The organism is Variovorax sp. 05N34 (assembly GCF_056397405.1).
The window spans coordinates 1-52,707 of record NZ_JBFTNI010000009.1 but is presented as its reverse complement, the minus strand read 5'-3'; the positions used below and the strand labels follow the sequence as shown (position 1 = coordinate 52,707).

The 52,707-nt window shown below is 62.6% G+C and carries 64 protein-coding genes, 1 tRNA gene and 1 pseudogene (1 of these 66 only partly in view); 26 read left to right on the top strand and 40 right to left on the bottom strand.

Annotated elements, in window-relative coordinates; all coding sequences use genetic code 11:
* From pheT to AC1DMA_RS22985, 5 genes are all read left to right on the top strand, one after another.
* Nucleotides 1-2,059, top strand: the 3' portion of a protein-coding gene (gene pheT, locus AC1DMA_RS23005; protein WP_478145614.1) for a phenylalanine--tRNA ligase subunit beta. 377 nt of this gene lie to the left of the window's left edge; 2,059 of the gene's 2,436 nt are visible here — the last part of the coding sequence; its start codon lies off the left edge, out of view; its stop codon occupies nt 2,057-2,059.
* The gene (locus AC1DMA_RS23000) at nt 2,056-2,427 is read left to right on the top strand and encodes an integration host factor subunit alpha (RefSeq protein WP_478126821.1); all 372 of its coding nucleotides are present in this window, start codon (nt 2,056-2,058) and stop codon (nt 2,425-2,427) included. The genes pheT and AC1DMA_RS23000 overlap by 4 nt, the downstream gene beginning before the upstream one ends.
* Before the next feature lie 64 nt (nt 2,428-2,491).
* Nucleotides 2,492-2,971 carry a MerR family transcriptional regulator gene (locus tag AC1DMA_RS22995; RefSeq protein WP_478127078.1) on the top strand — a complete coding sequence of 160 codons (480 nt, stop codon included), beginning with the start codon at nt 2,492-2,494 and terminating at the stop codon, nt 2,969-2,971.
* A gap of 26 nt (nt 2,972-2,997) precedes the next feature.
* A tRNA-Pro gene (locus AC1DMA_RS22990) sits at nt 2,998-3,074 on the top strand.
* A gap of 125 nt (nt 3,075-3,199) precedes the next feature.
* Nucleotides 3,200-3,904 (top strand): hypothetical protein, encoded by a 705-nt coding sequence (locus AC1DMA_RS22985; protein WP_478126820.1) that lies wholly within the window; start codon nt 3,200-3,202, stop codon nt 3,902-3,904.
* Here AC1DMA_RS22985 and AC1DMA_RS22980 read toward each other — a convergent pair.
* From AC1DMA_RS22980 to AC1DMA_RS22960, 5 genes are read right to left on the bottom strand one after another with little or no spacing between them, the layout of a single operon-like run.
* Entirely contained in the window at nt 3,901-4,656 is a 756-nt protein-coding gene (locus AC1DMA_RS22980) for a site-specific integrase (RefSeq protein ID WP_478145613.1), read from the bottom strand. The genes AC1DMA_RS22985 and AC1DMA_RS22980 overlap by 4 nt on opposite strands.
* Nucleotides 4,653-5,045, bottom strand: coding sequence for a hypothetical protein (locus AC1DMA_RS22975; protein WP_478145612.1), 393 nt, complete (start codon nt 5,043-5,045; stop codon nt 4,653-4,655). The genes AC1DMA_RS22980 and AC1DMA_RS22975 overlap by 4 nt, the downstream gene beginning before the upstream one ends.
* Nucleotides 5,023-5,247 carry an NrdR family transcriptional regulator gene (locus tag AC1DMA_RS22970; RefSeq protein ID WP_478126818.1) on the bottom strand — a complete coding sequence of 75 codons (225 nt, stop codon included), beginning with the start codon at nt 5,245-5,247 and terminating at the stop codon, nt 5,023-5,025. The genes AC1DMA_RS22975 and AC1DMA_RS22970 overlap by 23 nt, the downstream gene beginning before the upstream one ends.
* Nucleotides 5,244-5,480 (bottom strand): hypothetical protein, encoded by a 237-nt coding sequence (locus AC1DMA_RS22965; RefSeq protein WP_478126817.1) that lies wholly within the window; start codon nt 5,478-5,480, stop codon nt 5,244-5,246. Before AC1DMA_RS22965 ends, AC1DMA_RS22970 begins: the two co-directional genes overlap by 4 nt.
* Nucleotides 5,477-5,818, bottom strand: coding sequence for a hypothetical protein (locus AC1DMA_RS22960; protein WP_478126816.1), 342 nt, complete (start codon nt 5,816-5,818; stop codon nt 5,477-5,479). The genes AC1DMA_RS22965 and AC1DMA_RS22960 overlap by 4 nt, the downstream gene beginning before the upstream one ends.
* Nucleotides 5,819-5,958: 140 nt before the next feature.
* On the opposite strand from AC1DMA_RS22960, the gene AC1DMA_RS22955 reads away from it, so the two are divergent.
* Nucleotides 5,959-6,597, top strand: a complete 639-nt coding sequence (locus AC1DMA_RS22955) for a phosphoketolase family protein (RefSeq protein WP_478145611.1) — start codon at nt 5,959-5,961, stop codon at nt 6,595-6,597.
* 71 nt (nt 6,598-6,668) lie between these two features.
* Here AC1DMA_RS22955 and AC1DMA_RS22950 read toward each other — a convergent pair whose 3' ends face one another.
* From AC1DMA_RS22950 to AC1DMA_RS22905, 10 genes are all read right to left on the bottom strand, one after another.
* Nucleotides 6,669-6,791: a hypothetical protein gene (locus AC1DMA_RS22950; protein WP_478126814.1), complete on the bottom strand. Its 123-nt coding sequence runs from the start codon at nt 6,789-6,791 to the stop codon at nt 6,669-6,671.
* A gap of 8 nt (nt 6,792-6,799) precedes the next feature.
* Nucleotides 6,800-7,015 carry a YgaP family membrane protein gene (locus AC1DMA_RS22945; protein ID WP_478126813.1) on the bottom strand — a complete coding sequence of 72 codons (216 nt, stop codon included), beginning with the start codon at nt 7,013-7,015 and terminating at the stop codon, nt 6,800-6,802.
* A 70-nt stretch (nt 7,016-7,085) separates the two neighbouring features.
* On the bottom strand, nt 7,086-9,761 hold the full coding sequence (locus AC1DMA_RS22940; RefSeq protein WP_478145610.1) for a bifunctional acetate--CoA ligase family protein/GNAT family N-acetyltransferase: 2,676 nt from the start codon (nt 9,759-9,761) through the stop codon (nt 7,086-7,088).
* 161 nt (nt 9,762-9,922) lie between these two features.
* A complete protein-coding gene (locus tag AC1DMA_RS22935) occupies nt 9,923-10,753 on the bottom strand; it encodes a universal stress protein (protein ID WP_478145609.1) in 831 nt (276 codons plus the stop codon).
* A 78-nt stretch (nt 10,754-10,831) separates the two neighbouring features.
* The gene (locus AC1DMA_RS22930) at nt 10,832-11,224 is read right to left on the bottom strand and encodes a DUF302 domain-containing protein (RefSeq protein WP_478126810.1); all 393 of its coding nucleotides are present in this window, start codon (nt 11,222-11,224) and stop codon (nt 10,832-10,834) included.
* Nucleotides 11,225-11,249: 25 nt separating this feature from the next.
* Nucleotides 11,250-11,816, bottom strand: a complete 567-nt coding sequence (locus tag AC1DMA_RS22925) for a flavodoxin family protein (RefSeq protein WP_478126809.1) — start codon at nt 11,814-11,816, stop codon at nt 11,250-11,252.
* Nucleotides 11,794-12,081: a BON domain-containing protein gene (locus AC1DMA_RS22920; protein ID WP_478145608.1), complete on the bottom strand. Its 288-nt coding sequence runs from the start codon at nt 12,079-12,081 to the stop codon at nt 11,794-11,796. The genes AC1DMA_RS22925 and AC1DMA_RS22920 overlap by 23 nt, the downstream gene beginning before the upstream one ends.
* 78 nt (nt 12,082-12,159) lie before the next feature.
* Nucleotides 12,160-13,086, bottom strand: coding sequence for a L,D-transpeptidase (locus tag AC1DMA_RS22915; protein ID WP_478126807.1), 927 nt, complete (start codon nt 13,084-13,086; stop codon nt 12,160-12,162).
* Nucleotides 13,053-13,262, bottom strand: a complete 210-nt coding sequence (locus AC1DMA_RS22910) for a hypothetical protein (RefSeq protein ID WP_478126806.1) — start codon at nt 13,260-13,262, stop codon at nt 13,053-13,055. The genes AC1DMA_RS22915 and AC1DMA_RS22910 overlap by 34 nt, the downstream gene beginning before the upstream one ends.
* Nucleotides 13,263-13,408: 146 nt before the next feature.
* Complete coding sequence (locus AC1DMA_RS22905) at nt 13,409-13,930, bottom strand: universal stress protein (protein WP_478145607.1); 522 nt, start codon at nt 13,928-13,930, stop codon at nt 13,409-13,411.
* 140 nt (nt 13,931-14,070) lie between these two features.
* Here AC1DMA_RS22905 and AC1DMA_RS22900 point away from each other — a divergent pair, with 140 nt between their 5' ends.
* Together AC1DMA_RS22900 and AC1DMA_RS22895 are read left to right on the top strand one after the other, a co-directional pair.
* Nucleotides 14,071-14,301, top strand: a complete 231-nt coding sequence (locus AC1DMA_RS22900; RefSeq protein ID WP_478145606.1) for a hypothetical protein — start codon at nt 14,071-14,073, stop codon at nt 14,299-14,301.
* A 5-nt stretch (nt 14,302-14,306) separates the two neighbouring features.
* The gene (locus AC1DMA_RS22895) at nt 14,307-14,786 is read left to right on the top strand and encodes a universal stress protein (protein WP_478145605.1); all 480 of its coding nucleotides are present in this window, start codon (nt 14,307-14,309) and stop codon (nt 14,784-14,786) included.
* Between the two features lie 40 nt (nt 14,787-14,826).
* On the opposite strand, the gene AC1DMA_RS22890 is transcribed toward AC1DMA_RS22895, so the two are convergent.
* The 4 genes from AC1DMA_RS22890 to AC1DMA_RS22875 form a co-directional block, all read right to left on the bottom strand.
* Nucleotides 14,827-15,015, bottom strand: coding sequence for a CBS domain-containing protein (locus AC1DMA_RS22890; protein ID WP_478145604.1), 189 nt, complete (start codon nt 15,013-15,015; stop codon nt 14,827-14,829).
* Nucleotides 15,016-15,173: 158 nt separating this feature from the next.
* Nucleotides 15,174-15,596, bottom strand: coding sequence for an Hsp20/alpha crystallin family protein (locus AC1DMA_RS22885; RefSeq protein ID WP_478145603.1), 423 nt, complete (start codon nt 15,594-15,596; stop codon nt 15,174-15,176).
* 171 nt (nt 15,597-15,767) lie between these two features.
* Nucleotides 15,768-15,944: a hypothetical protein gene (locus tag AC1DMA_RS22880; RefSeq protein WP_478126799.1), complete on the bottom strand. Its 177-nt coding sequence runs from the start codon at nt 15,942-15,944 to the stop codon at nt 15,768-15,770.
* 301 nt (nt 15,945-16,245) lie between these two features.
* Nucleotides 16,246-16,482 (bottom strand): hypothetical protein, encoded by a 237-nt coding sequence (locus AC1DMA_RS22875; RefSeq protein WP_478145602.1) that lies wholly within the window; start codon nt 16,480-16,482, stop codon nt 16,246-16,248.
* Between the two features lie 59 nt (nt 16,483-16,541).
* Between AC1DMA_RS22875 and AC1DMA_RS22870 the strand changes: the two genes are divergently transcribed.
* The 4 genes from AC1DMA_RS22870 (at nt 16,542) to AC1DMA_RS22855 (ending at nt 19,485) form a co-directional block, all read left to right on the top strand.
* Entirely contained in the window at nt 16,542-16,826 is a 285-nt protein-coding gene (locus AC1DMA_RS22870) for a hypothetical protein (protein WP_478145601.1), read from the top strand.
* Between the two features lie 264 nt (nt 16,827-17,090).
* Nucleotides 17,091-17,417, top strand: a complete 327-nt coding sequence (locus AC1DMA_RS22865; protein WP_478145600.1) for a cytochrome C — start codon at nt 17,091-17,093, stop codon at nt 17,415-17,417.
* A 64-nt stretch (nt 17,418-17,481) separates the two neighbouring features.
* On the top strand, nt 17,482-17,760 hold the full coding sequence (locus AC1DMA_RS22860) for a hypothetical protein (RefSeq protein ID WP_478126796.1): 279 nt from the start codon (nt 17,482-17,484) through the stop codon (nt 17,758-17,760).
* Nucleotides 17,761-17,883: 123 nt separating this feature from the next.
* On the top strand, nt 17,884-19,485 hold the full coding sequence (locus AC1DMA_RS22855) for a bifunctional aminoglycoside phosphotransferase/ATP-binding protein (RefSeq protein WP_478145599.1): 1,602 nt from the start codon (nt 17,884-17,886) through the stop codon (nt 19,483-19,485).
* Between the two features lie 163 nt (nt 19,486-19,648).
* Here the strand turns inward: AC1DMA_RS22855 and AC1DMA_RS22850 are convergent.
* From AC1DMA_RS22850 to AC1DMA_RS22835, 4 genes and pseudogenes are all read right to left on the bottom strand, one after another.
* Nucleotides 19,649-19,873 (bottom strand): annotated as a pseudogene (locus tag AC1DMA_RS22850) (universal stress protein); the annotation flags it as partial.
* A 92-nt stretch (nt 19,874-19,965) separates the two neighbouring features.
* The gene (locus tag AC1DMA_RS22845; protein ID WP_478126793.1) at nt 19,966-20,652 is read right to left on the bottom strand and encodes a VIT1/CCC1 transporter family protein; all 687 of its coding nucleotides are present in this window, start codon (nt 20,650-20,652) and stop codon (nt 19,966-19,968) included.
* 4 nt (nt 20,653-20,656) lie between these two features.
* Entirely contained in the window at nt 20,657-21,193 is a 537-nt protein-coding gene (locus AC1DMA_RS22840; RefSeq protein ID WP_478126792.1) for a cytochrome b, read from the bottom strand.
* A gap of 843 nt (nt 21,194-22,036) precedes the next feature.
* Nucleotides 22,037-22,276 (bottom strand): hypothetical protein, encoded by a 240-nt coding sequence (locus tag AC1DMA_RS22835; RefSeq protein ID WP_478145598.1) that lies wholly within the window; start codon nt 22,274-22,276, stop codon nt 22,037-22,039.
* Nucleotides 22,277-22,425: 149 nt separating this feature from the next.
* Between AC1DMA_RS22835 and mprF the strand changes: the two genes are divergently transcribed.
* Nucleotides 22,426-25,026: a bifunctional lysylphosphatidylglycerol flippase/synthetase MprF gene (gene mprF / locus AC1DMA_RS22830; protein WP_478145597.1), complete on the top strand. Its 2,601-nt coding sequence runs from the start codon at nt 22,426-22,428 to the stop codon at nt 25,024-25,026.
* A complete protein-coding gene (locus AC1DMA_RS22825) occupies nt 25,023-26,450 on the top strand; it encodes a virulence factor family protein (protein WP_478145596.1) in 1,428 nt (475 codons plus the stop codon). Before mprF ends, AC1DMA_RS22825 begins: the two co-directional genes overlap by 4 nt.
* Before the next feature lie 922 nt (nt 26,451-27,372).
* Here the strand turns inward: AC1DMA_RS22825 and AC1DMA_RS22820 are convergent.
* Entirely contained in the window at nt 27,373-27,654 is a 282-nt protein-coding gene (locus AC1DMA_RS22820; RefSeq protein ID WP_478126788.1) for an HU family DNA-binding protein, read from the bottom strand.
* A gap of 74 nt (nt 27,655-27,728) precedes the next feature.
* On the opposite strand from AC1DMA_RS22820, the gene AC1DMA_RS22815 reads away from it, so the two are divergent.
* Complete coding sequence (locus tag AC1DMA_RS22815; protein WP_478145595.1) at nt 27,729-28,139, top strand: hypothetical protein; 411 nt, start codon at nt 27,729-27,731, stop codon at nt 28,137-28,139.
* Here the strand turns inward: AC1DMA_RS22815 and AC1DMA_RS22810 are convergent.
* Nucleotides 28,114-28,344, bottom strand: a complete 231-nt coding sequence (locus AC1DMA_RS22810) for a hypothetical protein (RefSeq protein ID WP_478126786.1) — start codon at nt 28,342-28,344, stop codon at nt 28,114-28,116. The two genes, AC1DMA_RS22815 and AC1DMA_RS22810, sit on opposite strands and share 26 nt — an antisense overlap.
* A 228-nt stretch (nt 28,345-28,572) precedes the next feature.
* Nucleotides 28,573-28,746 carry a hypothetical protein gene (locus AC1DMA_RS22805; RefSeq protein WP_478126785.1) on the bottom strand — a complete coding sequence of 58 codons (174 nt, stop codon included), beginning with the start codon at nt 28,744-28,746 and terminating at the stop codon, nt 28,573-28,575.
* A gap of 566 nt (nt 28,747-29,312) precedes the next feature.
* Between AC1DMA_RS22805 and AC1DMA_RS22800 the strand changes: the two genes are divergently transcribed.
* Nucleotides 29,313-30,314, top strand: coding sequence for a hypothetical protein (locus AC1DMA_RS22800; RefSeq protein WP_478145594.1), 1,002 nt, complete (start codon nt 29,313-29,315; stop codon nt 30,312-30,314).
* 600 nt (nt 30,315-30,914) lie between these two features.
* Here the strand turns inward: AC1DMA_RS22800 and AC1DMA_RS22795 are convergent.
* Entirely contained in the window at nt 30,915-31,496 is a 582-nt protein-coding gene (locus AC1DMA_RS22795) for a flavin reductase family protein (RefSeq protein WP_478145593.1), read from the bottom strand.
* Nucleotides 31,497-31,603: 107 nt separating this feature from the next.
* Here AC1DMA_RS22795 and AC1DMA_RS22790 point away from each other — a divergent pair, with 107 nt between their 5' ends.
* Entirely contained in the window at nt 31,604-32,035 is a 432-nt protein-coding gene (locus AC1DMA_RS22790; RefSeq protein ID WP_478126782.1) for a VOC family protein, read from the top strand.
* 9 nt (nt 32,036-32,044) lie between these two features.
* Nucleotides 32,045-32,944, top strand: coding sequence for an amino acid ABC transporter substrate-binding protein (locus AC1DMA_RS22785; protein WP_478145592.1), 900 nt, complete (start codon nt 32,045-32,047; stop codon nt 32,942-32,944).
* Nucleotides 32,945-32,958: 14 nt separating this feature from the next.
* Here the strand turns inward: AC1DMA_RS22785 and AC1DMA_RS22780 are convergent, their stop codons facing one another.
* The gene (locus AC1DMA_RS22780; protein WP_478145591.1) at nt 32,959-33,897 is read right to left on the bottom strand and encodes a LysR family transcriptional regulator; all 939 of its coding nucleotides are present in this window, start codon (nt 33,895-33,897) and stop codon (nt 32,959-32,961) included.
* A gap of 269 nt (nt 33,898-34,166) precedes the next feature.
* Here AC1DMA_RS22780 and AC1DMA_RS22775 point away from each other — a divergent pair, with 269 nt between their 5' ends.
* Complete coding sequence (locus AC1DMA_RS22775; protein ID WP_478145590.1) at nt 34,167-35,579, top strand: transposase; 1,413 nt, start codon at nt 34,167-34,169, stop codon at nt 35,577-35,579.
* A gap of 554 nt (nt 35,580-36,133) precedes the next feature.
* Here the strand turns inward: AC1DMA_RS22775 and AC1DMA_RS22770 are convergent.
* The 3 genes from AC1DMA_RS22770 to AC1DMA_RS22760 form a co-directional block, all read right to left on the bottom strand.
* Nucleotides 36,134-36,469, bottom strand: a complete 336-nt coding sequence (locus AC1DMA_RS22770; protein ID WP_478126779.1) for an RES family NAD+ phosphorylase — start codon at nt 36,467-36,469, stop codon at nt 36,134-36,136.
* A gap of 558 nt (nt 36,470-37,027) precedes the next feature.
* Complete coding sequence (locus AC1DMA_RS22765; protein ID WP_478145744.1) at nt 37,028-38,158, bottom strand: MFS transporter; 1,131 nt, start codon at nt 38,156-38,158, stop codon at nt 37,028-37,030.
* A gap of 92 nt (nt 38,159-38,250) precedes the next feature.
* Entirely contained in the window at nt 38,251-39,387 is a 1,137-nt protein-coding gene (locus AC1DMA_RS22760; protein WP_478145589.1) for an alpha/beta hydrolase, read from the bottom strand.
* A gap of 173 nt (nt 39,388-39,560) precedes the next feature.
* On the opposite strand from AC1DMA_RS22760, the gene AC1DMA_RS22755 reads away from it, so the two are divergent.
* Entirely contained in the window at nt 39,561-40,466 is a 906-nt protein-coding gene (locus AC1DMA_RS22755; protein ID WP_478145588.1) for a LysR family transcriptional regulator, read from the top strand.
* Nucleotides 40,467-40,509: 43 nt separating this feature from the next.
* On the opposite strand, the gene AC1DMA_RS22750 is transcribed toward AC1DMA_RS22755, so the two are convergent.
* Nucleotides 40,510-41,136, bottom strand: coding sequence for a hypothetical protein (locus AC1DMA_RS22750; RefSeq protein WP_478145587.1), 627 nt, complete (start codon nt 41,134-41,136; stop codon nt 40,510-40,512).
* 372 nt (nt 41,137-41,508) lie between these two features.
* Entirely contained in the window at nt 41,509-41,721 is a 213-nt protein-coding gene (locus AC1DMA_RS22745) for a hypothetical protein (protein ID WP_478126776.1), read from the bottom strand.
* Nucleotides 41,722-41,911: 190 nt separating this feature from the next.
* On the opposite strand from AC1DMA_RS22745, the gene AC1DMA_RS22740 reads away from it, so the two are divergent.
* A complete protein-coding gene (locus tag AC1DMA_RS22740; protein ID WP_478126775.1) occupies nt 41,912-42,346 on the top strand; it encodes a DUF1810 domain-containing protein in 435 nt (144 codons plus the stop codon).
* A gap of 30 nt (nt 42,347-42,376) precedes the next feature.
* Here the strand turns inward: AC1DMA_RS22740 and AC1DMA_RS22735 are convergent, their stop codons facing one another.
* From AC1DMA_RS22735 to AC1DMA_RS22715, 5 genes are all read right to left on the bottom strand, one after another.
* Nucleotides 42,377-42,922 carry a murein hydrolase activator EnvC family protein gene (locus AC1DMA_RS22735; protein WP_478126774.1) on the bottom strand — a complete coding sequence of 182 codons (546 nt, stop codon included), beginning with the start codon at nt 42,920-42,922 and terminating at the stop codon, nt 42,377-42,379.
* 62 nt (nt 42,923-42,984) lie between these two features.
* The gene (locus AC1DMA_RS22730; RefSeq protein WP_478145586.1) at nt 42,985-44,766 is read right to left on the bottom strand and encodes an ABC transporter ATP-binding protein; all 1,782 of its coding nucleotides are present in this window, start codon (nt 44,764-44,766) and stop codon (nt 42,985-42,987) included.
* A 15-nt stretch (nt 44,767-44,781) separates the two neighbouring features.
* Nucleotides 44,782-45,255, bottom strand: a complete 474-nt coding sequence (locus AC1DMA_RS22725; RefSeq protein WP_478126772.1) for a CreA family protein — start codon at nt 45,253-45,255, stop codon at nt 44,782-44,784.
* Complete coding sequence (locus tag AC1DMA_RS22720; protein ID WP_478126771.1) at nt 45,252-45,803, bottom strand: NUDIX hydrolase; 552 nt, start codon at nt 45,801-45,803, stop codon at nt 45,252-45,254. The genes AC1DMA_RS22725 and AC1DMA_RS22720 overlap by 4 nt, the downstream gene beginning before the upstream one ends.
* 7 nt (nt 45,804-45,810) lie before the next feature.
* A complete protein-coding gene (locus AC1DMA_RS22715; protein ID WP_478126770.1) occupies nt 45,811-46,512 on the bottom strand; it encodes a fumarylacetoacetate hydrolase family protein in 702 nt (233 codons plus the stop codon).
* A 102-nt stretch (nt 46,513-46,614) separates the two neighbouring features.
* On the opposite strand from AC1DMA_RS22715, the gene maiA reads away from it, so the two are divergent.
* Together maiA and pgeF are read left to right on the top strand one after the other, a co-directional pair.
* Nucleotides 46,615-47,253: a maleylacetoacetate isomerase gene (gene maiA / locus AC1DMA_RS22710; protein WP_478127075.1), complete on the top strand. Its 639-nt coding sequence runs from the start codon at nt 46,615-46,617 to the stop codon at nt 47,251-47,253.
* Nucleotides 47,250-48,023, top strand: coding sequence for a peptidoglycan editing factor PgeF (pgeF, locus tag AC1DMA_RS22705; protein ID WP_478126769.1), 774 nt, complete (start codon nt 47,250-47,252; stop codon nt 48,021-48,023). The genes maiA and pgeF overlap by 4 nt, the downstream gene beginning before the upstream one ends.
* Here the strand turns inward: pgeF and AC1DMA_RS22700 are convergent.
* Nucleotides 47,955-48,242 (bottom strand): hypothetical protein, encoded by a 288-nt coding sequence (locus AC1DMA_RS22700; RefSeq protein ID WP_478126768.1) that lies wholly within the window; start codon nt 48,240-48,242, stop codon nt 47,955-47,957. The genes pgeF and AC1DMA_RS22700 overlap by 69 nt on opposite strands.
* A 105-nt stretch (nt 48,243-48,347) precedes the next feature.
* Here AC1DMA_RS22700 and phaC point away from each other — a divergent pair, with 105 nt between their 5' ends.
* The 3 genes from phaC (at nt 48,348) to AC1DMA_RS22685 (ending at nt 52,101) form a co-directional block, all read left to right on the top strand.
* Nucleotides 48,348-50,099: a class I poly(R)-hydroxyalkanoic acid synthase gene (phaC, locus tag AC1DMA_RS22695; protein ID WP_478145585.1), complete on the top strand. Its 1,752-nt coding sequence runs from the start codon at nt 48,348-48,350 to the stop codon at nt 50,097-50,099.
* 58 nt (nt 50,100-50,157) lie between these two features.
* On the top strand, nt 50,158-51,336 hold the full coding sequence (locus AC1DMA_RS22690) for an acetyl-CoA C-acetyltransferase (protein WP_478145584.1): 1,179 nt from the start codon (nt 50,158-50,160) through the stop codon (nt 51,334-51,336).
* An 81-nt stretch (nt 51,337-51,417) separates the two neighbouring features.
* Nucleotides 51,418-52,101 (top strand): RraA family protein, encoded by a 684-nt coding sequence (locus tag AC1DMA_RS22685; protein ID WP_478126765.1) that lies wholly within the window; start codon nt 51,418-51,420, stop codon nt 52,099-52,101.
* A 14-nt stretch (nt 52,102-52,115) separates the two neighbouring features.
* Here the strand turns inward: AC1DMA_RS22685 and AC1DMA_RS22680 are convergent.
* Nucleotides 52,116-52,707, bottom strand: a 592-nt coding sequence (locus AC1DMA_RS22680) for an XVIPCD domain-containing protein (protein ID WP_478145583.1), incomplete at its 5' end; no start/stop codon positions are given.

The following is a 52,707-nucleotide window of genomic DNA, read 5'->3' as shown; positions in this document are numbered from 1 at the left end:
GGCCCGTGAACTGAAGCTCAGCGACGACCATGGCGGACTGCTCGAATTGGCACCCGATGCCGCTGTAGGGGCCGACGTTCGCGAAGTGCTGAAGCTGGACGATGCGTTGCTCACACTGAAGCTCACGCCGAATCTTGCCCATGGCCTCAGCGTGTTTGGCATTGCACGTGAACTGGCGGCCCTGACAGGGGCGCCACTGGAGACACCGGCGATCGCACCTGCGGCGTCAAAAATCTCTGACAAGCTCGCCGTAAAGGTCGAAGCTCCCGAGCTTTGCGGCCGGTTCTCCGGCCGTATTGTTCGCGGCGTCGACACGAAAGTGACCACCCCGGCATGGATGGTCGATCGGCTTGCACGTTGCGGGCAGCGCAGCGTCTCGCCGCTGGTGGACATTTCGAACTACGTCATGTTCGAGTACGGCCAGCCGAGCCATATCTTCGATCTGGATAAGATTCATGGGAGCTTGACCGTTCGCTGGGGCAAGCCCGGTGAGCACCTGAAGCTGCTGAACGGAAGCACCGTCACTGTCGATGAAAAGGTCGGCGTCATATCCGACGAGCAGGAAGTCGAGTCGCTCGCAGGCATCATGGGCGGTGATACGACCGCCGTCTCCGACGACACCCGCAACATCTATATCGAGGCGGCCTTTTGGTGGCCCGAGAGCATTCAAGGTCGTTCGCGTCGGTTCAATTTCTCGACCGACGCAGGTCATCGTTTCGAACGCGGAGTGGATCCAAGTCGGACGGTGGCGATCATCGAGCGGATCACGCAGTTGGTTACCGAGATCTGTGGCGGCGAAGCAGGTCCTGTCGACGACCAGGTTTTGCGACTGCCGGAAGCCAAGCCGGTGACATTGCGCCCGGCCCGCGCCGCGCGCGTGATCGGCATGCCGCTCACGCAGGCGCAATGCGCAGATGCGTTGCGACGCCTCGCGTTGAACGTGGAAGAAGGTGATGGCAAGCTGATCGTCACGCCACCGCCGCATCGCTTCGACCTGTTGATCGAGGAAGACCTGATCGAAGAGGTGGCCCGACTCATCGGATACAACAACCTTCCCACGACGCCGCCTCTGGCGCCCATCACGGCCCGCGTGCGGCCCGAAGCCCAGCGCAGCCGTTTTGCCGTCAGGCAGCGACTGGCGGCATTGGGCTATCAGGAGACGATCAACTTCAGCTTTGTCGAATCCCACTGGGAGCAAGACCTCGCGGGCAACACCAATCCGATCAAACTTCTGAATCCGATTGCCAGTCAAATGAGCGTCATGCGCTCTTCGCTGATCGGTTCACTGATGCAGGTGCTCAAGTTCAATCTGGATCGCAAGGCGCCGCGGGCGCGCGTTTTTGAATTGGGGCGTGTCTTTATGCGTGACGAGACCGTCCTCACCACTGACAGTACCGTGAAAGGTATCCGTCAGCCGATGCGGGTGGCGGGTCTGGCTTGGGGCGATGCTGAAGATTCGCGGTGGGAAGGCAAGGCGCACCGTGCCGATTTCTTCGACATCAAGGGCGATGTTGAAGCGCTGCTCGCGCCGCGCATCGCGACATTCGAACCTGCAGAGCATCCGGCGCTGCACCCGGGGCGTGCTGCCCGTGTGCGGCTGGACGGCCAAGCGATCGGGGTGGTTGGTGAACTGCATCCGCGCTGGCGCCAGAAGTGGGATCTGGCACATGCGCCGGTCTTGTTCGAACTGGACTTAGAAGCCGTCACCGCCCGATCTGTGCCTGTGGCGCATGCGGTTCCCAAGCACCAGGCCGTCGACCGCGACATCGCCGTCGTGGTCTCCGAAACAGTGACCCACGATGCATTGATGAGTGCAATCCGGGCTGCGGCGGATCCCAGCCTGTTGCGCGAACTCACGCTTTTCGACATTTACCGCCCGACCGTGTCGCGCGATGGTTCAGGCGTCACGGGCGGTCTCGCCGAGGGCGAAAAGAGCATGGCAGTCCGACTCAGTTTCAACAGCGACGCAGCGACTTTGACTGACCAGCAGGTCGAAGCGGCACTGCGTGCAATCGTCGATCAACTCACCGCGCAGCTTGGTGCGCGGCTTCGGATATGAACGCCATGGAATTCACGCTCGAAGCCCTCGAAACGCCGGCGCTCACCAAAGCTCACCTGGCGGACCTGCTGTTCGAGCAGATCGGCTTGAACAAGCGCGAGTCCAAGGACATGGTCGAAGCATTCTTCGATTTGATTGCCAACAGCCTCATCGAAGGGACCGACGTCAAGATTTCGGGTTTCGGAAATTTCCAGATCCGCGTCAAGGCGCCAAGGCCAGGGCGCAATCCGCGCACCGGTGAGGCCATCCCCATCGGCGAACGCCGCGTTGCAACGTTCCACGCAAGCGCAAAGCTCAAGGAACAAATCCACGGAAGCATCTCGGAAGAGGGGCCTCAAGAAGTGGAATGGAGCGTGGGCTCCCAATAAGGCGTGGCGCTTGGTAATCAGGTGGAGTAACCTCTCAGGTTTCGCTCGCACCGTATTGATTTCAATGGAGAAAACCCTCCCTCCGATCCCCGTCAAACGCTACTTCACCATCGGTGAGGTCGGGGAGTTGTGCGGCGTCAAGCCGCATGTGCTGCGCTACTGGGAACAGGAGTTCACGCAGCTTCGCCCAATGAAGCGGCGCGGAAACAGGCGCTATTACCAGCACCATGAAGTGCTGATGATCCGTCGCATTCGAGATCTGCTGTATGACCAGGGCTTCACGATCAGTGGCGCTCGCAACAAGCTGCAGGAGATGGTTCAGTCCGAGCGCGACCGTCGGAAGGCAGGCGATGTCCCGCTCCAAGGCATGGAAGCCGTAGAAATCGATCAAGAGGAGTTCGATGCTGCACTTCACGACGAGGTGGATGCTCCTCAGCCGCAACAGCGACCGCAATCCACGGCGCGGACGGTCGATCTGTCGCAGTTGCTACACCTTCGGCGCGAGCTGAACGAAATTCGTGAGCTGCTGACCACAGGTCACTGATTTGGGGCCGCTATAATCGCGGGCTTCGGTGTGTGGCGCAGCCTGGTAGCGCACTTGCATGGGGTGCAAGGGGTCGAAGGTTCGAATCCTTTCACACCGACCAAAAACGTCAATGGAATCAAGGGGTTAGCGCAAAAAACGCTAACCCCTTTTTCGTGGGCGGTGACAAATAGGCCCGGTCTGTGACAAACGCGGTCTTCTCGGCCGGTAGGTTTTGGAGGCATTCACATGGTCAACGGCTTCGTTTACGTCATAGAGTCCCCTGCAGACACCGATCTGCTCGATGGTCGCAGCGAGGGCCGTGCGCTGTGCGAGGCACTTCGGCTCGCCGGGATTCCCCACTGGTACAGCCTGGTCACCACGCCCAGAACGTTCGAACAAAGCCTGAACGATCGACTCATGCAGGCTTTACAGGCGAACCCGGGAAGATTGCCGATCCTTCATCTGAGCATGCACGGCAACAACGAGGGAATTCAACTGTCCAACGGGCACTTTCTCCAGTGGGCTCAGCTGCGACAGTCGCTGGCACCCCTCACGAATTCCATGCAGGGGACGCTGTTGATCGCAATGTCTTCTTGCATGGGCGGCTCGGGCTGCAGGATGGCTATGCACGAGGATCAAGATCACCCGTTCTGGGCTCTGATCGGCAACTCAGGAGAGGCCCTGTGGGCAGACGCCGCAGTGGCCTACATCACCTTCTACCACCTGTTCTTCAAAGGCGTAGCCATAGACGAGTGCGTGAGTCGAATGCGCCTCGCTTCAAACGATCAACGGTTTATGCACTTTGTCGGCGCGGACATTCGAGCGGGCTGGGCGACGTTTCAACAGCAGAATGCTGCGCGAAGAATGGCAGAACTGCTGCGGGGCCGGCAACCTGCAGCGGAAGGCGCACTCTCGCAGATGTTTCACGCGCAGCAGCCTGCGGCGAGTTAGCTTCCTCGGCGTCCCCCGATTGCGGAGGGGAGCGGGGTGGAAGTTGGCACCTTTCGACGGCAGACGCGCTTCGTGACCTTCACGTCCTCGTGGTGCAGCAGCTCCTGGGCGGCCACGTCGGACTCCGAATCGCTGGCGGCCTTGGCCCGCATGTCGTGGAAAACGATCTCGCGAGGCTTCAGTCCGAGCTTCGTGCGCACCGCCCGCCAGAGGCTCTTGAACGATTCCTTGGTGTACGGCTTGCCGTTTCGGGTGATGAACAGGTAGTCGCTCGGCAGGCTGGCCGCGCCGCCTCGGTTCTTCTTCCGCAGTTCCTTGGCGCGGTCCAGCGCCGCCTTCAGATCGGGGGTCATCACGTACCGCTTGGTCGTAAAGCCCTTGTCGTTCTTCTTCTTGGTGACGCGCAGATCAATGCCGTCGTTGTCGAAGTCGCCCAAGCGAATGTCGAAGATCATCCCCTCGCGGGCACCGGTCTGGGTGCTGATCTCCAGCATGCACTTGCACTGGAGCACCGGGCTGGCGGCTGCATAGATGTCGCTGTAGCGCGTGTCGTTGACGTATTCGGTGCGCGGGCTCTCGGGCAGGTATTCGATCTCGGCGCACGGGTTGTAAGCGGTCAGCCCCCAGCGGATACGGGCGAGCCGGAACATGCGCGAGAGCGCCTGAATATCCTTGTTGGCCGACGCGCCGCGTGAGCGGTTCTCGTGAAGGTGCTGGGTGATGTTGATATCGCGCAGGTAGCCAGGCATCATGGCCTCGGCCTCTGTCTTTGCGTACCGCTTCTTCGCGAACGCCGCGCGCACGCGCTGATCCGGCCCTCGTATTCCTTCCGAGTCAGCTCGCGGGTGAACTTGGGCAGCTCGTCGGCTTCGTACTTGCGGATGATCTCCTCGACCGTGCCGACGATCTCGTCAGTCGGCACCAAGGCGGACAGGGCAGGGGAGATGTGCTTCTCCCACCAGCGTCGAGCTTCGAGCGGCGTCTTGCCAGCGAACATGGTTACGCCCAACGCGCGCAGTCGCTTCTCGATCTCCTTCGTGCCCACATCGGTGCCGCGCCAGTACCAAGCATTCGCGCGCACCTTTCGCATGCCGCGAGGGAGGTCTGGAGTCTTGCGGTTAACCGTGCGAGGGCGCGGCATCATCGATCTCCTTGGCTAGGGTTGCGAAATGCCGCACAGCCTGGGCGGCCCTCTCCAACATCGTTACATTCTCGGCCGCCAACTCAACCGTAGTCCAGCGGTGGCCGCACGCCAGACAGCGGCGAAGGCGGGTGACCTTCGCCGCCCCTGGTCGCGTCGAGACAACCTGTTGCTCGGTGCTCTCGCACGCGGCGCACTTCATGACTGACCCTTCAGGCGGGGCTCGACGTTTTGGGAATACCAGCTCTTGGCCTCGGCGACCGTGGTGCCGCAGCGCCGGCTGACGCCCGCCTCGCGCAGGGCCTTCTCGACCTCCCGGCTGGCCGGATCGGTGCCGCGCCAGTAGAGCTTGCCCTCGACCATTCGCACGCCCTTGGGCAGCTTTTCATTGGTGGTCGACCTGGGGCGTCCACCCTTGTTTTGCGCGGCGTTCATGGCCGATGCTCCTTGGTGTAGTGGACGGGGGCGGTGATGCGGACGACCTCGCCATCGAAGTCGGTGACGAACTTGATTGGGGCGGGGCCATCGAGCCCCAGGGAGCCCTCGTTGTCGGCCTCCCACGCCACCATTGAGCGACTGGTCTCGACGGCCCGCAGCTCGGCAATGCGAAGCTCGCCCGGCACGCGGTAGCGCAAGATGTCTTCGACGTTGCGCTCCGCCACGTCTCCGATCTCGCGGTTGCAGAGGTGCCGCTCGATCAGAATGAACTGGCGCATCCCTTGGCTGCGCGCATCCTGGCGGCTCTTGGCGATGAGCAGTTCGAGCTGGCTCATATCCGCTTCCCCTGCACGATGCCGGTTCGATCCTTGCACTGGAGCAGGATCGGCAGGCCAGCCTGGGCGGGCGCGACGGAGATCGTCGGCCAGTCTCCCATCGAGTTGATCGCGTCGGCTATGGGCACCGGGGGCGCACATTGGGGGATCAGCCACGAAGGCCGCCGGTACTTAATCGGACGCGGACTGATCGAGTAGAGCCCCACGGCCGACGCAGCGTCGAACTAGGGGTCTGGAGTTGGGCGAGCAATGACCAGGACGCGGAACCGGATGTCGTCATGGCGTGTGCGGGCGACGTGCCGACGCTGGAGACGCTGGCGGCGGTCGACCTGCTTCGCGTGCAGTTACCTGACCTGAAGGTGCGCGTGGTCAATGTCGTCGACCTGATGACGCTCCAGTCGCCTTCCGCGCACCCTCACGGATTGCCGGATGCGGAGTTCGACTCAATCTTCACCGCGAACAAGCCGGTGGTCTTTGCCTACCACGGCTACCCGTGGCTCATTCACCGGTTGACGTACAAGCGTACGAACCACGACAACTTCCATGTGCACGGCTACCAGGAGGAGGGAACGACCACGACGCCGTTCGACATGACCGTGCTGAACAAGCTCGACCGCTTCCATCTCGCTGCCGACGCGATCGATCGGGTGGCGCGGATCCGGGACAAGGCGGGCCACGTGCGGCAGTCCCTGCGCGATCGCCTGCAGGCCCATCGGGCGTGGATCACTGCGCATGGAGAGGACATGCCGGAGATCCTCGATTGGCGCTGGGCACGTTGAGGCGCAAGCCGCGCGTGCAGGCGCTGCGCGGCTACACGGCCGCAAACAACACAAGTCGAGCCAAAGGACGATCAGTCCTGCGTGACCCAGGCCACGAGCAGGGCCGAGGCAAGCCAGAGCACGCCGGCTCCCACCATTGCCAGGGCGACGACCATCTGCCAAGCGGCTGCGGCGCTCCGGACTTTGGGCGGCATGGCGACTTTCATCGCGAACTTTTCGGAGCTGGCGAATCGATGGTCGCGCAGGTCTTCAAGCCGAACACTGAATAGACCGGGCAGTTGCCCACCAGGCCCGTGATCAGGGGCACGATGCCCAGAAAGCCCCATGGTCCGATCATCCCCATGATCGATAGCCCGAGCAGCACCACACCGGCGCCAACGCGCAGCGCGCGATCGAGGGTTCCAACGTTGCGAATCATGGCGATGACTCCTTGGCTATGCAGATGCACTCATCGTGCGTCGGTGCCACATCGTGAATGTTGCGGTGGATCAAGCTTCGTTGCTGTCGTTCAGCACCTTGACCATCCGGCGCACGCCGGATGAATCCGGCTCGATCGGATCTGCCTTGAAGCCCATGGCGCGTGACAGGTTCAACATCCGCGTGTTCTCACGTAGCACCAGGCCGACCAGTCGGCCGATGCCGCGGCTTCTTGCATGGTCAATCAGTTGCTCGAACATCAGCTTTCCCAACCCCAGTCCCTTGAGGTCGGAGCGGACGATGATCGCGAACTCAGCTTCCACGCGGTCGGGGTCGCTCACCGTGCGTGCCACGCCCAACGTCTCGAGAACGCCCTGCGCATCGACGGCCTCGGCAATGAAAGCCATTTCCCGGTCATAGTCGATCTGGGTCAGTCGCGCGAGTTCGCTTCGCGGGAGCTCGCGTCGCATCTGAAAGATGCGCAGTCGGACATCCTCCGGATCGAGTTGTTCCAGGAAGCGCCGGTGCTGAGCCTCGTCCTCGGGACGGATGGGTCGTACGGTGATCGTGCGACCATTCCAGACGTGGGTACGAATCCACTGCGTGGGATAGGGAAGGATCGCGAACCGGTCGGCGCCGCCTCCAGCTGCGGCCGTGACGCGTATGCGTGCGTCGAGCGCCAGCGCACCGTTCTCGTCGACCCACAGCGGATTGATGTCGAGTTCGGCCAGTTGCGGCAGATCCGCGAGCATCTGGGACACCGCGATCAGCACGTCGTAGAGCGCATCCATCTGCGCGGGTGGGTGGTCGCGGTAGCCGGCCAGCAGTCGTGACACGCGTGTGCGCGATACGAGCTCTCGCGCGAGGCTCCGGTTGAGCGGAGGCAGGCCGATGGCACTGTCCGCCATGGCCTCCACCGCAGTTCCGCCCTGGCCGCACAAGATGACAGGACCGAAGACATGGTCGATGCGAGCGCCCACGATCACCTCCTGCGCGTGCTTGCGGTGCACCATGGGCTGCAGCGTGAAGCCATCAATGCGCGCCTCGGGTCGGGCGGCGCGGACGGCACGCAGCATGTCGCTGATCGCGCGGTCCAGTGATGCCTGGTCGCGCAGCTCGAGCATGACGCCGCCGACGTCCGACTTGTGCGTGATGTCGGGCGAGTCGATCTTGACCACCAGCGGATAGCCAAGCGCGCGCGCGCCGGAAAAGAGGGCCTCGGCCGACGCTGGGACTTTGAGCGTCGGAACGACGGGGATGTTGTAAGCATGGAGGACGGTCTTGGCTTCCTGCTCTCCCAGCCATTCGCGACCTTGCGCCAGCGCCGCATCGAGTTGCAATTGCGCCGCAGCAACATCGGGCGCCGGCCGCTCGCTGGCGCAGGGCGCTTCCATCAGGATGTCCTGGTTGCGCCGATAGGTCTGCAACATCGCGAATGCGCGAACCGCATCCTCCGGTGTTGGGTAGTCGGGCACGCCGGCCTCTTCGAAGATCTGGCGCGCCTGGGCGACCGCGGCGTCGCCGAGCCAGGCGCTCATGACGCGCGGAACGCTCTTGCGCAGCAATGGAAGGCAAGCGCGGGCAATGTCGTCGCTACGCACGATCGCGGTCGGCGCGTGCGTGAAAAGCACGGCGCCGGTTGATCCGTCGGCCAGCAGCGTGGAGAGCGTGGCGGTGTAGCGCTCGATGGGTGCGTCGCCAATGATGTCGATCGGATTCGCATGCGACCACTGGCTCGGCAGCATGGCGTTCAGCCGTTCCATCAGCGCCTCGCCGGGTTCGGCGAGCGCAACGCCGGCGCGTGCCGCCGCGTCGGCTGCCATGACGCCCGCGCCACCGCCATTGGTCATGATGGTGAGTGTTTCGCTGCGGTTGCCCCGAAAGTGCGCCAGCGTCTCGGCGGCGATCAACAGATCCTGCAGCGTGTCCACCCGCAACATGCCTGCCCGGCGGATGGCGGCGTCATACACCACGTCTGAGCCGGCCAGCGCGCCCGTGTGGCTGGCCGCAGCTTGAACGCCGTGGCCGGCGCGCCCGGCCTTGACCACGATCACGGGCTTGTTGCGCGCTGCCGCGCGCGCGGCAGACATGAATTTGCGCGGCGACTGAACCGACTCGATGTAGAGCAGGATCGACCGGGTGCGGGCATCGCTGGCCAGATGGTCGAGCAAATCGCCGAAGTCGACATCGCAATGGTCGCCGAGCGAGACGAGGTGAGACAGTCCAATCTTGCGGCTCTTGGCCCAGTCGAGCATGGCAGTGACCAATGCGCCGGATTGCGACACGAAAGCGATTTCGCCGGGCAGCGAATCGGTGTGGGCGAAGCTGGCGTTGAGCCCGATGTGCGGACTCAACAGCCCGATGCAATTGGGCCCCAGGATACGCATCAGATAGGGGTGCCCTGCGTCGAGTGCCGATTGCTTCTGCGTCGCGCTGAGTCCCGCCGTCATGATGATGACCGCGCGGGTGCCGAGCGCTCCGAGTTCGGCCACCAGCTGGGCGATCGTGTCGGCCGGCGTGCACAGAAGGGCCAGGTCCGGCACCGCTGGCAGTTGTGCCGCCGTTGCGAACACGGGCACACCATACAGCGAACTGTGCCTGGGATTGACGGCGTAGACCGGGCCGGCAAAACTGCCCGCGCGCAAGTTGCGCCAGACGGTCGCGCCGACGCTGCCGGGGCGGCTGGAAGCGCCGAAGACCGCGACCGAGGTCGGCGAGAGCAGGCGGTCCAGATGGCGAATGGTCATGAATGACTCCCGTGGGAGACTCAATCATGCAAGTCGTGTGACGTCGCTCGTTTGACGAAGGTCAAGCGATCCTGTTCAGGCCATGCTCGGAGCGCTTGACGATGCATTGACCACGTTCGTCCAGCGCGCATTGGCGCCCACGGTGGCTGAGCGGCCAGGCCTCAGTGGGCCATCAACACCGGGAGCCGGGTGGAGTCCAGCACAGTTCGGGTGACGCCGCCGAGGACCAGTTCGCGCGCGCGGCTGTGGCCATAGCAACCCATCACGATCATCTCGGCGTCGCACTCCGCGGCGAGCGAGAGCAATGCCTCGCCGGCACGGTGCTCCGGAAGATTGGCCTTTTGATGCACGTTCACAATGCCATGCAGGCGCAGATACTCCCGGACTTCGACTGGCGCTGCCTGCCTCGGGTCGTCGCCTTCTTCGATCAGAAAAACCTTGCTCGCGCTTCGCAGGAACGGAAGGGCGCCAGTCACGGCACGCGCGCATTCACGCGTGGGCTTCCACGCGACAAGCACGATCTTGGGCGCAATACTCGCCGGGCCGGCGTGCGGAACGATGAAGGCAGGCCGGCCGCTGTCGATCAGGACTGATTCGACGAAATCCGCCGGTACGTCATAGCCGGACACATCGTCGGGATCGCGTTGCCCGAGAAACAGCAGGTCTGCGCTCAGGGCTCGGCGGGAAAAAGTCTCGACGACGGGCTCACCGGTGAGCTCCATCCATTCGGACGGCGGCGCATTGCCCGAGGAAGCTTGCTCGAAAGCGCTCAACGCCAGAAGCCGATGGTTCGGATCAATTGGCGCCCCGGACGGCATCGAGGGCATGCCCGGTATCAGGGGAAGCACAGAAAGGTATCGCGGCGCCACAGCGAACAGCGCACTCACCCGCGCGTAGCAGGTGGCTGCCAATTGGTGCGCCAGATTCAGCCGGGTCCCGGCGGCTGACGTGCCGTCCATGTGAACAAGCAGTGACTTGATGGATGTTTCCATGGCTTTCTCCAGCTCCAATCCGATGGGTCAGTCTGCGTGCCTGGCGGGCGGCGCCCGAGCGTCAAGTTGATGGCAGCCCTACACCTTGAGGCGTGCACACGCACGACGAAGGCGCTGTTCGGCCTCGTCAGCGACCGCCGAGACGTCTGGCGCACTCGAAAGACCGACCAGGCTCTGCGGATTCACGAAGCCGACGACCACGCGGTCGGGCGGCTCTGCGCGAACGATCACGTTGCAGGGCAGCAGAAGCCCAATGTCGGGCTCGGCTTGCAATGCACGAAGAGCCAGTTGCGGATTGCAGGCACCCAGGATGCGATACGCTCCCATGTCGACGCCGAGCTTTTCCTTGACCGTGCGCTGTACGTCGATGTCAGTGAGAACGCCAAATCCCTCGCCCTTAAGCGCATTGACGACCATGGCGACGACTTCGTCGAAGGGAATGCGGCTCACGGCGACTTTGAATCCATACATGGTGCTCGATCCCTTTCCGAATGCCTCAGACGGCCAGCGGCGACAGGACCGCGGGGCGTACGACCGAATGTGAATCCTCGGCACTGCCCACTGCCGTGCCGAAAGCCTGCAGCCGGGCGGCGAAGCTGCCGTCATCCACTTCGTGCATCGCGAGCGAGGTACTGAGGATCGGCGCACGGCCGATCCGTCTCGTGACCTCGGAGATCACGTCGGGCGCACCTGTGCCGCCCATGACGGACACCACGGCCACATCGGGCAGTTGAGCGCATTTTTTGGCGATGAAGCTTCGCATGGGTCCGGCAAGTCGCTGCGCCCAGACCGGTGATACCAGCACCACGACATCGAAGTCCTGCGGGGGTGGCCCGTCGTAGCGGATGGCAGGTGTACGCCGAAACACTGAGTCGAGAACGCACCGCAAGCTCCCGAAGGCGCCCCTACGGGGGCGGAGTTCCACGATCTCTGCCATGTACCAGTGCTGCTGGCTGCACAGCAGTTGCGCCACGCGACGTGAGGTCCCCGTGTAGGAATAGACGATTACCAGGACATGCTCATTGCGGCCTCCGCCTGGCTTAGTCGCGAACGACGAGGTCATTCACGACCCTCGAGACACCCGGCGCGGACCAGGCTGCGCCTTGTGCGGCGTTGAAATCGGCCCATGAATGCACCCGGCCTCTCAAGTTGACCTTTACGCGCTGCGCCACGCGTTCTGCCGCGTATTTCTCCGCATGGCTGCCGACATGACCGGTCAGCGTGACGACACCCTCATTGGCGATCACCCCTATGCTGGAGGACTTGATTTCCGGGTCCCAGTCCAGCTCCGCCTGGACGTCGCTTCGCAGTTGTGCATCCGATCTCATGGGTATTTCCTTTCGGGAAGCCAGCTGGGGCTTCGTCACCACTTTAGGTGCTCGCTCCCGGGATGGTCTTGCGCTGGATCAAGGCGCAGGCAGGGCGGAATTGCTCCGCTCGGAATGGCCCGGCTTGGGCACCCAGAAGGGACGCTGTGTTCGCTGCGTATCGACGATGACGAGGTAGCGACCACCGGTGTCGACCGGGGTCTGCGTGGCCGGCAGCACCCACATTGACGAACCTTCGCTACGAGCCCGGAGATAGTCCGCGTCCAGCACGCCAAACTGATCGAGCAGGCGATTCAGGCTCGCCGGGATCCTGATGCAGCCTTTGGATTGCACGCTTCCGAGACGGGGCTCGAGGTAGTCAGGATCGGTGGCATGCATCTGCAGTCGCATCGTGCTGGCGCCGCCACGCCCCCACAGGCGCTCGGCTTGCTGCCACCCGAAGTCGAACACACGCATGCCGGCCAGGCCGTAGCCGCGAATACCGTTGTCGTTGCGTGTGCCTTCGGCCCGAAAATCGGGGTTGGACGGCGTGTGCTCGTAGACGCCCAAGGGCGTCTGGAAGTGATCGAACTCGCCGCCGCGTCCGGTTGAAACCGGCGAAGCGCCGATCAGCTCGGGAGGTGCTGCGGCTGGCAACCAATAGATGAAGATGGCTTGGACGTTCGGATTGCGGTCGACCACTGCCACGTACTGAGCCAATCGCGCTTCCGTGCCGGTGCTTTCAAGCTCGGCGACTGCCAGCAGGCCGTATCGCTGGCTCTCGTCGGGCGGGACTTCCAGCCGGCGGTCGACCATTGCGTTGTAGAAAGTTCGCAGATCGGCCGGGCCGGGCTGCGCGCCCATGCAGTTGCCCCCTGCAAGGGCAACGACAAGCGCAAGCAGCGAAATGGCCAAGCGGCAATGCCCCGGAAATCGGCAGGCAGGGGCGGCTTTGTCGCCGCGCCGGCCCTGGCGCTTGCCCGCGGCCGAATTCAGTGCGTTGTGCTCGGGCGAACATCTGGCCATGACACTTCCATGCCCATCATCGCCCGGGCGTAAAGATAGTTGTTGAGGGCGCGTTCGCTCAGCAAATCCATATCGACGCGCCCTGTCGCGTCGCACGGGAAGGAAAAGGAGCGGTGGTCCGCGAAGAGCGCGTGGAAGCGAAGTTCGTAGGCGTGCGAAGCGTGCGTGGCGGTCATCATGGTCTCCTGAATACGAGGGTGAGTTCCATGACGCCAATCTAGACCTGCTTCGCAACGCCACCGCGAACGTGGCGCATCAACGAGAAACACTGTGTCAACCGGCGGTGTCGAAACGCTCCGTCGAGCTTGGACTCTGTGCGGCGCTATTCGAGCGAGAGCGCGGCCGAGGGCAGATGCACCTTGACGCTGCCCGATTCGGACTGAGCCTTGGTTGCGGCCTCCGATGCGCGCACCAGCAGCACGGGAATGCGCGCATGACGGAGGATGTTTTCTGCACCGCTGCCCATCACGAATCGATCGATACCACGACGACCGTGGGTGCCCAGAACAATCAGGTCCGCGTGCCAGTTGTTCGCCTCGGTCGTGACCTGCTCGTAGACCGGTCCGGTGACACGATCGCATAACACGGTATCGGCTTCTACGCCCGCCGCTTCAGCGGTTGCCTTCGCCGCGTCGAGGATGCGGCGTCCGCCTTCACGCAACTGCTTCATCCATTCGCCGGGATGGCCGGAGTAAGCATCCAATGCCAGGGAGAACGAAAGGTCGTCGATGACATGCAGCATCCGCACGCAGCCTTTGGTGATCTTCGCGAGCTCGACGGCCTCTTTCAATCCGCGCTGCGAGGTCAAACTGCCGTCGACGGGAACCAGAATGCGTTGGTACATGGCGTGCTCCGGAGGTAGATAGGTCACTCAGTATTGAAGGCGCAGCGCGAGGAGATTTTGATGTGGCGCAAATTCAGCGCAGAGTGCTGCATCTAACATGAATCTTTCAATCGCTGTCACTTGTCACTTGAAAGGCATCCATGAACGATAGGACGCACACCGCTTCACTCGCGGAGCTGTCGCCGGTTCGCGACCGCTACGCGATCTCCGCTCTGGACTGGCAAAGGGCGGCAGTCGAGGTCTGCGTTCAGGCACAGCGCAACCAGTACCAGATCTTCGCTGCCTGGCAGAAGACCCTGATCGCTGTAAACCAAGAGCTCTGGGATCAGTGGGCTTGCCGCTTCGGGGGCGGCGTTCCGTTGGACGGTTAGCGGCCATGAAGATTCTTCTGCCCGTCGACGGCAGCGCCTACACCAGGCACATGCTGTCCTTCCTTGGCGAACACATGGATTCCTTCGGAAGCGCCAACACCTTCACTGTGTTGCACGCGGTCCCCGCCGTCACCGCGAGAGCGGCCGCTGCCCTGGGGAAGGCACTCGTCGACAGCTATTACGAGGAGTGCGCGCACGCGGTGCTTGAGCCCGTGCGTGCCCTGCTGACACATCAGGGCGTCAAGGCAGAATTTGTCCACAGGATCGGAGATCCGGCGAGCCAAATCGCCGCCTATGCCCAGGCGGGAAGGTTCGATCTTCTGATCATGGGCTCGCATGGTGAAGGCGCCCTGAAGAACCTCCTGCTCGGGTCCGTGACGACCAAGGTCATGGCGCGGTGCTCCATCCCGGTGTTGCTCGTTCGCAGCGACGAGATTCAGCCTTCCATGGCGAACGCATCCGAGCTGTCTTCAACGTGTGCGTGAAACCGCATCAGTGACACACGGCCTTCCCTTCGGGTGGCATCTACGGCCGACCATCGGCGCGGCGGTTTTGCGGGACRAATGTYCGAACGAAATCGAGCGAAGAAACRACRCCCGCRAGTCCTTTGCGATCGGTCACGACCRCGTGGTGGACGCCTTGTTCGACCATCAGCGAGGCAACCAGAGCGAGCGGAGTTTCGACGTCCACCACGATCGGCTTGTACGAGCACATTTGCCATGCCCGTGTGGTGTGGGCATCGCGCTTGTGCGCGTGAAAGCTGATTCTGTCAGGCCCGCGGCAATCAGCAGGCCCGTCGCGCCGAGCGTAGCCATGACGAAAGCGATCGCCCTGAGCGCCGTGGATTGCTTGGTGCTCATTTGCACTGGGCTCTACTGAATCTTCAGCGTTCGGCTGGCGGAGCCTTCGCGCTTGGGCAAAGTGAGACGTAGCACGCCGTCTTCGAGCTTGGCCACAGAGGCTTTGTCGTCGACCTCGCTGGCGAGCGTGAAGCCGCGCGAAACGCTGCCATGGTAGGTCTCGCGAACGAGCGACCGGCCGTGCCGTTCTTCCTGCGCCTTCTTGACGTCCGCGGAGATCGAGACGTAGTTGCCTTCGATGGCCACACGAATGTCGTCCTTCCGGGCGCCGGGAATCTCTGCGCTCACGAGATATTCCTTTTCGTTCTCGCTGATGTCGAGGCGAATGTCACCAGGCAGTGTGCTTTCGTCGATGAGCTGCATCGGACGCGCGAGTCGGCGAAACATTTCCGGAAATAGATTGTCGAGGCGATCGAACCGAGTCAATGCATTCATTTGAAGTGCTCCAAGTTGGGTTGAACGGTGTCGACCGGGATGTCGCTGAGACAGTCATCAATCGGCAATCTCAGTCTATGTAAGGGCGTCCACAGGCTACTTGCGCTCGATCAAGAATCAGGCACTTCGAACTCGGGCGCCGCGCCCGCATCGCAGTTGCGCGCGCGGGCTCTAGGACTTGACGGCCGGCGGGGCAGGGGTCGGCTTCGTTCCCCTGGCCGCTTCGATGCTCTTCGCCGCTGCATCCTTCGCGGCTTGCGCGGCCCGCTGTGTGGCTTCCTCGGCTCTCTGGAGCGCTTCGCGCGCGGCAGCCGCGGCCTTCTCGGCTTCTTCCTTGGTGGGAGCCATCGCGCTCTGGACCGCCACTTCGGCCTTGGCGAGCGCTTCGCGGGTGGCCGCGGATGCCTTCTTGCCTTCTTCCTCGGCCCTGATCGCAGCCTCCTTGCTGGAGTCAAGCGCTTGTCTGGCAAATGCCGTCGCTTTTTCCTGGAACCGGGTCGCCGACGGATGGCCTCGGCGATCGCCTGGGAGATCTTGCCCGCGTTGGCTTTGCTCTGCTCTGCGGCCTCCTTGGCCTCCTTGGCCTCATCGGCCGCGCATGCGGCCGCGCTCAGGGCCATCAGCACGGTCGTAAGAAGGTTTTTCGATGTCATGACCGTTTTCCCTCGAGGTCTATCGGCGTTTGCACCGGCACCGGTGGCGAGCAGGCGTCGTCGTGTCGCAGGATGCGGGCCACCGACGCATTGCCCAAGACAATCCATTGGTCTTTCATGTGGGTCTCCCGAGAGCGAATGTTCAGCAGCGGCTGGCGCGGGGTGCGCGGGATCAGATTGGATCGCGCATCCCGCAACGGCTCCTTGATCTGACGCAAGACTCGGTCGCCCATTTCGGAGCAGGCTTCGATTTGCCCGTGCGACCGCGTGTCGACGAATCAGGAGAGTTGCCATGACCAGCGATGCGATCTATTGCTTTGATCGAGCGAGTGTTTTGTTCGCGATTTGTCCGACGGGAAGCGCCGGACTCCGAATCGTCGTGCAGATCGCCGAGGAGGCGTTGCGCGACGTGTTCGGTGCTCAAGGTGGCGGCCAGAGTCTCGTCACTGCTTGTCGCGATCACTTTGACCAGATCGAGGCGGCGGCCTTGCGCCACTATCGGCGCGATCCTCGAAAGCCCGTGTTGCTGGAGACCGCCGATTTTGCGGTTGCCTCCTCCTTGGCTATCGACGGGTGAATTGAAAGGTCCGCCAGTTCATCACGCGAGGAGCAGCAGCCTGCGCACGGAGGACAAACTGCGACGACTCATACTCCGAACGTTGGAGAGGCGGGCGCGGCCGAAATTTGATCGCGCGCAAGGAAAGACATCGAACCTTCGCGGTAGCTGTGAACTTCACGCATCATTGCGCTGCATCAAGATGCAGCCGGGGTCGATGCGACATGCTGGCGCTTCGTCGTTGGCAAGCATCTGCGGTGCGACGATGCGCACGAGGAGCGCCCAATGGCAACTCAGCTTTTGAAAACATGCATTCTGTTGGCAGCACTGGTCAGCGCCTCGGCCATTGCTCAGTCGCGCGGGGAACTTCTGTACACGACCCACTGCGTTGCATGTCACACGACACAGGTCCATTGGCGCGAACGCAGACTGGCGACGGACTGGGCGAGCCTGCAAGCGCAGGTCGTTCGCTGGCAAGCCGCGGGCTCACTCAACTGGAGTGACGAGGATGTCCTCGCCGTGACACAGCACCTGAACGAACGCTTCTACGGATTCAAGTCGCCCTCTGGTGCGCCCGTGGTGATGACGCCGGCGCGCACTGAACGCCAGTAGTCACCGAGTCAGGAACTGAGCGACATGAAAAAAGGCGGCCACTTGCTATGCGGAAGGAACTGCTGTGAAGACTTTGTGGATCTACGTCCACGCGTGTTTGGCCTTGCTCGCGTGGATCTTCATTCTCCTGGCGTGGTCCGTCGCCCTGCTGGACCCGAGATCGGGCATCAATCAAGACCCGGTCTTTGCCGCGATCTCGTACTTGGTCGCACTGGGGCACCTCAGCGCAGGGAGCTATCTGGTGCGCCGCATCCGGGAAGACATTCGACAAGCAAAACAGGCCTCGGCGATCACCGGCGCCTGCGATCGAACGGCGGATCGCTGCATACAGCCGTCCTCTTGACGCCGCCTCGGCTGCCACGCAGTCCAGACGGCTTCACGGCTTAAATGTGGGAAGGCGCAAGCCGCGGCGAAGGAGAAGAAGCGCCGCAAGGACAGAAAGTAGGCTTTTGCGGAGGTCGCACGGATGAAACTGCAAAGCACCTTTGCGCCGGCGGTCGACCCGACTCTTGTCGTGGCGCTGCGCGAGCACCTGCGCAAGAAGTCCGGCCACGAGGTGGCGCTGATCGAAACGCACATCTCCTGGGTCTTGCTGACCGATCGCTTGGCGTACAAGCTTAAGAAGCCGGTTCATCTTTCCTTCGTCGACTTCAGTACGCTGGCGGCGCGCAAGCGCTGCTGCGAGGAAGAGGTTCGGCTCAACGGCCGCCTTGCGCCCTCGATCTACCTCGGCGTGGTGCCGGTATGCGGCACACGCGAGGCCCCGTATCTGGGAGGCGGCGACAGCGCCATCGACTTTGCCGTTTGCATGCGCCGCTTTCCCGAGGATGCGCTTGTGCGCAACTTGCTCTTGGCAGGGCGGCTCAGAACCGATCATCTGGTGCGCTTTGGGCAACGTCTGGCTGAATTCCATCAACAAGCGAAGGTCGCCCCGCTCTTCTCTGATTTTGGGGCGCCGCAGGAGGTTTTGCGCACGATGAACGAAGCGCTGGCAGCTGCGCGAGCAGGATATGGCCCTGGGCGTCTGATTGTGTTGCAGGACTTCATTTCGCGTCGAGGCGTGTGGCTACGGACCGCATGGCTTGAGCGCCAGCGCGAGGGCGCCGTGCGCGAATGCCATGGCGACCTTCATTTGGCCAACGTGGTCCTGATCGAGGATGACTTGACCGCGTTCGACTGCATCGAGTTCGATCCGGCACTGCGCTGGATTGACGTCATGAGCGATGTGGCCTTCTTCACGATGGATCTCAAGGCGCACGGCCGGATCGATCTTGCTTTTCGCTTCCTCGATGCATACCTGCAGCACAGTGGAGACTATGCCGGTACAGGGGTGCTTCGGAGCTACGAGGTGTACAGGGCGCTAGTGCGCGCGATGGTGGCCTGCTTGCGTGGGCGGGCACTCGACGAGAGATCGGAGCAGCTGGAACCCGACTATCTCGCTTGCGCCGAAGCTCTTGGAGGGCAGGGCACAGGCGCCACGCTCGGCCTGATGATCACTCAGGGACTGTCTGGATCGGGCAAGTCCACGATTGCGGCGGAGCTGTCGGCCGCTGCGCGCGCGATCCGCATCCGGTCCGACGTCGAGCGCAAGCGGATCTTCGGTTTGGCGCCAATGCAGCGCTCCGCAAATGCCGAGATTGGCATCTACACCCCCGAAGCCACCCGGCGCACCTTTCAGCGGCTGTCAGCCTGTGCCCGCGCGGCGCTGCAGGCTGGCTATCCGGTCGTGGTTGACGCGGCGTTTCTGAGGCGAGAGGAACGACTGGTGTTCCGTGCCTTGGCGGCCGAGCTGCAAGTGCCTTTCACAATCCTTCACTGCCACGCATCCGCAGTCCAATTGCGTCAAAGGGTAGCGGCACGACTGCGTCGTGGCGACGACGCCTCTGAGGCGACTCTTGCCGTGTTGGAGCAACAATTGATCACCCAGGAGCCGCTGGACGACGTGGAGCGTTCCGTGGCACTTGATGTCCCCACCGACGAGCTGCCGGACATCCCTTCACTCTTGACTCGCTGGCGCGCCTTGGTGGAACGATTGCGAAGGGGAGTTCGAGGACGAGATTCGCGCTGATGTGCGGCTACTCAAGCTGGCGGGTGGATCRCGAGCTCATGTTCAAGGAGGCGAGCACGCTTCTCGATCCACCAGGTCGGTGTGCCGCCTGCCAGCAGCTCGGTACGTGATGAGAAGGGTGAAAGCCACTCGTCTCGCTTCGGGAGGCGCTCCGGCCGGCCAATCATGCCGTTCCAGTTTCAATCTCCTGCGCGTCCGTGCGAGAAGATGTGGCTGATCCGCTTTCGGCCTTCGACTCGGAAGCCGCCGCGCGCACCAAAAGCACAGGTACCGGCGCGCATCGCAGGATACGTTCGGCACTGCTGCCGAGCACCAGCCGCCTCACTCCGCGGCGGCCGTGGGTGCCGATGACGATCAAATCCGCCGCCCATTTGATAGCCTCGGCCGTCCCGGCGGCGCCCATTGATATGGCGCAAGCGAGGCCATGATTGGGTGCGCGACGCTGAATCCCAAGCCGCGCATCGCAGCCCCGGGCCAGGATCACGCAACGACCGTCCCGAAGAAAGTGCCCACGGCATAGGTCACGGCCATCGCGAGTGCACTCCAGAAGGTCACACGCACGACGCCCGGAAGAAGCTTCGCGCCGCCGGTCCTGGCTGCCAATGCACCGAGGCCCGCGAGCGCGAGCAAGGCCGCGACCGCCACGGCCGCTGCGAGGTTCGGACCTGAGTAGAGAGCGACGACAACGAGCGGAAGTGCGGCACCGATGGCAAAACTGAGGGCAGACGCAAAGGCTGCCTGCAGCGGTCGCGCGGTTGTGATCGCCGAGATGCCGAGTTCATCGCGTGCATGAGCGTCGAGCGCGTCATGGCGCATCAACTTGTCGGCGACTTGGCGCGCCAGCGCCAGGTCGAGACCTCGGCGTACGTAGATCGCGGCAAGTTCGCGGTGCTCCCCGCTGGCATCGCGGGCGAGTTCGGCGCGCTCCTCCTTCAGTGCGGCCGATTCAGTGTCGGATTGGGAAGAGACAGACACGTACTCGCCGGTCGCCATCGACATGGAGCCCGACACAAGCCCCGCGATTGCGGCCACAAGAATGCTGCCGTGCGCAGCATGCGCGGCCGCGACACCGATCACCAGGCTTGCTGTTGAGACGATGCCGTCGTTCGCCCCCAGTACGGCTGCGCGTAACCAGCCGACGTGCTTGATCCTATGGAATTCTTTCATGTTGTCAGGGCCGGTTCGGCAGCATGCGTCGAAGTACGCCATCCTTCAAGACGAAATGATGCAGCAGCGCTGCGATGGCATGGAAGAAGGCAATGATCAGCAGCGTGTTGGCTGCAAGCCCATGCAAATCTTCAACCGTCTCCCTGAGGCTCTTGTTGTTCGCGTCGAAGGGCTGGATCCTGAACAGGTTGTAGATCGTGTCCCCGCGCACCCACGCATTGGCGATGCCAAGAGCCACGGTCACGATCAGCATGGCATACAGCAGCCAGTGCAGGATCGTCGCGAGCTTGTCGGGCCAACCAAGCCCAGCAGGTGGCAGGCGAACCGCTCGCGAACCGAAGCGCCAGTGAACGCGAGCGACCAGTACGATTGCGAGTGCAACGCCCAGTGAGATGTGCGTGCTGCGGGCGAAGATCCGCGGATTGCCCTTTGGAAACCAATCGATGGTCTGCCCCAGGACCCACAGTGACACCACCAACGCCACAGTCAACCAATGTAGAAGGATCGTTCGCCGGTCGTAGTGCGGGAAGGTAGCTTTCATGTCGTGCATCAATCAATCCTAACGCGCACGCGCTCACGAGTGCGGGTGCGGGTGGAGCAGGTGGCTTGGCCCGGGGTGCCGTGGGCTTTCCACGACAAGTCTATGCCGGTATGCCAAGGCGGCACCGGGCTAGAACCTGACGTTTGACATGGCTGTTCAGTCTTCGCACCGCAACACATATGGCCTGCGCAAATTCAACTTGGCGCAAGCATCCTTTCGAGGCCGGGCAGTCGAACGTGGCGCTGGAGTCTATCCACTGGCCGCTTGGGCCGGAGTTTCCGCAGGCAAGCACTATGTGTTGCGGCACATCGCATACAGCCACCACGATTCCTCGACCGTGTTCACGTTTCAAAATTGTGGCGTCGACTAGCCGGGGCAATAGTGGTGGCTGACGAGCCTAAGTGTCTCTGCGCGCAAAGGTCTTCGAGGGCGGACGAAGGTTCAATCCGTGCCGCGACGGGCTACAGTCGGCCGCAACCGGCCGTTCGTCACGACCGCTCAGTCTTCCTGCTGATCTGGCTCTAAGGGCGCCTGGTCCAAGGCTACAGTCGGTCAGTTGCCAGTTCAGTCCAATATGCCAGATGTAGACCTCCTCCGAACGCCGATGCTGGGCCACTGGGACGTCAGGTTCGCGCCGCAGCGAAGCCAGCGTCTTTCACCTGCCGAGATGCATGGCCGCTTTGGAAGCCGGTCGTCGCTGGTTGCGGGTCGCGTCCATGCAACGCGCCGGTATTCAATTGCCAATGTGGCTCGCAAGCCTGACTGCCTCGGTCAGTGCCTCGAGCTGTCCCGCATGTGGCGTGGCAAGTAAAGCCAGCTCGATGCGGGAATGTATCAGCGCCGCTATCGAACCCGGTAGTCCAGGAGCGCCGCTCGAATCGATCCACCCGCGGGTCCGACTTCATCAACTTCGTCGTGTGCGTCGGCGATCCTGGCACACAGTGCCACCACGGCCATCGTGTAAGACCAGAGCTCGTCTCCGACCGAATCGCTGTCGGAGGAAAGCAGCCCGTGCTGCATCGCAAGATCCTTGAAGACGCGATCGGGATCGATATCAGCCATGTCTTCAGTGGTCTGGGTCATGTGCAGTCCTTTCATGCCTTGAGAGGGCGATCTTTAGTGGAGCGCTCTCCTGAGGTGATCGGCAAGGGCCGATGAAGGTTCCGGATTCATCAAGTCCGAGTGCGCAGGTGACTCATAATGCGAGGCATTCTGGAAACCAGCATCTTGTCGTGATCGAATCCGAAGCTGCCATCCCCAGAGGTCTCTCGCTGCTGAGTTACAGATTCGCCAATGCCTGGCCACGGCTCAAGCCATGGCTGATGGTGGTGCTGGCCGCGCTACTGTGCGTGCTGATTGGCAAGGCACTTCACGGCTTGTTGAGTGAGGTGCGTTACGCCAGCGTGATGCAGGCAATCACTGCAACGCCGGACCTTCGCATCGGTCTTGCATTGGCGGCGACCGCTGCGAGCTATCTGATCCTGACGGGGTACGACTTCTCGTCTCTCTCCTACGCAGGCGCCCGCATCAAGCCATCGACAGTCTTGCTGACTTCCTTTGTCGCTTACGCGCTTTCGAACACCATCGGTTTCGGTCCTTTGACGGGCGGTGCCGTCCGCACGCGGATATACACAGCCGCCGGGCTGACGCCACAGCAGATTGCGCAGGTGATCGCGTTCAACGCCTTGGCTTTTGGCTTGGGCATCTCCGCGTTCGGAGCGGTTGCCATCCTCTGGGGCGCACCCGACGTCGCGCCATTGCTGCGCCTGCCATCTTCCTTCTTGCGATCGGCCGCAGGACTGACGCTGCTCGGTCTGGGCGCTTTTCTCTCGCTTTGCGTTGGACGGCGAGCGCTCAAGCTCGGAGCGCGATGGACACTGCGGCTCCCGCCGATCGGACTTGCGGTGCGCCAGTTGGCGATATCAGCCCTGGAACTGACTGCCTCGGCGTCGGCACTGTGGTTCTTGTTGCCGGCGGATCGCATTCCGCTGCCCACCTTCGTCAGCTTCTATGCGATCGCCATTGCGGCAGCGATCGTGAGCCATGTGCCGGGCGGCGTGGGAGTTTTCGAGGCGGTCATGCTGTTGGTGAGTGGCCCGCACGTTTCGACCGAAGCCATGCTCGGCGCGTTGCTCCTCAATCGCGGCATCTACTACGTGATCCCGCTGGTCGTGGCGACAGCGATCGTGCTGACCTACGAGTTGCGCTCCGGCGTCGCGGCCCCGGTGGGTCGTGCAGCGATGCGCCTGAGCCCTCGCCTGCTGACTGCCTTGGCGTTGGTCGCGGGCGTCTGGCTGCTGGTGTCGGGTGTGACGCCGCTGACCGAGGACGCGCGGGATTTGCTCGAAGCCTTGAAGGTCCCGTTGCCTCTGATAGAGGCATCGCACTTTCTAGGCAGTGTTGCCGGCCTTGGCTTTCTCCTGGTGGCTCGCGGGCTGTTCCATCGGCTTGACGGCGCGTGGTGGGTTGCGCTGGTGCTGGCCGTCGTTTCCGGCGTTCTTGCGCTGCCCAAGGGCATCGCGTTGAACGAGGCCGCTCTGATGTCGGTGCTCGCGATTTTGCTGTGGGTCTCCCGACGCGAGTTCGATCGTCCCTCGTCGCTGTTCTCCCAACGCCTGGAGCCGGGATGGCTTCTCGCACTGGCTGCGGTCCTGGCAGCGTGCGTCTGGATCCTTCTGTTCGCTTATCAGGAGGTGAGCTACACGCGCGGGCTATGGTGGCAGTTCGAACTCGATGCGCAGGCGCCGCGTTCGCTGCGCGCGCTGCTAGGGGCGGCGTTGATTGCACTCACATTCGGACTGTGGCAACTGTTGCGCCCTCCTGCAGGGGAGGTGGCTTCGCCGTCGGATGACGAGATCGATTGTGCGGCCGCCATCGTCCGAGCCGGTTCGGCGCCGCAAGGCTGGATGGCGCTGATGGGAGACAAGCACCTGCTGTTCTCGCCGACGGCCAAGAGCTTCCTCATGTACGGCAAGCGTGGCCGATCGTGGATAGCGCTCTTCGGCCCCTTCGGGCAAGCGGGCGAGTGGCCCGACCTGATCTGGACGTTTGTCGAACTTGCAACTGCCCATGGTGGTCGGCCGGCCTTCTATCAGGTCGAGCCAGCGAGCTTGCCCCTGTACCTGGATTGTGGTCTGCAGGTCTTCAAGCTGGGCGAGTACGCGCACATCGACCTGCCCGGCTTCAGCCTCAAGGGCGCCCGAAGGGCCAACCTGCGCTCGGGGATGAATCGAGGGCAGCGTGAAGGCTTGTCCTTCGAGGTGCTCTCGCCCGAAGAGGCGAAAAGCGTCATGCCCGAGCTGCAGAAGGTGTCCGACGCATGGCTGGAGAAGCAGAACACCCGCGAAAAGGGCTTCTCGGTCGGGCGCTTCGAGCCCGATCGCCTGCCGCCCTGTCCCGTCGCGGTGGTGCGGCATGAGGGGCGCATCATTGCGTTTGCGACGCTGTTCATCACGGACGCGGCGCAGGAGGCCTGCGTGGACCTCATGCGTCATCTGCCCGATTCGCCGCCAGGCACCATGGACTTCATGTTTGCAAAGATCCTGCTCCACCTGCAGGCCGAAGGGTTCCGGCAGTTCGGCCTGGGGATGTCGCCCATGGCCGGCATGGCGACGCGCCAGAATGCACCCAGGTGGCAGCGGCTCGGGCGCGTTCTCTTCGACTATGGCGAGCGCTTCTACAACTTCCGGGGTCTGTACAGTTTCAAGGATAAGTTCGAACCCGTCTGGGAGGCGCGCTACCTGGCCGCCCCGGGCGGTGTGTCGCCTCTGCTCGTGCTGATCGACCTGGCGGCTTTGATCGGCGGCGGCGCCAAGGGAGTGATCACGAAATGAACGGTTGGATTGCGCGCGTGCGTGGCCTGAGGGCGCTTGGCCTTGCCGCGCTCATCTTCGCGGGTTTGCTGCAGTTCGCCGGCGCGCAGACGCGAGACTCAACGGCCATGCTCAAGCCCGCTCACACCATCTCGCATGGCGTATTCGTGGACATCCCGGTTTTTCGTCCGTCGGGACAGGTTCGGCAGTTCGTGCTTCTCTTCTCCGGCACTTCCGCGCCGAACGCGAAGGATCAGAAGCTCGTGCGGTGGATGGTCGGCAAGGGTGCGATGGTGCTCGTCGTGCCTCTTGGCGCCTTCTATGACGGCATCGCGGCGGTGAGCCGCGAGTGCGTCCACGGACCGGGCGGTATCGAGAATTTCGCGCGCTACGTGCAGGCCTACGAGAAGTTGCCTGTGTACCTCGAGCCGCTGCTGGTAGGCACAGGAAAGGGCGGTGCATTCGTCTATGGGTTGCTCGCGCAGGCGCCGGCCGATACCTTCGCGGGCGCCGTGTCGCTCGATTTCTGTCCCCGGCTGGCACTGCCGATGCCGTTGTGCGCTGAAGGATCGCTGCGATGGCATCGCGTTGCCGGCGGTGTCGACTTCGAGGCCGGCCCGCGTCTGACGGCACCCTGGAGCGTGTTGCAAGGCGAAGTGCCGCCGTCCTGTGCCGCAGAGGCCGAGGCGTTCATGCGCAAGGTGCCTGGGGCCACGTGGGTCGCCCCTACGGCAAGCGGCGGGTCGAGCACCCAGGAGCTGCCTGCTGGGTTCCAGGCTGCATTCGAGCAACTCGCCAAGAGCGGCGCGGCCCCCGAAGGGCCGCCCGCCGAACTTGCGGACTTGCCGATCACCGAAGTACCGGCCGGCAGGGAAGGCACTCGCTTCGCGGTGATGATTTCGGGCGACGGCGGCTGGGCGGGCATCGACAAGGGCGTCGCAGCGTCGCTCGCAGAGAGCGGCGTACCCGTCGTCGGTATCGATTCATTGCGCTACTTCTGGTCCGCGCGCACGCCAGAAGGCATTGCCGTCGACCTCGACCGGGTGATTCGCCACTACGCGGCGCGTTGGAGGCGAAGTGAAGTCGTCTTGATCGGCTATTCCCAAGGGGCCGACGTCCTGCCCTTCGCGCTCAACCGCCTGCCGGCGCCCACACGCGCCCAGGTACGCCTCACCGCGCTTCTCGGGCCTGGGGAGAAGGCTTCGTTCGAGTTTCACCTGAGCAATTGGATCGGCAAGAGCGGCGATCGCCCGATCGCCCCCGAAGCGCGAAACATGCCGGCGAAGGCCACGCTGTGCATTTATGGAACCGAAGAACGAAAGGACTCCCTGTGCCCGCTGCTGGAGAGTGCCGGCGCGCACACCATCGCGATGCCCGGGGGCCATCACTTCGGCGGCGACTACGAGGCGCTTGCAGCGACGATATTGGCCGCAATCCCACGTTGATCATGGTGGCCTTCGGCAGTTATCGACCGGAAGTTGAACGCCCCGGCCTGGACGGACGGCAAAAAGCGGGGCAGGGGAGGCGATTCGCAGGCCGCGATCACATTGAAGCGCGTGCGCACTGATCGGGTGCTGGTGAACAATCCGCAGCCAGCCGCTTCCGGGCCGACTACGGTAGTACGCGCGCATCGGCGCAAGGACTGCAACCGCTGCGGAGCAGAAGTACGCGCCACACCGGTTGTTGGGAAGGGGCGGGCTTAGATGCTGTGACATTCGACCGCATGAGGCCTCCGATGGCACCGCGGAGCCAGGTTGCGCTGACTTGCCGGTCAAAAGACACGGCGCGCTACGTTGGGCCGCTTGTCGATTGCGCACGGATCGAAAATGCGATCGCACGTAGGCCTTCCATGGGGACTTCTTTGTCAAGTCTTTCGGATCAACGGCGATAGTTCATGACGGCACCAAGATGTCGCGGAACGAATGGCGATGGCATGGCATTCGAGATGCATCTCAGTCGCGAGGTCGGGGTATCGCAAGTGTTCGGGTCAGTGCTCGGACGACCTTCTATCCGTGAGGATGTGAACATCCTTCACCTCATGCTGCATGCGCGCGAAGCGCACTGACAAACCCAGCCACCGGCGCGCCCCACTTGGACGACCACCTATGGCGTGACCCGCCTGCTTCGCGGGCGCGTCGACCTTGATCATGAATGCATTGTCACCAAGCCCGGCTCAGGCTGTGGCCTGCTTTAGCAAGGCCTCGGTCGGTATCTCGCCGTGCTGCAAATAAGCCACAGCGCAATCGCAAGTTTTCGCGCGAGGGCTACGATGCCCAGTCATGGCGCAAGAGAGGCCCAGTGCTTTTGTCCTCCCTTCGGCGACGCTTGTCAAAGGCTCGAGTGGYAGCGGCAGGTTATGCCGAAGGGTCATTTGGCTGCGTTGACAGCATCCTTCAGGGCTTTGCCTGCCGTGAACTTTGGGGCCTTGCTCGCCTTGATCGTCATCGTCTCGCCGGTCGAAGGATTGCGGCCGGCGCGCTCGGCGCGGCTCGCCACGGCGAAATTGCCGAACCCGATGAGTTGCACTGTTTCGCCGCGCGCCAATGCCTGCGTCAAATTTTCAAGTGCTGAATCAAGTACACGACCGGCATCGGCCTTGCTGAGTTCCGTGTCCGCAGCGATGGCGGCGATAAGTTCTGTCTTGTTCAAACTGAGGTTCCTTCTAAAAGTTGGAGGATTATCCGGTCGAGCACATCAGAGGCTAGCGCTTCGCCATCAGCCTCGTGTCCTTTATCGGCATCAGCTTCCTGAAGCAGGACCCGGGCGGCGCGAGTTTCGGCGGGCCGATGACGCTGGACAACTACGTCAAGGCTCTCGGCTCCGACTATGCGCGGCACGTGGCCTTCCAGACCTTCATGATCGCGGTGAAGGTCACGGCATTGGCGATCCTGCTCGGCTTCCCCCTGGCGTACGTGCTCGCGCGTTCGCCGTCGCCGCTCGTGCGCAACACCATCCTGTTCGGGCTGGTCGCCACGTTTCTCTCGGGCGGCGTCACGCGAGCCTATGCATGGATGCTGATCCTCTGCAACAAGGGCGTGGTGAATTCCATCCTGACGAGCCTCGGTTTGTCCACGCCGGGTCAGGGCAGCGCTCAAGCGCAAGAAATGCCTACGGCTCGAGGACTTTCAGCATGAGCACTCCGTCGACCGTCTGAAAAGTTCCGACTCCCGTGCGCGTGACACTGCGGCCGGCCTCGAGGCGGTACTCAAAAGCCTCTATTGTCGGCTGGTGCTCTCCTGCGGCGAGGTCGGTCTCCACCTCCACGTATCGCACAACTACGTGTCGCTTGCCGACCTGGTCCGTCACAGGGATGCGTTCTGCCGGTGACTTTCGTTTCATGGCGCAGTCCGTTTTTGCTGCAGAGCAGCAATTTTCGCGCTACTCTGTGGCCTGCATTAAGAACACCCCCACGCTTGACGCGGTGGCCATCGGGAAACGTTTGGCGCCACCGTTCGTCCAGTAGAAATCGGTCAAAGTTTCCGGGGAGCGCCGACCGCCGCAACGACTCCACCGCCGGTCGCCTGAACGCGACTCTTGGCCACCCAGGCCGCGCCGGCAGCGGCAACCTCAGCCAGCGTTCTTCTTTGGGCGACCTGCCTTGAGAGGCGCGAGGGCGTCCAGTGCACCGCCCAGTTCGCGTGGGGTGAGCTTTGCCAACGCATGCAGGCCGGCATGTAGCAGCTCGCTCTTCTTCGCCGGTCGCTTGTATTCGAGGGCGCGCATCTTGAGAGATGCAATCAACGCGTAGTCCTGATGCGGATCGTGAAGCTGTCTCGCACAAGCTTCATCTTCTTGGTGGTGTCCGGCGCGCGCTCGTCTGCAGAGCGTGCCGCCGATGCTAGTGTTTTCGGAGCCGGTACAGCGAGCGCGTCCTTGGCCTTGACTGGCTTAGCCTTCTTCCCGGTCGTGCCCTTTCGAGCAGGGCTTGACCGTCACGGTCTTGTTGGCCAAGGTCGTTTTGCGAGGCGCTCTTGCAGCCCTCGGAGATTCCGCGATGACTGGAGTGGTCGTGAGCGATGGCGAGTTGGCTGCCGACCCCTCAGCAGCTTCAGCAAAAGCGGAAGAATTCACGTCGGGCGCCGCCAAGGTGATGGGACCAGGTACTGACGGATGAGCCACGACTCAAATATTCATCAGCATTGGGGCTGGTCGCGCCATCGAGGTCATTCATAAAGGCCAGAGGGCGCCGTCTTGGCGCTCCGCGGCTTAGCACGCCCTTCGGTCATCGAATCGTCAAAACTGCTTTCTAGACTGCTGGGATTGCTTTTGCGTTGCACGTCTTTCGAAGACCTTTCTCAAGGAGTCCCATGAACAAGAGCCGTCTTCTGTCGCTCGCACTGAGCGTGCTGCTGGCGACTGGTGGGGGAGCCGCCAGCGCAGATCAGCGGGACGAGCGGCACGACCGCTCTGAGCCGTACGCCATCGGATTGTGGGGAGACCTCCCATATTCCGACGCCCAGGCACTCAGCGGTGTGCCCAATTTGATCGCCGACATGAACCGTCAGGACCTTGCCTTCAGTGTCCACGACGGGGATCTCAAGGCCGGCAACGGCACGCCAGGATCAGTGACGCCCACCACCTGCACCGATGCGCTCTACCTCCAGGCGCTCGGTTTCTTCAATGCGTTGCGCGCACCGGCGATGCTGACCCCGGGTGACAACGACTGGACGGACTGCGATCGTCCCGCAAATGGTGGCTTCTCCTCGCGCGAGCGTCTTGACCACGAGCGGAAGGTTTTCTTCGGCACCCCGTACTCGCTGGGGCAGCGGCGGATGCACCAGGAGGTGCAGACTTCGCCCCTGTGCCTCGGAGTCAATGGCCCGGTGCCATGTGTCGAAAACCGCCGCTGGACGCTAGGCGACGTCATGTACGTCACGCTCAACGTTCAGGGCTCGTGCAACAACCTCTGCGATACCGCGCCGGACGCTGCCGAGTGGACGGCCCGCAATCAGGCGAACATCGCCTGGCTGCGCGAGTCGTTCCGCTATGCGGCGGCGCTTCAGTCGGCCGCCGTGATGATCATTTCTCAGGCCAATCCGGGGTGGGATGCGACCGATGGCACCCGCGCGCCGCTGCGCAATGCGCTGACGCTGGCACAAACAGATGGGCAACCCGACGGTTTCCAAGACTACCTGATGGCGCTGCGCGATGAGGTCGTCGCATTCCGTCGTCCCGTGGCTTACGTGCATGGCGACTCGCACTATCACCGCATCGACAAGCCGCTGCTGATGCACAGGGACGTCGTCTGGAGAACTTCACGCGTGTGGAGACTTTCGGCGACAACCAGGCGAACGGCAACAACGATGTGAACTGGTTGAAGGTGACGGTCGATTCGCGCAGCCGGGAGGTGTTTTCCTATCAGGCGCAGATCGTGCCGGCAAATCGCGTCGCGGTGCCGGCACCTTGAAGTCCTGCGACCCGCATTTCAGAAGATCGCCGAGCCCAGAGGTCAGCTCGGTCCTGACGCAGGGCCGATGGGGAGGGGAGCGGTCTGTGGCGGCGAACCGCATCACGAGCGATCAGGTACGCCGGCACGTCCTTCTGGCTTCTGACGCGCCTGCCGGCGACCGCACGCTCATGAGCGACAGCCAATGATGACGTCAATGTCCCCAGGTGACTGCCGTCGGCCGCTGGTGCTGATCGCCTCAAATCGGCGAACCCGACTTTCGCACGACCGGAGAAATACGGCGAAGCCCTCATGCTTGATCTGACGCGCAATGTCCGCAGCGTCAGCACGCTGATAAGTCTTTTGCGGGTTCAAGCGATGGCGCGACTTGTAGCAGGCAAGGTTCTTCAAGTCCGCATCTGGAGGGCATTGCAGCGGGAGTAGGACCGGCGGGCAGTGCGACGAACTTCCGAGGTTCAACTCGATGCACAGCTTTCTCAGACTGCTGTAACTCCATGGTGACCTACAGGCCCGCTGCGCGAATGACGTTCCCTGCGCAGACGAAGTTGCCACCACCAAGGTGGTGGATGGTCTGCAGATCGGCGTTGGCGCTCTCGAACAGCCAGTGACCGTCCCTGAAAATTCGCGGATCGGCGGCCGCTCCGACAACCTCTGCGAAGCACGTGTCATACGCATCTTCGCTGTGCCTTTCCGGAATCAATCGGCATTCGAGCCACGCGGAACAGCCAGATGACAACACTGGCAAATTCATCGACGCGCTGAGCTCGGTCGCGATACCGAAATGACTGAACTTGTCCACGGTTCGTCCGCTGGTGCTGCCAACAGCATGCGTCAGGTCGATGAGTGTCGATCCCGGTAAACAGATCGCAAACGTGCCGCTGGCTGCGATCAATTCACGGGTGTAGGTCTTCTTGTCAATGACCACTGCGATGCGCGGCGGTGTGAACTCCACGGGCATCGACCACGCGGCCGCCATCACATTGCGGCGCGTACCGTCGTAAGTCGTGATCAAGACCGTGGGACCGTGGTTGATCAGGCGGCTGGCGTGCTCGAGGATCACTGGAAGATAGTTGCTCGTGTTCATTGATTCATTTCAAAACGTGTTGCTTAGCGAGAATTTATATCGCTTTCGGTTATGCGATCCGCTTTTTAAAGTCGCGTCATTCTGAACCACAGCACCACGAGGACCCCATGACCGACACATCCCAACGCATTCCGTTTCATCTCGCGTTTCCGGTTCGCGATATTGCAGAAGCCCGCACGTTCTACGGCGATTTGCTGGGGTGCCCTGAAGGCCGCAGTGCGCCGGAGTGGGTCGACTTCGACTTCTACGGTCATCAGATCGTTGCGCATCTGGCGCCCGATGAGTGCGGCCACAAGCAGAGCAGCGCCGTCGATGGCCAAGACGTGCCGGTCAAGCATTTCGGCGCCATCCTGCCGATGGACAAGTGGCAAGCCATGGCCGACCGGCTGATCGCGAACAAGACGGAATTCGTTATCGAGCCGTACATCCGCTTCAAGGGTGAAGCCGGCGAACAGGCCACGATGTTCTTCCTCGATCCGTCGGGCAACGCCATCGAGATGAAATCGTTCGCCGATCTCGGCTCGTTGTTTGCAAAGTAAGGCGAGATCATGCAAAAGCAACTTCCGGTCCTGGCAGGCGTCGCCGCTGCCTTGTTGACCTGCGCGAGTGCCGCTACGGCGCAGACAGACACCCTGAAGAAGATCAAGGAATCGGGCGTGATCACGATGGGCGTGCGCGACGCTTCCGGCGCGATGTCTTTCGCGCTCGGCCCCGGCAAGTACACCGGCTTCCATGTCGACATCTGCGAGCACGTCATCGCAGACATCAAGAAGGCGATCCAGCTCGACAAGCTGGAGGTGAAGTACCAATTGGTCACGCCGCAGAACCGCATCCCGCTCGTGCAGAACGGCACGGTCGACATTGAATGCGGGACCACCACCAACAACGCGGCGCGTCAAAAGGACGTGGCCTTCGCGCCCACGCTCTACGTGGAAGGCGTGCGCCTGGCAGTCAAATCGACCTCCGGCATCCGCTCGACGGCCCAGCTTGCCGGCAAGACGGTGGTAGCGACGACGGGGAGCACTTCCGTGCAGTTGCTGCGAAAGCTCAAGAGCGATGCGACGGAGCTGACCGCCAAAGACAACAGCGAAGGCTTTCTGTTGCTGGAAACCGGCCGTGCCGACGCCTTCGTGGCCGACGGACAGATCCTCGCAACGCTGATCTCGAAGAGCAGGGACCCAGCGCAGTACAAATTGCTGGACCAGGTGTTGAGCACCGAACCGATCGCCATCATGCTGCCCAAGGGCGATGCTGCGCTCAAGAAGGTGGTCGACCAGAGCATCGTGTCGCTGGCGAAGAGCGGCGACGCCGCGCGCATCTACGACAAGTGGTTCTTGAAGCCGATCCCGCCGCAGAACGTGATCGTGGGCTTGCCCGCCACCGAGATGACCAAAGCCGCGTGGGCGAACCCCACCGACAAACCCCTTGAAGGGTACGAGGCGCGCTGAGCGCTGGAAGGACATCATGAACGCAAAGGGGTAGACCGCTTCTTGCCCGCCGCGCCACCCCGAGTACCTGCCTTTGTGGTGGGGGGCTCCGAAGCTTCCGCCAGGCAACGCGAAAAATGGGCAACGATCGGCGAGCTCGCTCGACCCCGGCGCTGGAGCAGCCCGATCTCCCGATAGAAGGTGTGCTCGCCCAACGACACCACCCGGACGGTGTCGGGCAACGGCAAATGGGCTTCGACGAGCGGGACGAGCGCGACGCCCATCCCGTTCGCCACGAGCTGGATGAGTGCGGCGATCTCATCGAGCTCGATGGCCTCCTTCACATTGATCGCTTGCCGCCGCAGGAAGCCTTCTGCCATTCGCCCGCCAAAAGACACGCGGTCGTATCGCAAGAACGGCTGCACCCGCAGCAATTCGCGCCAGTCCTTGCTGCTCGAAACATTCTTCGAGACGATCAGCACGAAAGGCTCGTGGACGAGCGCCTGCCATGTCATGTCAGGCGGCATGCCGAAGGGCGGCCGGATCATCACGGCGGCGTCGATGCTTCCGGCATCGAGATCGTCCATCAACCGAAGAGACACGCCGGGAGCCACGTGGACCCGAACCAGCGGGAGCGCCGTGCGGAGCTGGTCGAGCGCACGCACGACCAGCGTCGACTGCGCCGACGCAATCGCGCCAATGCGCAAAAGACCTTGCGTTGACTGCTCATCGGGCGGATCGCCGAGCTTTGCAAACAGCGTGCAGATGAGTTCCGCTCGCTCGAGGACCGTTCGACCGGCGGCGTTGAGGGTGGCGGAGCGCCCGGTTCGATCGAACAGAGCGAAGCCAAGGCCCTCCTCAATCCGACGGATCTGACTGCTCACCGCCGATTGCGTCAGGCCGATGTGCTCGCCAGCGGACGCGAATGTTCCGTACTTGCAAACGGCGATGAGGGTCTTAAGTTCAGCGATCATTGACCGAGCATGTACAGTATCGATCGAAAAATCAAGGATCCATCAGGCGCTGAGATGCTCAAGAGAGCTTCGCTTGGTCGACTGCAACGCGTCGCCCATGTGTGGTGAACTTGGCGTGTGATTTTGCAATGGCTGCTTCAGACTCTGGTTGCCGTCGTTCGAGGCGGGCTCACCGAGCGGCGGCTATTGGCTAATTGTGTTGAAAAAGTCCCTGGCAATTCTGCCCAGGTCGACTAAGTTGATTGCATCTCACAGAGGAGTGCATCGACATGATGGGTCATCAAGGTGGCGTGCAAGACAAGCTCTTCTACTCGTTCAACCTTGACGATCATGTTCCGCAAACTCACCTGCTGAGGGGTATCGATCGGGTCTTCGATGTCAGCGATTTGCGCCAGCACCTCGCGCCCTTTTATAGTCACACGGGACGGCCATCGATCGATCCCGAATTGATGATGCGCATGCTAGTCGTGGGCTACTGCTTTGGAATTCGCTCCGAGCGTCGCCTCTGCGAAGAGATCCACTTGAACCTGGCCTATCGATGGTTCTGTCGGCTTGGCCTGGAGGACGCGATCCCCGACCATTCGACCTTCTCCAAGAACCGGCACGGGCGCTTCCGCGATAGCGATGCATTGCGCCACGTCTTCGAGAGCGTGCTGCGGCGCTGCATGAGCGAAGGCCTTGTACGCGGTGAAGGGTTTGCGGTGGACGCCAGCATCATCAAGGCGGACGCCAAGCGCGGTCGTGGCGGCGTGGGAGCCGACACGAGCGAGTGGAGCAAGGGCGATGGTCCAAGCCGCGCTGTGCGCGAATACCTTGCCGCCTTGGAAGAGAGCAATCCGACGCTTGATGATTCCGATGGCGCGCCGGCCCCCTCGAGTTCGGAGAAAAACATCTCGCTGACCGATCCTGCAGCTCAATGGACCGCCGCTCCAGGCGGCCCAGCCTTCTACGCCTACTCCACGAACTACTTGATCGACTTGCACGAAGGGATCATCGTGGACGTCGAGGCAACGCCCGCGCACCGCACAGCTGAAGTGGAATCGACCAAGACGATGGTTGATCGCGTAGAGGACCGCTTCGGTATGAAGCCTCGACGCCTGGTTGGCGATACAGCGTATGGAACAGGCCCGTTGCTCGGGTGGATGGTCGAAGACAAGGGCATCACGCCGCATGTGCCGGTGTGGGACAGGAGCGAGCGCAAAGACGGTACGCTGTCGAACAGTGAGTTCCGCTGGAATGAGCAAGCCAACGAATACCGCTGCCCGCAAGGCCACGCGCTACTCAGTGATCGTCGCCAGTTCACCAAGCCGCGCGAGCGCATCACCAAAGCCGGAACGATCCTCTATAGCGCGAGTCAGCACGACTGCGCCGGGTGCCCGATGAAACAACAGTGCTGCCCCAAAGTGCCCAACCGAAAGATCGCGCGTAGCGTGCATGAGCGATCACGGGATTTCGCTCGCGAGCTTGCCGACACGCCGCAGTACAAGCAGTCACGACGTGATCGGAAGAAAGTGGAAATGCTGTTCGCGCATCTCAAGCGCATCCTCAAACTGGACCGACTGCGCCTACGAGGATTGAGTGGAGCCCATGACGAATTCCTGTTGGCCGCAACCTCACAAAACCTTCGAAGGATGGCCAAGCGGTTGTTCGCCAAGCAAGGTGTGGCGGCAATGCCGGCATGATGCGGGGGAAGCGCTTCGCGTTTGGCCGCGAACAAAGGTCATTTCCCCAAAGCCTTGGCTGAGACAAGAGCGGTGTTCCAACAACTCAATTTGCAACTCGGGTTTTTCAACACAATTGGCTGTAAGGCGGTAGTCGGTCGCAGTAGTGTGGCATGTCAGAAAGCTGCAGCTCATCTCGGCAGCGCTACGCCAATCGAGACGTTCGAAAGCCGCCGAATACCGGATGATGCTGTGCACAGCTGCCGTTCACCTGGACGTGTGAGCGGCAGCAACGGGTCGGAGCAAAGAAGCGCGAGTGCCGCGTGCAGCAGACGTACCGCCAGCATGGCTCATTGAGCAATCGGCTCGGCGGCGGTGCACGCACTCTTGGCTTCCATGGGCATTGCCTTTCGCTTCTTCCGCAGTGCGTCCAACGCCGTTGCGCCAGCGTCAGATCAGAAAGCGTGACGGATACCGAAGTCGTAGCCGACCGAGTGTTGTGCAACGGGCGTGAACGCCACACCGAAAGAATGCGCAGCCTTGGCATCATGGGCAGTGTCCTGTGGTGGCGCGCGTCATGGTTGCACGTATCCACGCTTGCGCCGAACCGTAATGCCAAGGCGGGCAAGCTCGGTTGGCAACAGCGCTGCCTGGACCAGCGCCACCGGCGGGCTGCCGGAGAGGGCCTTGAAGGTGCGATCGTAGATGGCCATGCAGTCACCGCTGGTCAAGCGCGAGTTGAAGAGAATGCCGTCGATATCGGGCATATCAGCGTGTACCGCTTCCGACAGCGCCTGCCCCGAGGCGTGAGAGCGTGCACGGCTGGCATCCGTATCGATCCCAACTTCATAGACGGCGGCACCTCGCAGATCGACCAGCGTCAATTCGCGGCTCGAACTGATCGATGTCACGCACAGCTGTTCCAGATGCGGTCGATAGAGGAGACGCCTCGTCTTGCCTTCGAAACGGTCGCGCGCGACGGCTTCTGCGAATGCCGTTGCAAAATTGTTGGCAGCACAAAGTACACGGAGTGCTCCCGCAGGACTTGAAAAGCGGCTTGATCCAAAGCCAGCGTTGGCGGGTGTCGATCGGTGCCGGCTCGGCAAGATGCGTGGCCAGTCGGCCGATACGGGCCTCGACGACGCGCTCCCGTAGCTTGGGGGTGACGAGCTTCACGGGTAGTCCAATGCGCCTTCCGCCGCGCTCCTAACCAGCGAGACATTGCCCTCGCGGAGCTTGTCAATCGGGGGCTTGCCGCCGGTCATGCGATTAGGGGCAACCAGCCATTCCGATTCTTCCAATTGGCCGAAGCCCAGTATTCATGCGGTGCACAGCCCCTCTTTAGATCGATTTCACAAAACGTCCAAGGGCGTCCGGTTTCATCACCGGACGTCCTTTTTCATTGCCGAACTGAATTCCTGTGCGGTGCCCTGAGCCTCTTCCCGCCGCATAAGCCACAGCTCGACAGCTCACGAAGGCGGCGTCCGATTCGTCCGCGCTGTCACCATAACCAGGAGCGCGCCAACCACCAGCAGTCCGGCACTGAAAGCGAAGGTGCTCTGATACCCCCTGCTATCGAACAGCACCCCACCGGCGGTGGAGCCCAGCGCGATAGCGAACTGGACCACCGCCACCATCAGCCCTCCGCCGGCCTCGGCGTCCCCCGGGAGCGTTCGTGCGACCCAAGTCCACCAGCCCACCGGCGCGGCCGTTGCTACGAGCCCCCAGGCACCCAGCAGAACTGCCGTGGCGACCACCGAAGAGCCTGCGGCGATGAGCGCCGCCGCGATAGCGGCCATCAGAACAGGGATGACCGCGAGCGTGCCGTAGAAATCCATCTTCAAAAATCGGCCGATGACCGTGGTGCCGATGAAACCTGCGACGCCCACTGCGAGCAGCAGGAGCGACAAGGCCGACGCATTGACGCGCGTCACTGTTTCGAGAAAGGGCCGAAGGTAGGTGAAAAGCGCGAACTGGCCCATGAAGAAAATGCCCACCGCCATCATTCCGAACGCCACCACGGGGCGCTTGAGTAGCCTCAAGGCGTTGCTGGAGCGCTGTGTCCGTGCCTGCGCGGGCATGGCCGGCAGACTGAACCACTGCCAGATGAATGCAACGATCGCGAGCGGCACCAGGCAGAAGAAGGCGCCGCGCCAGCCGACGATCGAAGCGAGATAGCTGCCCAGTGGCGCTGCCACGACGGTGGCCAGCGCATTGCCGCCATTGAAGATGGCCAGGGCGCGAGGCACCTGGGCAGGCGGTACCAACTGCATGGCGGTGGCGGCCGACATGGACCAGAAGCCGCCGATGACGACGCCGATCAGTACCCGGCCGGCCATGTATGCCTGATAGTTCGGCGCGAGCGCGACGATGGCCCCCGAGAGGCACATCATCGCCGTCAGCGCCAGCAGCAGCATCTTGCGATCGATTCGAACTGCGATGGCTGGGATGCACAGGCTTGTGAGTACCGCGAAAGCGCCGGAGATTGCGATGCCCTGTCCGGCCATGCCTTCGGTGACCTGGAGGTCGGACGCCAGCGGCGTCAGCAGACTCACCGGCATGAACTCGGAGGCGATCAGCGCAAACACGCACAGCGCCATCGCGAAGACGCCTCCCCAATGCGCGGCGCGTGCGTTGCCGTGGCGGTCGAAAGGGCCGCTCCCTGTGGATGCGGCGATGGACTGTGCCGTCATCAGGCGACCGCCGCGACAAGGTGCTTGCCGAAGAACGCCCCCAGCTTGTCCCATGGGATCAGGGTCACCCGGTCGTAGAGGTCCACGTGACCGGCACCGGGAACGATGTGCAGTTCCTTCGGTTCGGCTGCGCGCTGGTAGGCGTCTTCGCTGAACTCCCTGGAGTGCGCATGGTCGCCCGTGATGAACAGCATGGGCCGCGGCGAAATCGTTTCAATGTCGTTGAACGGATAGAAATTCATGAACTTGACGTTGCTGGTCAGCGTAGGCCGCGTGGTGGTTCTTGCCGATGCGCCCGGTGGCGTGAACTGGCCGCGCGGCGTTCGATAGAAATCGAAAAACTCGCGCTGAATGGGATCTGTATCCGCCGTCAGTTCGAGGACCGTGCCGCCTGTGTATTGAATGGCGCCCCCGTCGAATTCCGCCTGACGTTGCTGCGCGGCCGCGGCAATGATCTGCCTGCGCTGCTCCAGCGTCTGCGAGTGATTGAGCGCATTGCGGTTGGCCGAGCCCATGTCGTACATGCTCACCGTGGCGATGGCCTTCATGCGCGGATCGATCTTCGCCGCACTGACGACAAAGCTGCCGCTGCCGCAAACCCCGATGGCTCCGATCTGCTCTCTGTCCACGAAGGCTTGGTTGCCGAGGAAGTCGACCGCGGCGCTGAAGCTCTCGGCATACATGTCCGGCGAAACGGCATTGCGCGGCTGGCCTTCGCTGCCGCCCCAGAAGGGGAGATCGAGCGACAACGTGACGAAGCCGCGCTCGGCCATCTTGGTGGCGTACAGGTTTGCGCTTTGCTCCTTCACCGCCCCCATGGGGTGGCCCACCACGATTGCCGGCGTGCGCTTCTTCCGGTCCAGCGCCTTGGCAGCGAAGAGGTTCCCGGCAACGGTCATCTGGTACTGGTTCTTGAAGGCGATCTGGCGCACCGTGACCTGGTCGCTCGTGTGGAAGTTGTCGGCGCCATTGGGCAGGCTTGTGCTCTTTGGTGGTGCTGCCGCCAATGAAGGGCCCGTCGCCGACAGCATGCCGACAGCAGCCGCGCCGGAGGCGGCCATCTTCAGGAATTCGCGTCGGTCGCTCGCCGGGCCGACCGGCTCTGCGCCGACGGAGGTGCACTTTGTGGTTCTCATGGTCGATGTCCTTGGGAGGTGGTGTGAGTGCCGAGGCGGGTATGTCTTGCCTCGTTCGATGTCTTCGCATTCAGCTTGAGGGAAGTTTGCCGACCCGAGGCGTGATTGACTAGGTAATGAATGCTTAATACATTTATTACCGTCACTAATCAGTTCTCCTGTGAGACAGCGATATGCCTCGCCGCAACCTCAACGACCTTCTTGCTTTCGTGACAGTGGCCCGCCAGGGCAGCTTCACCAAGGCAGCGGGCACGCTCGGTGTCACGCAGTCGGCGCTGAGCCAGGCGATCCGCGGGTTGGAGGAAGGCTTGAAGATCCGTTTGTTGACGCGCACCACGCGCAGCGTCGCGCCCACCCCGGCCGGCGAGCGGCTCATGAAGGCCATCGGCCACCGATTCGACGAGATCGAAGCAGAGCTCGAAGCATTGACCGAGTTGCGCGACAAGCCTGCAGGCACGGTGCGCATCACCTGCGGTGATCACGTTCTGCAAACCGTTCTGCTTCCGAAGCTCATGCCGCTGCTGCGCGAGTATCCCGACATCAAGCTCGAGTTCGACATGAACTACGGTTTTCGGGACATCGTGGCAGACCGGTTCGACGCTGGTGTTCGCATGGGGAACACCATCGACAAAGACATGATTGCCGTTCCCATCGGCCCACCGCTTCAAATGGCCGTCGTGGCTTCACCGGAGTACTTTGCAGTTCATCCCGTACCCAAGACGCCGGCCGAACTGACAGCGCATCAATGCATCAATCAGCGGATGCCGACATCGGGTGGACTGTACGTTTGGGATTTCGAGAAGCGCGGGCGAAAGGTCAACGTGCGAGTGGATGGTCCTCTCATCTTCAACACGGCGCCGCCGCAGGTGGATGCGGCGCTGGCCGGGCTGGGAATTTCGCTGCTGCCGGAAGATGAGTTGATGGTGCACATCGAATCCGGAAGACTCGTTCGGGTGCTGCAGGACTGGTGTCCGAAATTCGCCGGCTACCACCTGTACTACCCCAGCAAGCGCCAACCGTCGCCGGCTTTTTCGCTGATCGTGAAAGCGCTGCGCTTCAGTGGGTCACGACAGCAGTAGGTGTCGGGTTTCTGCGAGGCAGCGATATCGCAGTGTCCGCACATCACCCCACCAATGTCGGGTTGCGCCGTGCTTCGTCGATCTTGCGCTGACGGAGGGCCTGCCGGCACTGCCCGAAACGCGATGCGCCGGGTTCCGCGCATCGTGTGTTGATGCAAATGGCGCGAGCGAAGAAGACTTGGTCCCTGCACGCGGCGAGCGGGTCCGACGTCGCCCTCACGGCGCGCGAGCGGCTGGCGTTCGAAGCCTTGCGAGGCACGGATGACGACGAGCGAGGGGAGAGTGCACCCGCGTCGTCGTCTTCAGCCTCGACGGTCGATTCTTGAGGCCGAGGCGCTGCATCGGCTTCGCTGCGGTCCCTCTCCGGGGTGACCAACGCGATTTCCTGCAACTTCCTGGGCGCTTGCAGCGTAGAAGGAGGTGGTGACAGGTTGGGCGCAACGGTCTGCGCTCGCGCCACTCGTGCCGTCTGCGCAACTTCGGGGACCGTTCTGGACGCAGAGCGGGACATTTCCCAACCGACGAACATCGAAGAAAGCAGCACCGCGGGCGTCAGCACAAGAAAGAGAACATTGCGGAGCGGGCGATAGTTCGAGTTCAACAACTCGCCCTTGCGAGCGGCGTGCCGCGACGAGGAAGTGTCGATCTGCTCATCGACCCCGGTCGGCATTGCCTCTCCGCACGCGCGGCAACGGGTAACGCACCCTCGGTTGACCGTATGGCACGACGGGCAACTTGCGGTTGCGACGCCCTTATGAAACATCAAGCCGAGATAGTCGCTTATCTCGGCATAGGCAATGTTCGTGTCTGGCGCAACGGGCCAGGCGGACGCAGCAAACTCAGTCATCTTCAGGGCCCCTTCGCTTGCGGGCAACCGCCAGACAGCGCAATAGCACTCTGTCCGGCGCAGATCCGCGCAATCACGCTTTATCGGAGGACAGCAAGCCGCCGCTTGTAAGACGAGGGCTCAACATTCACCCGGAATGGCGCCGTACGCGTCACGCTGTTGAGACAGCAGCAGCGCGCTTCGGCAACGAGACACTCAAACGCAATGTATCTCAGCGACCGAATGCGACACGAACGACAGGAAATCAGCGATCTCCAACTTGACGGGCAGGGAAGGCGCTGCCCTGTGGCGCGCCAGGGCCAGCGGTTCGATCACGTCGAAGCTTGCGTCGCAGGTCTCGACGAGGTCTTCCTCGCCTTCGCCTGAGCCGAAAATTTCGAGAAGTGCCTCATCGGATACGTGAGCCATGATGCGGGGTCCATCGAAGCCGTCCGGATAAATTGCAAACCTCACTGTCTCCGAATCGGGACAATGGATCGCTTCGCAGTGCATGGTGGTCTCCTTATCTACTTATGGATTTCACCCTTCCACAACCTGAAAAGCACGCGGCATACTTCGTCATACGCGGACAGATGCGACCTACAGGAGGAGCTCGTTCATGAACGATCCCTTCGATTTGAAGCGCTTCACGGATGCCCAGAAGGACGTGATGGACCACGTCCTGGATGAACTGCGCGCCGGCAAAAAGCGCAGCCACTGGATGTGGTTCATATTCCCTCAACTGGCTGGCCTCGGACGAAGTGCGATGGCGCAGCGCTACGCCATTTCATCGCTCGAGGAAGCGCGTGCGTACCTCGCGCATCCGGTCCTCGGTGCGCGGCTGAAGGCATGCAGTGAGTTGGTCTTTGCGGTGGAAGGTCGCAGCGCCGCGGAGATTTTCGGTGCGCCCGATGACCAGAAGTTCTGGTCATCGATGACCTTGTTTTCGATCACTGCGGATGCATCGACTCCAGTGTTTCGCGCGTGCCTTCAAAAATACTTCGGCGGCAGCACCGACCGCGGCACCTTGCGGCTCCTGCAGGGGGGAAGCTAGCCGAAGGCTGCCCCAATAGACAGGCCGGCGCTAGTGCAGATCGCCGTTGAGGTATGGCTCGGGATCCACGGCGACGCCTTGCTTGCGAATCTCGAAGTGGAGCTTGACGCGTTCGGCGCCGCTGTTGCCCATCTCGGCGATCTTCTGGCCTTGGCGCACCACCTCGTTTTCCTTCACGTTGATGGTCTGCGCATGCGCGTAGGCAGTGAGAAAGGTTTCGTTGTGCTTGACGATCACCATGTTGCCGTAGCCGCGCAGTTCGCCGCCGACATACACGACGCGCCCATCGGCCGCCGCCACGATCGGGTCGCCCAAGTTGCCCGCAATGTCGATGCCTTTGTTTTGCCCGCCGTCGAAAGTGGAAAGCGTGCGCCCTGGAGCGGGCCGAATGAATATCGCCTGCGGCTTGGGCGCAGGCGGTGTGGCGCGGGGTGCCGAGGCGGGCGGCAATGGGTAGAACCCAGGCGCGGGGGCCTGGCTTTGCGGCGTGGACATCGGTGTGGTCGTACATGCGACCAAGGAGGCCGCTGCGATCGATGAAATCGCGAGGCGAAGGAGGTAGGTCTGAACTTGCATGGCTTTTCTTCGAAACGAGGTCTAGGCGAGGGATTCCTCGGCCTCACGGCGAGGGAGCATTTTTAGCACGGCGCGGTTGCGGCCGGTGCCGCGGTGCTGCGAAGGCTTTGCTGGCGCGCCAGGAGCGCGTCGCGTGGCCCTGCATCGACGACCCTTCCGGCCTCCATCAGAACGACAGTGTCGAATCGGTCCAGCAAGCTCAGGCGGTGGATCGAAGCGATCACGCAAGCATTGGGAAACGCACCGGCCATCCGTTCGAGGACACGCGCCTCGGTTGCTGCGTCGAGGGCGCTGGTCGGTTCGTCGAGCAGCAACAGCGAACTGCCTTGCGCCGCCAACACGCCCCGAGCGAGCGACAGGCGCTGCCGCTGGCCACCGGACAGATTGAAGCCGCGCTCGGAGAGCGGTGTGTCGAGATGCGCGTGCGTTGACGTCAACACGTCGTCGAAAGTGCTGACGTGCATGGCAGCATGAAGATCGGCGTCATCGAAGCTCTGGCCGAAGCTCAGGTTCTCGCGCACGCTGGCCTCGAAAACTTCGGTCTCCTGCGGAATCAGCGTCGCGAAGGTTCGCAATAGAGGCCAGGGTTGCGGTTGCCCGTCGATGGACACCGTGCCCGCCTGTGGCGCATAGAGGCCCGCGAGCACGCGCAGCAAGGTGCTCTTGCCTCCGCCGCTCGGGCCGACCAAGGCAATGCGTTCGCCTCGTCGGAGCGCGAGGGACACTTCGTGCAAGCCGCTGCGCGCCGTCTCGCCGGCCGCTTGCATGCCGCGCGGACGGTAGTTCCACACCAATCCGCTGACCTCGATCGTCTGCCAATTGGCTTCGCTGTCGATGCGTTCGTCCGCAAGATCGGCAACCCGCGAAGGCGCTTCCCAGATGGGCTCTGCGCTGCTGTAGTCGGTGTGCATCCGCGCGAAGAACTGAAAGTTCGCTGCCATCGACGACACAACGCTCGCCGCCTGTTGCGCATACTGATAAATCATGAACACGCCGCCGAGCAACACCGTCTGGCCTGGCGCGCGCGACTGCCAGACGTAGATCACGACGAGGCCCCAGGTCAACGCCAACCCCATCAGGTCGACGGCGAACCACTTGCCTTCGTTCAGCACGACGGTGCGCTTCATTGGCTCGGAGATGGCTTCCATCCGCCGGCCCAGGAGCCATCGCGATGCGGCCGACAGGCGCAAGCCGATGACCGTCGATGCATTGCCGAGAAAATCGAGCAGCGCCGCGACGTAGCGGCGGTCGGCATCGTTCTCGACGCGCGCGAGCCGCATCAGCGAGCGGTCGAAGCGAACGATCACGACAGCGATCACCACATAGCCGACGATGGCCATCGCGCCACTGCTGCGCGAAAGCAGGGTCAGTGCAATCAGTGGGCCGATGAAGTTGACGATGTTGGTGAGATAGATGAACTGGTTCTGCGCGAAATCCGAGAGCGCGCGGCTCGCTTGATGCACCCGGTGCTGCAATTCGCCCGAATGGTGCGCGTCGTGCCAGACCAGCGGCGCCGAGGCGATGCGCGCATAGAGCGTGTCGGCCAGTTTTTCGCGCACGCGCAGGCCGACATTGCGCTCGAGGATGCGTCCAGGCCCGTGGATTGCCCATGAGAAGACATACACCCCCGACAGCGCGGCGATCCAGCGGCCCGCGCGGCCGATGTCGCCGGTCTGCAGCGCGTTGATCGCCTGCGCTGCGAACCACGGCATGGTAAGCCGCAAGAGCTGCGAACAGGTGAGAAGCACCGTCGCGGTGAGCAACTGCGGTCGTGCGCCCTCGGCGTAGCGCCACAGAGCCGCGAACAGCTCGCGGACAGCGTTGCCTGGTGCGCTCGTGTTCATGCGCGGCTGCTCGCGTTATTTTTGCGGGATCGGCGTCGCGCGGTCGATCGGAACAGCAGTGACACTGTTCTTCGGGGAGCCATCGATGAGGAGATCGGAATAGGTCAGGTAGACGAGCGTGTTGCGCTTCGCGTCGACCATCCGTACGACGCGCAACCGCTTGAACATGACCGACAGGCGCTCGCTATAGACCTCTTCGCGCTTCGGCAGCGGCTGGACAATGCTCACGGGTCCGACTTGCCGGCATGCGATCGAAGCCTCGGACTTGTCTTCGGCCAATCCGAGCGCGCCGGACACGCCGCCCGTCTTGGCGCGCGAAACATAGCAGGTGACGCCGTTGACCTTCGGGTCGTCATAGGCTTCGACGACGATCTTGTGGTCGGGGCCGATCAGCTTGAAGACGGTGTCGACTTCGCCCACGGGCTCCGCGCGCGCCAGCGTCGTTGCCAACAAGCCCACGATGACGGCGCAAGACTTCAGCCGCTTCATGCGATGTCCAGGGTATGAACGCGATCGAAGCTGCCGCGCCGCCGATCCTCGAAGTAAAACCGGAGCGCCTCCTTGACCGTGCGGAAGGCGATTTCGTCCCAGGGAATCTCGTCCTCGGTGAAGAGCTTCGCCTCGATCGTCTCGTGACCCGGATCGAACCTGTCGCTCAAGAGACGCGCGCGGTAGAAGAGGTGCACTTGCCCCACCCGCACGACACTCATCACCGCGAACAGGCCTTCCATCTCGTATTCGGCACCGGCTTCCTCGTCGGTTTCGCGTGCTGCGCCTTGCTCAGTCGTTTCGTTCAGCTCCATGAAGCCCGCCGGCAACGTCCACTTGCCCCATCGCGGCTCGATGTTGCGCTTGCAAAGCAGCACGCGGTCGCCCAGCACGGGGATCGTGCCCACCACGTTCAGCGGGTTTTCGTAGTGGATCGTGTTGCAGGCCGGACAGACGGCGCGCTCCTTGGTGTCGCCGTCGTCAGGAATGCGGTACACCACCGCCGTGCCGCAGTTCTTGCAGTGCTTGATGGGGACGCGCAGGAACATGCCGGTTTCAGACGACCTTGACCGTGAGCGACGGCAGGCCGGTGATTTCGCCGACGAGCGTGTCTCCTGCGACCACCGCTGCAACGCCTTCCGGCGTGCCGGTGAAGATCAGGTCGCCGGGTTGCAATTCCCAGGCGGCCGACAGATGCTCGATGGTTTCGCCGATGCTCCAGATCAGCTTGCTCACGTTGCTCCGCTGCCGGTCGACGCCGCCCACGGTCACCGAAATCTCCGCCTTCTCGACATCGCCCGCCTCCGCGACCGGCACGATCGGCCCGATGGGCGCGCTCTGCTCGAAGCTCTTGCCGATGTCCCACGGACGACCCTGCTTCTTCATGTCGTTCTGCAGATCACGGCGGGTCATGTCGAGGCCCACGGCATAGCCGAAGATGTGTTTGTGCGCGTCGGCGGCCTTGATGTTCTTTCCGCCGGTTCCGATCGCTGCAACGAGTTCGATCTCGTGGTGCAGGTTCTTGGTGAGCGTCGGATAGGCCATAGTGCCGGTGGTTCCGGCATCGACCACCACCACGGCGTCGGCCGGCTTCATGAAGAAGAAGGGCGGCTCGCGGCCGGTAAACCCCATTTCCTTGGCGTGTTCCTCGTAGTTGCGGCCGACGCAATAGATGCGGTGCACCGGAAAGCGGCCGGGTTGGCCGACGACAGGGATCGAAACGACAGGGCAGGGGGTGAAAACGTATTCGGAGGCCATGAAAAAACGTCCTTTTCAGCGAAGATGGCAGTGTGCCAGAGGGCAGGGTGCGTTGTCCGCGCCAGGGCTGTGGGCGCCGGGCGGGGATATGCTTGCGCCATGATGAAGCTGCACAACTATTTCCGATCCTCCGCATCGTTCCGCGTCCGCATTGCGCTGAATCTCAAGGGACTGGACTACGACTACATCCCGGTGCATATCGCCCGCGGCGAGCACAAGACGGGGCCCTTCTCGGCCATCTCGCCGGACATGCTGGTGCCCCTTCTCGAAGACGATGGCGAACGCTTTACGCAGTCGATGGCCATCATCGAATACCTGGACGAAATCCACCCCGAGCCGGCCCTGCTGCCGCATGATCCGGTGGGCCGGGCACGCGTGCGGGCGCTGTCGGAGTCGATTGCCTGCGAAATCCATCCGCTGAACAACCTTCGCGTGCTGAAGTACCTGGTCCGCGAACTCAAGCTGGACGACGACGCCAAGAACGCGTGGTATCGCCACTGGGTACGCGAAGGCATGCTGGCGTTCGAGCGTCAGCTTGCGTTGCTGCCCGCCGGCACGTACTGCTACGGCAACACGCCGACGATGGCCGATTGCTGCCTGGTGCCGCAGATTTTCAACGGGCAGCGCTTTGATTGCGACTTTTCGGGCTTGCCGCGCACGATGGCAGCTTTCGAGGCGTGCATGCAGCTGGAAGCCTTCCAGCGCGCCCAACCTTCGCAATGCCCTGACGCTGAAGCGTGATCGATCCTGACTGGCTCGTCCCGCAATGGCCGGCGCCGCCCGGCGTAAAGGCGTTGTGCACGACGCGTGCAGGCGGGATATCGACCGCGAACTACGAGGGCCTGAACCTTGGCGACCACGTGGGCGACAACCCGTCCGCGGTGCAATCCAACCGGCAAGCCCTTCGCGACGCGATCGGCGCACGGCCGGTGTTCCTGCAGCAAGTCCATGGAACGGGAGTGCTCGCGCTCGATGCCTCCAGCGTGGACGGCGCGGCTGCCGACGCCTGCACCACCGATGTAAGCGGCATCGCCTGCACGATCATGGTCGCCGATTGCCTGCCGGTGCTGTTCACCGACATGGCTGGCAGGCGAGTCGCCGCGGCGCATGCCGGTTGGCGCGGGCTTGCCGCCGGTGTGATCGAACGCACGCTGGAGACTTTTCAAGCCGACGGCGGTGCGGGCAGTGTCATGGCATGGCTCGGTCCGTGCATCGGCCCCGACGCCTTCGAAGTGGGCGATGAGGTTCGTGCTGCATTTGAAGCAGTTTCACCCGAGGCGCGTAAATGTTTCGTCGCGGCGGACAGCACAGGCACTCCAATGGCTGCAGGCAAATGGATGGCAGACTTGGCGGGCTTGGCCCGCCAGCGCCTGGTTGCTGCCGGCGTCACCCTACTGCACGGAAACGACAGCAGCGACGCCTGGTGCACCGTCCACAACCCGTTACGCTTTTTCTCGCACCGGCGGGACCGGTTCAGCGGCCGCTTCGCCGCCTGCATCTGGCGCGGCTGAATGCGCCCGGATCGCCGCCTCTCGCGCAGCCGCTTCACGCGCCTTCAGAGCGCGGCGCCGTGCGGGCGTGGCCATCAGGTAAACCACCAGTGCCACCGGCGCCAGCCCATAGAGTAGAAAGGTGAAGACGGCGCCCAGCACGGTGCCGTTGGTGTTGGTCGCCTCGGCGACTGCCATCATCAAGGCAACGTAGAGCCACGCGATCACGACAAGGTGCATAGACGGTTTTGTTTCAGGAAGTTATCGGAGGTCTTGCTGGTGAGGCGGTTGCGAATGCAGCATACTCAAATCCCGTTCTGAAGAGGTGAGGCAGCAGGAGACATGATGAAACAAGAACACACTGCGGCGGCAGAGCCTTTTGCGCCCTTTCAGCAGGCGCTTTCAGAGGGATGGAGCAAGGCGCTCGAATCCTTCCAATCACTGGGCTTGCAGGGCGCCCAAGCCACGCAGGGCATCCAGGGCGACGGGCACCACGCGCCCTGGGATCTCCCGAAACTCTTCCTTTCCACCGAGAAACTCCAGGAACTGCAGCAGCAGTACATCAGCGAAGCCACGGAGCTTTGGCGTCAGGACATGGCCAGCCGGTCGGCAACGGACAAGCGTTTCGCCAGCGAAGCGTGGGGCAGCAATCCGGTTTCATCGTTTGCCGCAGCTGTTTACCTGTTGAACGCGCGGACGCTCCTCAGTATGGCCGAGGCGGTCGAAGCCGATGCCAAGACTCGCGCCCGCCTACGCTTCGCGGTGGAGCAGTGGATGGCGGCTTCGTCGCCGAGCAATTACCTTGCATTCAACGCCGAGGCCCAGAAGAAGGCCATCGAAACGCACGGTGAGAGCATCGCGAAGGGGATCCAGAACCTTCTCCACGACGTGCAGCAGGGCCACCTGAGCATGACGGATGAAAGCGCGTTCGAAGTGGGCCGCAATGTCGGCACCACCGAGGGCGCGGTCGTTTTCGAGAACAATCTCTTCCAACTGCTCGAATACAAGCCGCTCACGGCCAAGGTGTATGAACGGCCTCTGCTGCTCGTGCCGCCTTGCATCAACAAGTTCTACATCCTCGACCTGCAGCCCGAGAATTCGCTGATCCGCTATGCGGTGGAGCAGGGGCATCGCGTGTTCGTCGTCAGTTGGCGCAATCCGGATCCATCGATGGCGCAATACACGTGGGACCAGTACGTGGAGGACGGCGCCGTCAAGGCGATCCACGTCGCGCAGGAAATCACCGGCCAGGACAAGAAGGGTGGAAAGATCGACACGCTCGGCTTCTGCGTCGGCGGCACCATCCTGAGTACGGCGCTGGCTGTGCTCGCTGCGCGTGGCGAACAGCCGGCATCTTCAGTGACGTTGCTGACGACTTTGCTGGATTTCACCGACACCGGCGTGCTCGACATCTTCATCGACGAGCCTTTCGTGCAGTTCCGCGAAATGCAGATGGGGAAGGGCGGGCTGCTGCAAGGTGGCGAACTCGCGTCGACCTTCAGCTTTCTGCGGCCCAACGACCTAGTCTGGAACTACGTCGTCGGCAACTACCTGAAGGGCGAAACGCCGCCTCCGTTCGACCTGCTTTACTGGAACAGCGACGCGACCAACCTCCCGGGACCGATGTACTGCTGGTACCTGCGCAACACCTATCACGAGAACAAACTGGCAGTGCCCGGTGCAGTGACCGTGGCGGGCGAGAAGGTGGACCTTGGTGCGATCGATGCGCCGGTCTACATCTACGGCTCGCGTGAAGACCACATCGTGCCGATCGGCGGAGCCTATGCGTCGACGCAACTCCTGCAGGGCAAGAAGCGCTTCGTGATGGGGGCGTCCGGCCATATTGCCGGCGTCATCAATCCACCGGCGAAGAAGAAGCGAAGCCACTGGATCCGCGAAGACGGCAAGCTGCCCAAGACGCAAGCCGAGTGGCTGAGCGGCGCGACCGAACACCCCGGAAGCTGGTGGACCGACTGGTCCAACTGGCTCAAGACCCATGCGGGCAAGCAGATCCCTGCCCCCAAGACCTACGGCAAGGGCACCGCCTACAAGGCGCTGGAGCCGGCGCCGGGTCGCTACGTCAAAGCAAAAGCCTGAACCGCCCCTTTCCCGTCATTTCAACTGTCATTTCAATCCACGCATCGGAGAGCACATCATGGAAGACATCGTCATCGTTTCAGCCGCACGCACGGCCGTCGGCAAGTTTGGCGGCTCGCTGGCCAACATTCCTGCGACGGAATTGGGCGCGCTCGTGATCAAGGAAGTGCTCGCGCGCGCCAAGGTCGGCAATGACCAGATCGGCGAAGTCATCATGGGCCAGGTCCTGACGGCGGGCAGCGGACAGAATCCCGCGCGCCAGGCGCTGCTGAAGAGCGGCATCGTCAATTCGGTTCCGGCGCTCACGATCAATGCCGTTTGCGGTTCGGGGCTCAAGGCAGTGATGCTGGCCGCACAGGCCGTGGCCACCGGCGACAGCGAAATCGTCGTTGCCGGCGGGCAGGAAAGCATGAGCCTCGCGCCGCACGTGCTGCCCAATTCGCGCAACGGACAGCGCATGGGCGACTGGAAGCTTGTCGATTCGATGATCATCGACGGCCTGTGGGACGTGTACAACCAGTACCACATGGGCATCACCGCCGAGAACGTCGCCAAGAAATACGACATCAGCCGCTCCGCCCAGGATGAACTCGCACTGGGCAGCCAGACCAAGGCCGCCGCTGCGCAGGACGCCGGCAAGTTCAAGGACGAGATCGTCGCCGTCAACATCCCGCAGAAGAAGGGCGACCCGATCGTCTTCGACAAGGATGAGTTCATCAATCGCAAGACCAGTGCCGAAGGGCTCGCGGGCCTGCGCCCCGCCTTCGACAAGGCGGGTGGTGTGACGGCCGGCAATGCTTCCGGCCTGAACGACGGCGCTGCCGCGGTGATGGTGATGACCGCCAAGAAGGCCGCGGCGCTCGGGCTCAAGCCGCTTGGCCGCATTGCCAGCTACGCGAGCACCGGCCTCGATCCTGCATTCATGGGCATGGGACCCGTGCCGGCATCGCAGAAGGCGTTGCAGCGCGCGGGCTGGAAGCCCCAGGACCTGGACGTGCTCGAAATCAACGAAGCCTTTGCTGCGCAAGCCTGCGCCGTGAATCGCGAAATGGGCTGGGACGTGAACAAGGTCAACGTGAACGGCGGTGCGATCGCGATCGGCCATCCGATCGGTGCGTCCGGTTGCCGCATCTTGGTGACCTTGCTGCACGAGATGCAGCGGCAGAACGCCAAGAAGGGCATTGCGTCGCTGTGCATCGGCGGTGGCATGGGGGTTGCCCTGACGATTGAGCGTTGAGCGCGATTGCGTTGGACAACAACAAGCCGCGTCCCAGGGCGCGGCTTTTTTCATTTCCGATTTGAACCACAAGGAAAGACGATGAACGACAGCGACCACGCCCTGTTCCAGCAAATCCGCGACGAACTCTTCGTTGCTGCGGTAGGTGATGTGCTCGACACGATGGGCTATCAGCACCAGTTTCTTCCCGCGGGCATCGCGCCGCTGGAGAAGACGATGCGCATCGTCGGGCGTGCAATGCCGGTGCTCGAGGCGGACGTCATCAATGACGGCAATCGATCGGCCGGGCCGCTGTCGGGCAAGCCCTTCGGACTGATGCTCGAGGCGCTCGACGATCTGAAGGCGGGCGAAATCTATATCGCCACCGGCGCCTCGTTGCGCTATGCGCTCTGGGGCGGCTTGATGTCGACGCGGGCGCAGCACCTCAAGGCCGCGGGCGCCATTCTTGACGGCTACGTGCGCGACGCCAATGAAATCGAGCGTCTCGGGTTCAATGTGTTTTGCCGAGGCACTTATGCGCAGGACCAGGGAGTGCGGGGGCAGGTGATCGACTATCGCTGCACGATCGAGATCGACGGCGTACGTATTGCACCGGGCGATTTGCTGTTCGGTGATCGCGAGGGTGTGCTGGTGATTCCGCGCGCGGTCGAGGCGGAAGCCGTGGCAAAGGCACTGGACAAGGTGCGCACCGAAAACAAGGTGGCGGATGCGATCAAGGATGGCATGAGTGCCTGCGAGGCGCTGGCGACCTTTGGCGTGATGTAGTCGGGCTTTTTCGCCTAGAGGCTCATTGCCCGCGCTTGTCGCAGCATGGTGAGTGGCTGTTCCAGCGTGCGCTCTTGAACTTGTTGCTGATCTCGTTCCATGGCTTGCTCCCAAGCCTGAGTGCTCTGAGAAATCGGCGTGTTCAGGCTTTCGACCGTCGGCACACCGGCAATTCGTTTGAGAGCCGAGTCCAGCGCGCCTTGGACCGCGAACACCTTGGAGGCGTCAGTGCTCAGCACGACGTGGTCGATGCGGTTGATCCCATGGGTGCGCGCGGCCACGACGAGGGCGGAGGCGAGCCGGTCACTCTGCCGATCGGGGGTGCGGCCCACCTTCGCATCGAGCAGATGCACGCCGGCTTGTGCCTCGGTGAATAGTTTGTGAGCCGGGTGCTCGGGGTGGTCCAGCTGGGTCAGCTGTGTCAGCTGCAGTTGCCTCGGCGTCGGAAGACCGTGGATCGGGACGTGCTGATGGCTGTCAGCCGTGTGATCGAAATGCTCTGCGACATGCGGCGCCCGTGTGTCTTGGTAGGGGCAACGAGCGGCGGGTGCGCCGAGCCAGATGCCGTTTTGCTCCAGCAGTTTCTCGTTGAGCTTGAGGCTTGAG

Excerpts from the sequence above, each read along its gene's own strand:
- AC1DMA_RS22840 (WP_478126792.1), bottom strand. The coding sequence starts at position 21,193 with ATGAAAGCTACCTTCCCGCACTACGACCGGCGAACGATCCTTCTACAT.
- AC1DMA_RS22825 (WP_478145596.1), top strand. The coding sequence starts at position 25,023 with ATGAACGGTTGGATTGCGCGCGTGCGTGGCCTGAGGGCGCTTGGCCTT.
- AC1DMA_RS22970 (WP_478126818.1), bottom strand. The coding sequence starts at position 5,247 with ATGAAGTGCGCCGCGTGCGAGAGCACCGAGCAACAGGTTGTCTCGACG.
- AC1DMA_RS22980 (WP_478145613.1), bottom strand. The coding sequence starts at position 4,656 with ATGATGCCTGGCTACCTGCGCGATATCAACATCACCCAGCACCTTCAC.
- AC1DMA_RS22835 (WP_478145598.1), bottom strand. The coding sequence starts at position 22,276 with ATGACCCAGACCACTGAAGACATGGCTGATATCGATCCCGATCGCGTC.
- AC1DMA_RS22775 (WP_478145590.1), top strand. The coding sequence starts at position 34,167 with ATGATGGGTCATCAAGGTGGCGTGCAAGACAAGCTCTTCTACTCGTTC.
- AC1DMA_RS22720 (WP_478126771.1), bottom strand. The coding sequence starts at position 45,803 with ATGTTCCTGCGCGTCCCCATCAAGCACTGCAAGAACTGCGGCACGGCG.
- AC1DMA_RS22945 (WP_478126813.1), bottom strand. The coding sequence starts at position 7,015 with ATGATTCGCAACGTTGGAACCCTCGATCGCGCGCTGCGCGTTGGCGCC.
- AC1DMA_RS22740 (WP_478126775.1), top strand. The coding sequence starts at position 41,912 with ATGAACGATCCCTTCGATTTGAAGCGCTTCACGGATGCCCAGAAGGAC.
- AC1DMA_RS22765 (WP_478145744.1), bottom strand. The coding sequence starts at position 38,158 with ATGGCGCTGTGCGTGTTTGCGCTGATCGCCTCCGAGTTCATGCCGGTG.
- AC1DMA_RS22845 (WP_478126793.1), bottom strand. The coding sequence starts at position 20,652 with ATGAAAGAATTCCATAGGATCAAGCACGTCGGCTGGTTACGCGCAGCC.
- AC1DMA_RS22940 (WP_478145610.1), bottom strand. The coding sequence starts at position 9,761 with ATGACCATTCGCCATCTGGACCGCCTGCTCTCGCCGACCTCGGTCGCG.
- AC1DMA_RS22885 (WP_478145603.1), bottom strand. The coding sequence starts at position 15,596 with ATGAATGCATTGACTCGGTTCGATCGCCTCGACAATCTATTTCCGGAA.
- phaC (WP_478145585.1), top strand. The coding sequence starts at position 48,348 with ATGAAACAAGAACACACTGCGGCGGCAGAGCCTTTTGCGCCCTTTCAG.
- AC1DMA_RS22800 (WP_478145594.1), top strand. The coding sequence starts at position 29,313 with ATGAACAAGAGCCGTCTTCTGTCGCTCGCACTGAGCGTGCTGCTGGCG.
- AC1DMA_RS22895 (WP_478145605.1), top strand. The coding sequence starts at position 14,307 with ATGAAGATTCTTCTGCCCGTCGACGGCAGCGCCTACACCAGGCACATG.
- AC1DMA_RS22855 (WP_478145599.1), top strand. The coding sequence starts at position 17,884 with ATGAAACTGCAAAGCACCTTTGCGCCGGCGGTCGACCCGACTCTTGTC.
- AC1DMA_RS22985 (WP_478126820.1), top strand. The coding sequence starts at position 3,200 with ATGGTCAACGGCTTCGTTTACGTCATAGAGTCCCCTGCAGACACCGAT.
- AC1DMA_RS22975 (WP_478145612.1), bottom strand. The coding sequence starts at position 5,045 with ATGCCGCGCCCTCGCACGGTTAACCGCAAGACTCCAGACCTCCCTCGC.
- AC1DMA_RS22960 (WP_478126816.1), bottom strand. The coding sequence starts at position 5,818 with ATGAGCCAGCTCGAACTGCTCATCGCCAAGAGCCGCCAGGATGCGCGC.
- AC1DMA_RS22880 (WP_478126799.1), bottom strand. The coding sequence starts at position 15,944 with ATGGCTCCCACCAAGGAAGAAGCCGAGAAGGCCGCGGCTGCCGCGCGC.
- AC1DMA_RS22750 (WP_478145587.1), bottom strand. The coding sequence starts at position 41,136 with ATGCCGACCGGGGTCGATGAGCAGATCGACACTTCCTCGTCGCGGCAC.
- AC1DMA_RS22755 (WP_478145588.1), top strand. The coding sequence starts at position 39,561 with ATGCCTCGCCGCAACCTCAACGACCTTCTTGCTTTCGTGACAGTGGCC.
- AC1DMA_RS22925 (WP_478126809.1), bottom strand. The coding sequence starts at position 11,816 with ATGACCTCGTCGTTCGCGACTAAGCCAGGCGGAGGCCGCAATGAGCAT.
- AC1DMA_RS22780 (WP_478145591.1), bottom strand. The coding sequence starts at position 33,897 with ATGATCGCTGAACTTAAGACCCTCATCGCCGTTTGCAAGTACGGAACA.
- AC1DMA_RS22810 (WP_478126786.1), bottom strand. The coding sequence starts at position 28,344 with ATGAAACGAAAGTCACCGGCAGAACGCATCCCTGTGACGGACCAGGTC.
- AC1DMA_RS22690 (WP_478145584.1), top strand. The coding sequence starts at position 50,158 with ATGGAAGACATCGTCATCGTTTCAGCCGCACGCACGGCCGTCGGCAAG.
- AC1DMA_RS22725 (WP_478126772.1), bottom strand. The coding sequence starts at position 45,255 with ATGAAGCGGCTGAAGTCTTGCGCCGTCATCGTGGGCTTGTTGGCAACG.
- AC1DMA_RS22700 (WP_478126768.1), bottom strand. The coding sequence starts at position 48,242 with ATGCACCTTGTCGTGATCGCGTGGCTCTACGTTGCCTTGATGATGGCA.
- AC1DMA_RS22910 (WP_478126806.1), bottom strand. The coding sequence starts at position 13,262 with ATGACCGCCACGCACGCTTCGCACGCCTACGAACTTCGCTTCCACGCG.
- AC1DMA_RS22790 (WP_478126782.1), top strand. The coding sequence starts at position 31,604 with ATGACCGACACATCCCAACGCATTCCGTTTCATCTCGCGTTTCCGGTT.
- AC1DMA_RS23000 (WP_478126821.1), top strand. The coding sequence starts at position 2,056 with ATGAACGCCATGGAATTCACGCTCGAAGCCCTCGAAACGCCGGCGCTC.
- AC1DMA_RS22965 (WP_478126817.1), bottom strand. The coding sequence starts at position 5,480 with ATGAACGCCGCGCAAAACAAGGGTGGACGCCCCAGGTCGACCACCAAT.
- AC1DMA_RS22905 (WP_478145607.1), bottom strand. The coding sequence starts at position 13,930 with ATGTACCAACGCATTCTGGTTCCCGTCGACGGCAGTTTGACCTCGCAG.
- AC1DMA_RS22950 (WP_478126814.1), bottom strand. The coding sequence starts at position 6,791 with ATGCCGCCCAAAGTCCGGAGCGCCGCAGCCGCTTGGCAGATGGTCGTC.
- AC1DMA_RS22870 (WP_478145601.1), top strand. The coding sequence starts at position 16,542 with ATGACCAGCGATGCGATCTATTGCTTTGATCGAGCGAGTGTTTTGTTC.
- AC1DMA_RS22995 (WP_478127078.1), top strand. The coding sequence starts at position 2,492 with ATGGAGAAAACCCTCCCTCCGATCCCCGTCAAACGCTACTTCACCATC.
- AC1DMA_RS22735 (WP_478126774.1), bottom strand. The coding sequence starts at position 42,922 with ATGCAAGTTCAGACCTACCTCCTTCGCCTCGCGATTTCATCGATCGCA.
- AC1DMA_RS22730 (WP_478145586.1), bottom strand. The coding sequence starts at position 44,766 with ATGAACACGAGCGCACCAGGCAACGCTGTCCGCGAGCTGTTCGCGGCT.
- AC1DMA_RS22795 (WP_478145593.1), bottom strand. The coding sequence starts at position 31,496 with ATGAACACGAGCAACTATCTTCCAGTGATCCTCGAGCACGCCAGCCGC.
- AC1DMA_RS22920 (WP_478145608.1), bottom strand. The coding sequence starts at position 12,081 with ATGAGATCGGATGCACAACTGCGAAGCGACGTCCAGGCGGAGCTGGAC.
- AC1DMA_RS22875 (WP_478145602.1), bottom strand. The coding sequence starts at position 16,482 with ATGGGCGACCGAGTCTTGCGTCAGATCAAGGAGCCGTTGCGGGATGCG.
- AC1DMA_RS22685 (WP_478126765.1), top strand. The coding sequence starts at position 51,418 with ATGAACGACAGCGACCACGCCCTGTTCCAGCAAATCCGCGACGAACTC.
- AC1DMA_RS22930 (WP_478126810.1), bottom strand. The coding sequence starts at position 11,224 with ATGTATGGATTCAAAGTCGCCGTGAGCCGCATTCCCTTCGACGAAGTC.
- AC1DMA_RS22760 (WP_478145589.1), bottom strand. The coding sequence starts at position 39,387 with ATGAGAACCACAAAGTGCACCTCCGTCGGCGCAGAGCCGGTCGGCCCG.
- AC1DMA_RS22785 (WP_478145592.1), top strand. The coding sequence starts at position 32,045 with ATGCAAAAGCAACTTCCGGTCCTGGCAGGCGTCGCCGCTGCCTTGTTG.
- AC1DMA_RS22900 (WP_478145606.1), top strand. The coding sequence starts at position 14,071 with ATGAACGATAGGACGCACACCGCTTCACTCGCGGAGCTGTCGCCGGTT.
- AC1DMA_RS22745 (WP_478126776.1), bottom strand. The coding sequence starts at position 41,721 with ATGGCTCACGTATCCGATGAGGCACTTCTCGAAATTTTCGGCTCAGGC.
- AC1DMA_RS22915 (WP_478126807.1), bottom strand. The coding sequence starts at position 13,086 with ATGGCCAGATGTTCGCCCGAGCACAACGCACTGAATTCGGCCGCGGGC.
- maiA (WP_478127075.1), top strand. The coding sequence starts at position 46,615 with ATGAAGCTGCACAACTATTTCCGATCCTCCGCATCGTTCCGCGTCCGC.
- AC1DMA_RS22865 (WP_478145600.1), top strand. The coding sequence starts at position 17,091 with ATGGCAACTCAGCTTTTGAAAACATGCATTCTGTTGGCAGCACTGGTC.
- AC1DMA_RS22935 (WP_478145609.1), bottom strand. The coding sequence starts at position 10,753 with ATGGAAACATCCATCAAGTCACTGCTTGTTCACATGGACGGCACGTCA.
- AC1DMA_RS22715 (WP_478126770.1), bottom strand. The coding sequence starts at position 46,512 with ATGGCCTCCGAATACGTTTTCACCCCCTGCCCTGTCGTTTCGATCCCT.